This window comes from Acidimicrobiales bacterium (assembly GCA_036378675.1).
GTDB lineage: Bacteria > Actinomycetota > Acidimicrobiia > Acidimicrobiales > Palsa-688 > DASUWA01.
This window is the reverse complement of sequence record DASUWA010000032.1, coordinates 115,344-173,014: the sequence shown is the minus strand read 5'-3', so window position 1 is coordinate 173,014 and position 57,671 is coordinate 115,344. Positions and strand designations below refer to the sequence as shown.

Below are 57,671 nucleotides of genomic sequence, written 5' to 3'. Positions count from 1 at the left end.
CGTGCTCGTCGATCTCGAGCTTCTGCCTGGCCTCGCGCTTGGTGGGGGCGACGTAGAAGCCTGGACGCACGGGAGCCGTGATCACCTCGACCTTTGCTTCGGGCCAGTAGCGACGCACCGACTCCCCTGCCGCGGGAGACGTCACCAGAAAAAGGTCGGTCGATTCGTGAACCCACATCCGGTGCGCGAACGAGTCCGTCATTGCGACGATCGAACGAAAATCCGCCCCGCTCGACCTCAATCTCGAAGCCGCGCCTGCGCCGGTGGCGAACACCGGCACGATCAGCTGCGGATCGAATTCGTCGATGACCTTGCGAAGGTGAGGAACAATGCGGTTCAGGGCGGCCCGGTCCATGAACCGACCGATCCTCCCATCGTCTCGTAACTGCGAGAAGTGGAATGCGTCGTAGATCGCGTTCACCGACAGCAGCCTGCGAAAGACAAAATCGCCGACGGAGCTCAACCCGCCTCCCAGGAGCAGCATCGCGTCTACCGTCCTGCATTCAACCCCGCGCTCGACCAGAGCGGAGGCGCACGCTTCGGCGAGCACGTCGTGACCCTTGCCGAGCGACCCTGACACGAAAAGGGCCCGCTTCAGCTTCATCCGAGCATCTTTCCGAGCGTGCCCGTGATCCCTTCGATCACCTGATCGACCTCCGAATCGGCCATGTCGGAGTGGATGGGAAGGCAGACGTGGCGAGCGCAGAGCTCCTCGGCAACAGGCAGGCCCTCCTCGACAAACGGCTCGAAAATCGGCTCGAGGTGCAACGGTGTCGCATAAACCTCGCCGCTCATGCCAACCGCGAATTCGTCCTTCATCGTCGCCTTGAACGTGCTCCGATCGATCCCGCCGTCGAGGACGGCTACGTACTTGTAGTAGTTGCTCCCACCGCTCTCGTCGCCGAGAACGGAAATCCCATCGATCTTGGCGAGGGCGGCGTCGTAGCTTGCCGCCACCTCACGGCGCCGGTCGATGTGCTCCCTCATCCGATCGAGCTGAACCAACGCGACGGCGGCTTGCAGCTCGCTCATCCTCCACGCCGAGCCGAGGCGAATATGGCCACCTCCGAGGAAGCTCGCCTTCCCCTGATCGCGGTACACCCTCGCTTCGTCGGCCAACGACCGCTCGCAGGTCAGGATCATGCCGCCCTCGGCGCTGGCTACAACCTTGGTCGGATAGAAGGAAAAGGTCGCTGCTTTCGACCACGACCCGGCGAACCTTCCGTCGAGCGTCGACCCATGAGCGTGTGCAGCATCCTCGAACAGGATGACACCCCGTTGCGCGCAGAGCTCGCGGATCGGCTCTATCTCGGGGCTGATCGACCCTCCGATGTGGACGTGGATCACCGCCGAAACCGACGGGCGAAGAGCACGTGCCACTGTTTCAGCCGACAGCGCCAAGGTGGACGGGTCGACGTCCGCGAATCGCGGCCGCCCGCCGGCGTGGACCACAGCTGCGGCGGTGGCGTAGAACGTGTTGGCGGGGACGATCACCTCGCCTGATTCGACGCCGCACGCGCGCAGCGCGATCTCTATTGCGCTGGTCCCCGAGTTGGTGCCGACCGCGTGAGGGGACTGGTGAGCTCGCCCGAAGGACGTCTCGAGCTCTGAGGTGAGAGGACCGATGGTCAGCGTGCCGCTCATCAGTGCGCCGTCGATCATCTCGAGTATCCGCTCCCGGTCCTCCTTGTCGAATACGACGCGGGCGGGGGGGACGAAAGGCGGGCTCAACTGGCCGAGACGGGCTCGGCCGCCTCCGTCACGCTGGTATGGCTGAGCGAAACCAGCCCGGCCCCCATCAACGCGATGGAACCCAGAACGAACGGTGCGCGGATCCCCCCAACGTGGACGGCTTCACCGAACAAGGCCACACCGATTGCGGAGCTGACCAGAGGTTCGGTCACGGTTATCAGCGGTATGGCGATCTTAGGTTGTCCCGTCTGGTATGCGGTCTGGGTGAGAAGCATCGCGGCGATGCCGGCGACGCACAGAGAGTAGGGCACCCAGGTGGTAAAGGCCGAGCCAAGACCATGGTCGGTGGCGCTCGCGAACGCCTTGGTGAAGACCGCCATGAACGCGTCGCCCAGCCCGGCCGCGAGCCCCAAAGCGGCGGCCCTCCGCCGGCCGGAACTCTTCAAACCGGCCCAGATCAGGAAGGTCAGGCATGCAGCCATCGACGCTCCGGCCATGACCCACTGATCCGCGGGCGCCGTGCCCGAGCTGTGCTTGCTCGGCGACGCGACACCGAGGAAGACCGCGAGACCGAACGCGACGGCGACGACGGACAACCAGTCCCGGTGCGTGACCGTCTGGCGGTTCCAGCGCGAGACGAGGCCGACGGTGAAGAGGAGAGACGTGGTGATCAGGGGTTGGACGATCACCAACGAGCCCTTGCGCAATGCGATCACCTGGGTAACGAAGCCGCCGATCTCGGCGACCACGCCCGCGAGCCAAAGCGGGTTGCGGACCACCCGAAGCAGCAAGGCCGGGCGGCCTGCGTATTGATCCGGCACTTCGGATGCAGGCCGCTGCTGGAGAGCGACACCGGTGCCGAAAAGGGCCGACGCGACCAGCGCCAGGACAACCGTCATCTTTTTCTCAGCCTACGGGGTAAGACGACCGTGTCCGCCCTACACTGGTTGATAGTCAACGAAAGTACCGGGGACCCAGCCACGTGTAATGGCCGGAACCCCACCGTTTGTAGTGGCCGGGAATCGGATCTGTGTATTCGCCGGAACCCGGCCTTGTGTAGCTGTCGCCGGAGCCGGCCCTGTGTACCGGCCATGTGAAATTGTGGCCGGGAAACCGGCCCTGTGTATGGCCGGGAAACCGGCCCTGTGTAATGGAGGATAGAGACTGCCCCAAGGCAAGGAAGATGCAATCGTGCTCGAAGGCACGGTGAGCGAGGCGCTGAAGAACGCCATGTTCAAGGTCCAGCTGGCCAACGGACATGAGGTCCTGGCCCATAACTCCGGCAAGATGCGCATGAATCGCATCCGCGTGCTTCCCGGCGACAAGGTCCAGGTCGAAATCAGCCCTTACGACCTGACCAGAGGCCGCATCACCTACCGGTACAAGTAAAGGCTGGCTCAGGCCGAGTCCTCGTCTTCCGCCAGGAGCCCGTTCGCAGCGGCCAACGCGGTAGCTGCACGAACCGCCTCCTCGTAGACCGCAGTCAGGTGCCTTTCGACCAACGAAGGGTCGAGAGGCAGCGGTGGCGCGCCCAGGGAACGCACCACCGCGGCCGGATCGCCGGTCGGGCGAATCTTCACCGGCTCCGACTCGGTTTCGGAGCGGCCCCAGAAACGTTGCTCGGCGAGCCGCCGGCTCGCGGCCGGGCGCCGGCGCTTGCTCAAGCCGCCACCTCCTGGCCGGTCTCATCCGACGGCTCGTCCTCGACTAGCTCGTCCTCCCGCAAGCCCAGAACGCTCCGCAGCTGCTCGGCGTCGAGATCGCCCAGGCTGCTGCGAGCGGGCAGCACCATCCCGGCGACCTTCCGCTTGCCTGCCACGATCTCCTCCACCCTTTCGTCGACCGTGCCCGGGCACACGAAGCGGTGTGACATGACCGTCTTGTCCTGGCCGATCCTCCACGCCCGGTCCCGAGCCTGGTCCTCGACGGCGGGGTTCCACCACCTGTCGTAGAGGACCACGTGGTTCGCTGCAGTCAGGTTCAGACCCGAGCCGCCGGCCTTGATCGACAGCACAAGCGCTCCTGGACCGGTTCCGTTCTGGAACTCCTCGATCAGCGAGTCGCGCACGTTGCGGGCAAGACCGCCGTGGTAGCAGCCGATCTTCCTGCCGGTCCGCTCGCTCAAGTAGGTGGCCATCCGCTCCCCCCACCGGGCGAAGTGGGTGAAAATCAGGATCCTCTCGCCGTTGGCGAAGACCTCGCCGACCAGCTCCTCGAGCCGGGCGAGCTTGCCGGACCTTCCGACCAGGGTGTCGCGGTCGTCGTCCTCCCGAAGGTAGGCGGCGGGGTGATCGCAAATCTGCTTCAAGGCGGTGATGGCCGCAAGGACCTGGCCCTTCCGGGCGTTGGAGTCGGACTCCAGACCGCCGGTCAGCAAGCGGTCGATGACCGCTTGGTACAGGCCGATCTGCTCAGTGGTCATCGGGCAATGCTCGATCTTGTCGACCTTGTCCGGCAGCTCTGCGGCGATCTCGGGCTCGGTCTTCGTGCGGCGGAAGATCAGCAGTCCGTTGAGAGCGCGCAACGCGTTCTCCTCTGAAGCCCTGGCCGGAGCCTGAGCAGGCGTGCTCCCGTTCGTAGAAGCGGTGTTTCTCGACAGGTTTTCTATGAACGCGTTCCGCGGGCCGACCAAACCAGGGTTGGTGAAGTCGAGGATCGCCCACAGGTCACCGAGGCCGTTTTCGACCGGCGTGCCGGTGAGCGCCATCCGCGAATGGGCCTGCAGGCGGCGTAGCTCGCGCGCGGTGTCGCTCTGGTAGTTCTTGATCACCTGTGCCTCGTCGACAACAACCCGGCGCCAGGTGATCTTCGACAGCGCATCTATGTCACGAACCGCGGTGGCGTAGGTGGTGAGCACCACGTCGGAAGTCGAGGCGAGCTTCGCAATCGAGTCGCCCTCAGCGCGCCGCGGGCCGTGATGCATCGTCACCTTCAGCCCTCGCGTGAAGCGCGTGGCCTCCTCGGCCCAGTTGCCGAGGACCGCCGGCGGGCAGATCACGAGCGCAGGCCCGTGTCCGCGATCGACCAGCAGGTGGGCGAGGATGGTCGGGGTCTTGCCGAGGCCCATGTCCATCGCCAGGCACCCTCCCAGACCGGCACGGTCGAGAAAACCGAGCCAGCCGCCGGCCTCCGCCTGGTAGCTCCGCAGCTGCCCGGCGAATCCGTCAGGGGTGTCTATCGGCGCCGGTGGATGGGTCGTGGCGCCGCGCAGGAGGTCGGCAGCCCATCCGCTTCCGTCGACCCGCACGGGACCACCGAGCGCCGAGCCTTCGAGCCCGACGGCCTGGCGCAGCACGGCCGCACCTGTGAGCTGGGTTATCGACGCCCGTTCTGCAAGGGCCGCCGCCGCGGCGATAAGGTCCGCGCGGTCGAGATGGACCCAACGTCCGCGCACCTTGACGAGCGGCTGCGCCTCCCTGGCCAGCGCGACGACGCCGGCCGCGTCCAGCTCGAGATCGTCGAAGAAGACGGACCATTTCACGTTCGCCAGCTGCTGGACCCCGACCTGGGTCTGCCCGTCCACAGCTTCCGCGTAGAGGCGGAGCTGCGGGCTCGGCTTCCTGCTCGAAACCTTGGGCAGCATCACATCGAACCCGGCGCCGACCAATGCCCGGCCGGTCGTGAACATGAGCTCGACCGCCTCGTCGCCGTCGAGGACGACCTGCCCCCGGCGGGTGCTCGGTCGTCGAAGCGCCGGTATGAGCCGCTCGAGTCGGCGAAGTTGTGCTTCGACCTGCTGCGACTTGGTTCCGGAAGCCACCACGAGCGCGTGCTCGACCGGCATCGGGTGCTTGTCGATACCGGTCGCCTCCACCGAGAGCAGCCACCCACCGTCACTCTCGGGTGGGTCCAATCGAACGGTCAGGCCGACCCGGTGGTTGGCAGTGACCGGCGACGCCCACCTCTTGAGGTCCTCCCCGACCTTGGCGGCCGGCTCTGCGTCCGCGGTGAACGGCCTTCCGTCCAGGCCGTAGAGGACGGCTTCCGCGGTCTCGGTCCGGGTCCGCGCGTGTGGCGCCGCGGCGGGAGCCACCAGCCTCGCCGCACCGGCCCGGCATACCGCGTCGACGACTCCGGCGAGGACCGAGCGGCACACCGAATCAGGCTGCGCCGAGGCCTGAACGGCAGCGACCGATCCCGGCATCCGCGTAACCAGATCGTGCAGGCGATCCCGGGCGACTAGGGCCGGCACCCAGCGAACGCGGTGGCGCGACCCGCCCTTCTTCGGCTCGGAGGAACTGGCCGAGGTCCCCCTGACGACCGGGACCATTCGACCCTGGGCGACCAGCTCCGTCCCCCAAACGGCGATCTCGCCCAGCCACCTGAGGCTCGGCCCGACGGTGAGCTCGGCCTCACTGACCCCGACCTCGGCTGCGCCGACCTGGCCGGCACCTATCCCTACCAGCCAGCCCAAAGTCTGAGACAGGGGCGCCGACTTGGCCTCGGCCTGTCCGGCCGGCGTGTTCACCGAACTGTGGCGCTCCCATCCGATAACTGACGCATCCGCCCTGGCCAGCAGCTCCTCGAGGTCCTCGACCGATCCGGCGGTACCAGGAGCACCCGCCCAGACAACGACTCGCCCCTCGCCCCACGATGCTTGCAGAACGGCGGGCTCGGCCGGGGTCGGTTCCTGCGCGGACTGGTCTGCGGAGACGCCTTCGTGCCTGCCGGAATCGGAGGCGCCACGCTGCCCGCTCGAATGGGGATCGCCGGCGCCGTTCAGAGACGGGGGGTCGATCGAATCGCCTGAGACGCGCCCCAATGCCTCGGCAAGCCGCTGCCGTTCATCGGCGAGGTCGGCGAGCACCTGGTCGCGCTCCTCCCCCACCAGCCGGTGGGCACCGACCAGCAGGTCGTCTGTCTCATGAATAAGTCGTCGTAGCGCAGCAGCCCAGCCAAGGGGATTCTCGGCAAGTTCAGCGACCTCGGCGCGAGACGCCCAGCCACCAGCCTCGGCGGCCGCCGCTGCTTCCAACGCGATCCGATCCAGCTCTCTCTCCACTCTCGATGTGACCGCTCCCGCACCCCACCTTCTCCGGTCGGCTTGCGGTGCTGCCACCAAAGGCCCGTACTCCCGGACCTACTTATTCAACCTGCTCGGGCTTCCTTCCATTCCTGGCACTCACCCTGTGACCTGCCAACTACCCCTGCCGCAGCGGTCCACCACCACCGTTACCGCGACGAATGCCCCCGTCAGCGCTCCACTGTAGCGCCTGGGCCGTCCAACCGCCAGCATTGCCTCCGCCACGGGGGGCTCGACGGACGAGCCGCCGCCCAGGTCCTTGCGCAGCGCTTTCGCCTGACGTCCCTGCTCCGCAGGAAAACGATCCGGCCGAGCGTTGCGGTTCGTTCCTCGGACCTAGACGGGATTCTCGCTGCTTCTGCTAGCCGGCAGGCTTGAGCTTTTCGGGGTGGCTCGACTCCACCATGCGCCGCATGCCGTCCCGCCACCGGACCTCTGCGGGGCCGATCAGCTCCTCCATGTAGGTGGTGTCGATGGCGACCGAGGGCAGCGCAGCTGTGGTCTCCTCGAATACCGGTTCCGCTCCGACCAGGCTCCCGAGGTAGCGGCACCACTCCTGGACGCTGACAACATCCTGGCCCGCCCAGTTGACCGTCACCGCCGGCACAGCAGCCGCCCCGAGCAGGAGTGGGATCTGGCGGATGATGTCGTCGCTGTGGATCGGCGAGTAGACGGTCTCCTCGCCCGGAAGCACCTGGATCGGGGCGCCGGCCAGGATGCACTCCAGGTGCATCGACGGCCAGGCGACGGCCTCGCCGTACGGCACGTTCAGGCGCGGGATGATGGTCGGCACCCCGTGAAGCCGGGCGCTCAACCTGGCGACCGCCTCGGCGGCGATCTTGGAGATCGAGTAAGTGGTCAGCAACGAACGATGGTTGTCCCCGAGGGGGTCGTCCTCGCGCATCTTGTGTGCGCCGTTCGGCTGGTATACCCCGGTCGAGCTGCAGTGCAGGAAGGCCTTGACGTCCTTGTAGTGAGCCATCAGCAGCCCCAGGTTCTCGGCATTGGAAGCCAGTGCAGCCGAAAAATCGGGAGCGTGGCTGACCGAAAGGTTGATCACGTAGTCAACGTCGTGCGGCAGCTGGGAAAAGTCGGGGTTCGCCAGGTCAAGCGTGGCAGTCCTGACGCCATGCTCCTCGAGCTCGGATCGCGCTTTCGCGTTACGGAACCGGGCGGCACCCCACACCTCGTTCTTGGCCGCGAGGCTCCTGACAACCGGGCCCGCCACCATCCCGGTAGCCCCCACGACCAGGATCCGTTGTCCTTCTAGTTCTGCCATGGCTGTCTCCTACTGGTCAGGCCTCGCCGGCGGCGATCAGGGCGCCGAGCCGTACAAGGCTGGTGGTCGCGCCGCCGAGGGTCAGCTCGAGCTGCTTGGCGGCAAGGAAATAACGGTGCAGGGGATACGTCCGGTCGACCCCGACGCCGCCATGCAGGTGCTGGGCGGCGTGGACGACCCGCTGCCCGCCGTCCGCCGCCCAGAACTTCGCGATCGCTACCTGCTCGTCGGCCGGCCGGTCTTCGGCGAGCCTCCAAGCTGCCTGTCGCGAGGTCAGCTCGACGGCCTCGGCATCGATGTACGCGTCGGCGGCCCGCTGCCCGACCGCCTGGAAGCTGGCGATGACCCGGCCGAACTGCTGGCGCGAGCGGGCGTACTCGGCGGTGAGCGCCACCGCCGACCTGCAGGTTCCGGCCATGAGCGAGCAAAGGCCGGCGGTGGCCCGCGGGAGCAGCCACGACAGAACTTCGCTGCCTCCGAGGATCCTGTTTTCCGCCACGACGGCCCCGTTGAGGTCGAGGCGGGCTTCGGGGATTCCCGTCGTGGTGTCCAGGCGAGTCACCTCGACACCTTCCGACGACGGGTCGACGACAGCAACGATCGTCTCGCCCTGTTCGGTCGCGGCCGGCACCAGTACCCATCCGGCGATTGTTCCGGCGGGCACGCACATCTTCGTTCCGTGCAGCTCCCACCCAGACGAGGTCCGCTTTGCGACTGTCGTCGGATGCTCCGGGTCGGTTCCGATCTCGACCAACCCGGCAGTGAGCACCAGATCACCGGCGGCCATCGGAGCGAGCAGTTCAGAGCGCAGCTCCGGCGAGCCGAACCTGGCGACGGGAAGCCCACCGAGTACGAGCGACGCCCAAAGAGGGACCGGCGCGGCTGCCCGGCCGGCCTCCTCGAGAAGGACCGCCACCTCGCCGAACCCAAAGCCGCTTCCTCCCTCGTCGGTTCCGACGGCAAGGCCGAGCAGGTTGCCTGCGGCGAGGGCCTTCCAGAGGGTCTGGTCGAATCCGTCATCGCCCGATTCCACCTCCGCCCTTCGGGCATCGGTGAGATGACCGTCGAACAGCTGCCGGGCGGATTCGACTACGGCTGACTGCTCTTCGCTGAATGAGAAGTCCACGAGTCTCTCCTTTGTCCCTGGCCTACCTTGAGGCCCGTGGGAAGCCGAGCCCGAACATTGCGATGAGGTCCCGCTGGATCTCGTTGGTGCCTCCGCCGAACGTGAGGATCAGAAGGCTCCTGTAAGAGCGCTCCAGGTGCCCCCGCACCCCATCAGCGGAGCCGTCCTTGAGGTAGGAGCGCTCGCCGATGACCTCCATGAGGAGGCGGAAGGCCTCGAGGTAGAACTCCGTGCCGAACACCTTGGTCGTCGAGGCGTCGGCGACTGCAAGCTGGCCTTGTGTCGCGGTCCACGCGACCTTCCAGTTGATCAGGCGAAGAAACTCGAGCTTCGCCCTGACCTTGGCCAAGTTGAGCTGGACCCACGGCTGGTCGATGACGCGGCTCCCGTCGGCGAGGCGATTGTTCCTTGCCCAGGTGACAACCTCGTCGAGCGACCTTTCGATGACCCCTGATGAGCAAAGAGTGACGCGCTCATGGTTGAGCTGGTTGGTGATCAGGCCCCAACCCTCGTTCTCGGCGCCGATGCGGCACGTGGCCGGAACCCTTACGTCGTCGAAGTATGTGTGGTTGATGTCGTGCTCACTGAGCAGGCGCATCGGCGTGACGGTGATCCCCGGGGTGTTCATCGGGACCGCGAAGATGGAGATTCCCTTGTGCTTCTTGGCATCAGGGTCGGTGCGGACGGCGAGCCAGATGTAGTCGGCATCGCCAGCCAAGCTGGTGAACACCTTCTGTCCGTTGATCACGTACTCGTCGCCGTCTCGCACCGCGCTCGTCACCAGCCCGGCCAGGTCGGTTCCGGCCCCGGGCTCGGTGTAGCCGATGCAGAAGTGGATCTCCCCTCGAAGGATCTTCGGAACGAAGTGTTGCCTCTGCTCGTCGGTCCCGAAGTTCATGATCGTCGGGCCCACAGTGTTGATGGTCAACATAGGCACGGGCGCACCGGCGCGCATCGACTCGTCGAAGAACACGAACTGCTCGATCGCCGAGCGACCCTGGCCGCCCCATTCCTTCGGCCAGCCGATGCCGAGCCAACCGTCCTCGCCCATCTGGCGGACGACCTTCCGGAGTGCGGGACCGACTCCATGGCTCTCGGCGAGCTCGGCCTCGACTTCAGGCGTCAGCAGCCTCTCGTAATAGGAGCGCAACTCCTTGCGAAGTGCCTCCTGCTCGTCGGTATAGGCGATGTACACGTGCGGACCCTCCCTGCAGGCAGGTTATAAGAACGCGTTCTAGATCGCTAGTGCGCGGGGTACCGCTGAGCGGGACCGTCCCATCGGTCCGGGTTGAAGCCGTAACTGAAATCGGTTCTACTTGACCGCCGTGGAGGCGAACCTGGCCGATCTTTTCGAATTCGCAGCCGACACCTTCGCTGACAGGCAGTACCTCGTAGCAGAGGGGAAGCGGCGCACCTACCGGGAGATGGAGGCACGCGCCAACCGGCTCGCCCACCACCTCGCCGAGCAAGGGGTGAAGGCCGGCGACCACGTCGGCATCTACGCGCTGAACTCGGTCGAATGGGTCGAGTCGCTCTGGGCGATCTTCAAGCTGCGTGCGGTCTGGATCAACATCAACTACCGGTACGTCGCCGACGAGCTGCGGTACATCTTCAACAATGCCGACCTGGTCGGGCTCATCCACGCCCGTGAGTTCGCTCCCCGCGTTGGCGAGGTTGGCGACGTCCTCGGGAACATCCGATTCACCCTGGTCATCGACGACGGGTCGGGGCATCCCGACGGGCGTTCCGACGCCGTCGACTACGAGAAGGCTCTCGCCTCCCAGTCGGAGGAACGCGACTTTGCTCCGAGGTCGCCGTCCGACCGCTACATCCTCTACACCGGCGGGACGACCGGCATGCCGAAGGGCGTGGTCTGGCGCCACGAGGACGTCTTCTATGCGCTCGGCGGAGGCATCGACGCTCTCACCAACGAGAGAGTCGCCGACCCGGGAGACCTAACCCGCAACGGAGCGGCCGTGGATCCGCTTACCTTCCTTCCGATAGCCCCGCTGATGCACGGAGCGACGCAGTGGGGCGTGATGGGTCAGAGCTTCCGCGGCAACAAGATCGTCCTGGTTTCCCGCTTCGACCCCAAGCAGGTCTGGGAGCTGGTCGGGCAGGAGCGGGTGAACTCGCTGTTCATCACCGGTGACGCCATGGCGCGGCCACTCGTCGATGCGCTCGACGAGGCGGGAGCTTCTTACGACACGTCGTCGCTCGTGTCGCTCAGCTCCACCGCGGCAGTGTTCTCGCCGTCGGTGAAGGAGGACTTCTTCCGCCATTTTCCGAACATCATCATGACCGACTCGATCGGTAGCTCCGAGGGGGGCGCCAACGGGGTTTCCTACGTTTCGAGCGGTGCGACCGAGATGAAGGGCGGCCCGACTGTCAAGGGACTCCTCGACACCGTCGTCCTCGACGACAGCGGCCAGATCGTCCCGCCCGGCTCCGGCGTCATCGGTCGTGTCGCCCGGAGAGGCAACATCCCCCTCGAGTACTACAAGGACCCGGTGAAGACCGCGGAGACCTTCATTACCGTGGACGGGGTCCGTTATGCGGTCCCCGGCGACTTCGCGTCAGTCGAAGCTGACGGCTCGATCACCCTGCTCGGGCGCGGTTCGGTTTCGATCAACTCCGGTGGCGAGAAGATCTTCCCCGAGGAGGTCGAGTCGGCGCTCAAGTCGCACCCGGCCGTCTTCGACGCAACCGTGGTCGGAACACCCGATGAGAGGTGGGGACAGCGGGTCACGGCCGTGGTGCAGTTCCGCGACGGCACCCAGGCGACCCTCGACGAGCTGCAGGAGCACTGCCGTTCGAAGATCGCCGGCTACAAGGTCCCCCGCGAGCTCCACGTCGTGGGCTCCATCCAGCGTTCCCCCAGCGGCAAGCCCGACTACCAGTGGGCGAAGAACGTCGCCCTCACCGCCTCGGACTCCTAAGCGCCGGCGAGTATCCGAGCCCCCTCTGGGCGTAGCTTCGGCGTTTGGGGGTGGAAAATGTCCGCCGACGGCCATTTTTCACACCCGAATGCAGATTCCACGCCCAATCTGATGCGACGGTTGCGACAACCGGGCCTCTACGCGCCGGCGAGAAGGAAGCGCCCGGCGAATTCGAGTTCGTCTCTGACGCTGGTGACGGCCCGCCAGCCATGGACCCATCCGATCAGCGCGGCGAACCAAACGTCGCAGAGGATCCTTACGACCGCGTCCCGTCGCTCTTTTTCCACGTCGAATAAGGCTGTTTCGAGTATCCGCATCAGGATCTCGTGGATCTCCGCCTGGTAAACGTGAGTTCCCTGATCGGGGCCGGCGACCGCGGTCACCAGGGCTGAGCTGAGCATCTGGTTGCGCTCGATCGGCCGGCTGGCGCGGCGGATCACGTCCACGACGCGAGCTTCGGGGGTGTCGCCGGCGGCGGGTCGATCGTCGAGACCTCGCTCCAGTTCCCCGGTCCACTCCGCGAGAGCAGCGGCGAGGAGCTGGTCCTTCGACTCGAAGTACCGGTAGATGGTTCCGAGCGCGACGTCGGCCCTGGCAGCGACGTCGCGCATTTGAACCAGGTCGTAGCCGCCCTCGGAAGCAAGCTCGGTCGCCGCGGCGATCACCCGCCGCCGACGGTTCGCCTGGTTGGCGCTGAGTCGTGCTCCCTTCGGCGGCTCGGACGAGACCGCCGGCGATGTCACAGGGTGATCCCACCGTCCAGGGAGATGATGGAACCGGTCATGTACCTGGCTTCATCCGACGCCACGTACGCGAAAAGGGCCGCTATCTCGTCCGGGCTGCAAAACCCGAGCGGCGAGATGTAGCGGGTTATCCGCTTGAACTCCGCTCCAGGCGGCAATTCGGAAAACTCCGTGACCATCGGGGTTTCCACCCCGCCGGGGCAGATCGCATTGACCCGCAGCTTGCGATCCCAGTACTCGAGGGCGAGGGCCTTGGTGAACATGATCACGCCTCCCTTGGACGCGCAGTACGCGGCCTGCCAGGGTTGCGCGACCAGACCGGACGTCGACGCCGTGTTCACGATCACCCCGCCGCGGTCGAGCACGTAAGGAAGCACTGCCTGAGACACGAGGAAGGTGCCGGTGAGGTTCACCGCAATGATCCGGTTCCATTCTTCCGGCTTCAGCTCGTGGGTGTTGTAGAAGCGTCCTATCCCGGCGATGTTGCAGAGGATGTCCGGCTCGCCCACCTGACCGGCCGCGTCCTCGACCGCGCGCCGGACGCTCGTGGGATCGGAGACATCGCAGGCTATAGCCGTCGCCTTGTGACCGGCGGACGAGATCTCCGACGCAGCCTTCTCCGCGCCTTCGGCGGACAGGTCCAAACAAGCCACCGCGGCACCTTCGGACGCGAGCCGGCGAGCGGTCGACAGGCCGATCCCGGACGCCGCGCCCGTAACGATCGCGGTGCGGCCCTCCAAACGATTCATCGGTGGTACCTCACGGGAAGCTCCTTGATTCCGTTGATCCACGGGGACCGGAGCCGGCGCGCGCCGCCCGCTGGGGCGACGTCAGGCATGTGATCGCCAAGAGCGTTGAACATCAGGTTGATCTCGACTTTCGCGAGGTTGGCTCCAAGGCAGTAGTGCGGGCCGCCACCGCCGAAACCGACGTGCGGGTTTGGGTCCCTGGTTATGTCGAAGATTTCAGGGTTGTCGAACACCTCGGGGTCACGGTTGGCGGCGCTGTAGCAAAGGCCGACCCGCTGCCCGCCCTTGATGTCAACTCCTCCGATGGACGTCTCCTCGAGCGCTGTCCTCTGGAAGATGACCACCGGCGTCGCCCACCGGACAACCTCGTCTGCGGTAGTCGCAGGGCGCTCGGCCTTGTACAGCTCCCACTGGTCCGGGAAGTCGAAGAAGGCCATCATCCCGTGGGTTATCGCGTTGCGGGTGGTCTCGTTGCCGGCGACGGCGAGGAGCAGGACGAAGAAGGCGAACTCGTCGGGGGTAAGCCCCCTGCCGTCGACGTCCGCGCTGACCAGCTTGGTCACTATGTCGTCGCGCGGCTTCTCGGTCCGGTCCTGACCAAGAGCCATCGCGTAGTTGATCAGCTCGGCGGATGCGATCACCGGGTCGATGTCGTACTCCGGGTCGTCGTAGGCGATCATCTGGTTGGACCAGTCGAATATCTTCGACCGCTCCTCCTGGGGGACTCCGATCAGTTCCGCGATCGCCTGGAGGGGCAACTCGCACGCGACGTCCGTGACGAAGTCGCCGCTCCCGCGCGAGGCAGCCTCTTGCACGATCTTCTCGGCGCGCTCGGAGAGAGCCTCCTCGATCATGCGGATCGCTCTGGGGGTGAAGCCGCGAGAGACAATCCTGCGCAGCTTGGTGTGGTCCGGCGGGTCGACGTTCAGCATGATCACCCGCTGCATCTCGATGTCCTCTCGGGACATCCCCTCAGCGAACCGGATGATCGCGGTGTTCTCCGAGCTGGAGAACAACTCCGGCTTCAGAGATACCTCTCGCACGTCGGCGTGGCGGGTCAGGAGCCAGAAGCCCCCATCGTCGAATCCGTAGCCGGCAGGCTGACGGTTCCACCAAACGGGATCCGACGCGCGAAGGGCGGCGAGCTCCTCGAAGGGAATGCCTCCCTGAATCCGATCGGGGTCGGTTACGTCGAAACCCTCCGTCAACGCCAAGTTGCTCACCCATTTCCTCCAGTTACATCCGTATTTTTAGAGCACGTTCTATTTTTGGCCGAGGCTAGCGGGACCGCGGTCATCTCCGCTGGAAGTTCGGGATGCGTTTCTCTGCGAAAGCCTTCGGACCTTCCTTGGCGTCCTCGCTCGCGAAGACCGCCTGGCCCCGCGGCCACTCCTCGGCGAAGGCGTCCGTCTCCGGGACCCCCCCGGAGGTCCGGAGTGTCTTCAGCACGGCCTCCACAGCGAGGGGCCCGTTGCGTCCGATCTGCTCGGCGATCTCATGCGCCTTGGCGAGCGCCTGGCCGTCGGGAACAACGTGGCCGACCAGGCCGAGATCCTTCGCTTCGGACGCCGTGATGTGCTTGCCAGTGAGGAGTATCTCCGCTGCGGCGGTGTACGGGATCTGTCGCGGAAGGCGCACCGCCGAGCCTGCCATCGGGTAGAGCGACCACCGGACCTCCGACACGCCGAAGCGAGCGCTTTCGCCCGCGACGCGGATGTCGGTGCCGAGAAGGATCTCGGTCCCGCCTGCGATGGCGACACCTTCGACTGCGGCGATGATCGGCTTCGGCGGCCGATCGATCTTGAGGAAGCCGCGCCACAACAGGTCCGGATCCGCGGCGATCTTCTCTGCAGCGTCGGCTCGGGCACCTTCCTCGTCGGAGTTGCCGGCCATCGCTTTTAGGTCGGCGCCGGAGGAGAAGTTTCCGCCCGCGCCGGTGAGGATGATGCAGCGGATGCCGTCGTTGGCGGCCGCCTCGTCATACGCCTCGACGAGGGTCACCAGCATGGAGCCGGTGAACGCGTTCATGCGCTTCGGGCGGTTCAGGGTCAAAACCATGGTCGGCCCCGACCGCTCAACGATGACTTGGTCGACGACCGTGGAGTCGGCGGTCACTTGTTCCACGCGGGTATCTCCTTCATGTAGGAACTCTCTTCAACGCGCTCTGCAATACGCCAGCCCTGCGGGGTCCGGACCAGCCGGTCTCGGTACCAGATCCCGCAAACGAGCAACTGCGGGTCGTTGCCCCCTTTGAACACCATCGGGTTGTGGCAGATGGTGCGCGCGGTCGCCTCGTCTCCGGCGATGTCGACGACGCTGGAGCCGATCAGATGCTGCGAGGACGCGAACAGCTTGAAGCTGTCGTCGAGGAACTTTTTGATCTCGGGGAGATTCCCCGCGGCTCCTCCGACTGCGGTGTAGTCGATTCGAGCATCCTCGGTGAAGACGCGGTCGAGAGCATCCCAGTCGCGGCGATCGATTGCGTCGGTGTAGCGAGCGAGAAGATCCTGGATCTCGATGCGGTCGGACATCTCCTGAAGGTCGAGCAAGGTCACTCCTCCTGGAATGTGATTTGGGACGCGACTCGGTTCGGGTCTGTCTTCAGTAACTGTTTCAGTACTTTTCCGGCCGCGTTGTGGGGCAATTCCGATCGGACGTCGAGCTGGGTCGGCACTTTGTACTTGGCGAGCGTCTCCCCGACCCAAGCCTGGATGCCGTCGAGGTCGATCAGCGCGCCCGGTTGAGGGACTACGACCGCTTTCACTTCCTCGCCGAGCACCCGGTCCGGAACTCCGATGACAATCGCCTCGGCGATACCCGGATGCTCGATCAGGCGGTTCTCGATCTCGATCGGGTAGACGTTTTCGCCACCTCGGATGATCAGGTCGGTCCCGCGACCCTCGAGGAACAGAAGCCCGTGCTCGATCCGGCCGAGCTCACCGGTCCGGTACCAGCGATCAGAGTCCAACGCGGCTTCGGTCGCTTCCACATTGTCCCAGTAGCCAAGGAAGTTGCTCGGGCCGCGCAAGTGGATCTGGCCGATCTCGCCGGCGGAGAGGAGGTCCCCGTCGACCCCCCGGATACAGATCTCGTAGCCCGGCACCGGCGCGCCTACTGCGTCGGGGTGCTTGACCGCGGCGCGGCCGTCCTGGTGGGTTCCGGCGCCGCAAGTCTCGGTCATGCCATAGCCGGTGGCCATCCGGCTCACCTGCGGAAGCTTCTCCCTCACCTTGCGCCACAACTCCGGCTGGAAGGTCGATCCCCCTCCTCCAACTCTCCGGAGCGAGGAGAGATCGAACTCGTCGATCCTTGGATGCTCGAGCAGCCGCCAGAGCTGGGTGGGCACGATCGACCAGGCGGAGGCCTTGAACCTCTCGGTCATCTCGAGATGGACCTCGGGATCCCAACGCCCCGGCGGCGGATAGGCGATCGTCGACCCGATGTAGGGGCCGCCGATCAGCGCCACGGAGAAGCCCGAGATGTGGAACATGGGCGAGACGCCAAGCGAGATCTGCGGACCCGAAGGTGCCTCCGCCTGGCTAGAAGGCGGTTCCAGCGACAACCCGACGGCGCCTTGGAGAGCGGCCTGCTGCATCATGTTGACGTGACAGCGGTGGCTCAGCACCGCTCCTTTCGATCTCCCGGTTGTTCCGCTGGTGAAGAGGATGCAGAGGGGGTCGTCCTCGCCAGTTGTGCCGCTCGGCCGCGGGCTGCCGTCCCACTTCGCCCTCAACCGGTCGAAGTCGTCCTCGAAGCAGACAACCGGTACGTCCACCGAGCCAGCCGGCAGTCGCTCGAGCCTTCGCCGGTCTCCGAACAGCACCTTGGGCCGGGCCAGCCCGATCCCGTGAAGAAGCTCGGGCCCGGTCCACCATCCGTTGAGCTCAACGACGACCGCGCCTATCGCGATGGCCGCCCATGCGGTCACTGCATGACCAGGGATGTTCGCCGCCACGATGCCGACCCTGTCGCCCGGTTCTATGCCGAAGCCGTCTCGGAGCGCCCCGGCCATGGCGGCGATCGGATCGTGAATGCTCCGGTAGGTGTAGGTCCGGTCCGGAAAGATCAGAAACGGTTGATCGCCGAGCCGTTCGGCTGCCGAGGCGAGCATCTCGGGGGCGGTTCGGAACCGTTGCGCGAACACGGGCATCGTCGCCCCGAGAACGTTCTCCGGGCGCATCTCGAATGGCGCACCGGCCCCGGTCAACGCGGTGCGGGTCGGGCGGGGAAGCAGGCGGTCCTCCTCCCAGCGGAGCGCCGCCGCCTCCCCTCCTCTGTTGGCCATCAACATCCCTCCGCTGTGCCTGCGCCTTCGCCGACCCGGGTCCCGGTAGGCTAGAATCAGCTTTCACTCAAGTCAAAGAGCCGGTCCCATCCTCCGGCAGGCCTCTGAGACTGGATCCCCACGAGCCCTACGACTGGACCCTGAGACTGGAAAGGCTGGCGAGAGTCCCTCCGTGCCGAAGCGATCCGCGCCGCGGGTAAGCGCCCCTCCCCTGCCAGAGTCCCTCTCGGAATCACAGCGAGAGCGAAGGGACCGCATCGTCGAAGCTGGCCTTTCGCTGCTGCGAACCCAGGACCACAGCCAGATCCAGATGAAGGACGTGGCGGCCGAGGCAGGTGTCGCGCTGGGGACCGTGTACCGGTACTTCCAGTCGAAGGACCACCTCTTCGCGGAGGTTCTCGCGTCGTGGGCGCGCCAGCTTCGCACCAGCGTCGAACGACGCCCGCTGAAAGGAGCGACCAACGCCGAGCGTCTCACCGACGTTCTGCATCGTTCGATGCGGGCCTTCCAGAGCTGGCCCCAGCTGGCCCGGGTCGTGATGACGCTCGAGTCGTCGGAGGACCCGTTCACCCGGGAGATCTTCGCCCGGAACATGGCGCACAACACCGACATCTACGTGGAGGCCGTGCGCGGTCTCCCCGAGGATCTGACGCAGGAGCTCGTCCGGGTGGCGACATCGGTTTTCGATCTCCAGCTCCGGCAGTGGGTGGTCGGCGCCCAGTCGATCGCCGATGTTTACGACCGGATCGGTCGCTCGGTGTGGTTGATTTTCGAATTCTCGGAGCGGCTGCCGGCCGAAGCGATCCGGGCAGCAGTTCTGGCCTGACTTAGTTCTCTTCAGGAAGGACGACGTTTGCCTGTCACATCGGAACTGACCGACGGAGGTGTCGCCGAAGTAGTGATGGACTGCCCGCCGGTCAACGCGCTGCGAGTCGAGGACTGGTTCTCCCTCGCCGATCAGGTGAACGCTCTGGGCAGAAACACCGAGACACGGGTGGTCATCCTCCGCGCGGAAGGACGGGGTTTCAACGCCGGGGTGGACATCAAGGAGATGCAGGAGAAAGAGGGCTTCGACGCTCTCATCGGTGCAAACCGCGGGTGCTTCGCCGCCTTCGCCGCGGTGTACGACTGCGCGGTACCGGTCATCGCGGCGGTGCATGGATTCTGCCTCGGCGGAGGGATCGGCCTGGTCGGAAACGCCGACGTCATCGTCGCCTCGGACGACGCGTATTTCGGGCTACCCGAGGTGGACCGGGGCGCGCTCGGAGCCGCCACCCACCTCAGCCGGCTGGTCCCCCAACACCAGATGAGGGCGATGGTCTACACCTCGACGACAGTGACGGCCGGTGAGCTGCTGTCCTACGGGACGGTGTGGAAGGTGACGTCGCGAGAAGCCCTGCTCGACTCGGCTCGCGAGCTGGCCGGAGCGATCGCCGAGAAGTCGCCGGCGGTGATCCGCGCAGCCAAGGAATCGCTCAACGGCATAGACCTGTGGGACGTCAAGCGGTCGTACCGCTACGAGCAGGGCTTCACTTTCGAGCTGAATCTGTCCGGCGTCGCCGACGAGCATCGCGACGCCTTCGTAGCCAAGCGGGAAACGGACACCTCGCGATGACATCGAAGCTTCTGTCCGAGGAGCAGGTCGTAGCGCAACTGGCGGACGGGATGACGATCGGCATCGGCGGCTGGGGAAGCCGCCGCAAGCCGATGTCGATCGTGCGGGCCATCGCGCGCAGTGATCTCAAGGATCTGACCATCGTCAGCTTCGCCGGGCCGGACCTGGGCCTGCTCTGCGCAGCGGGCAAGGTGGCGAAGGCGCTCTACCCCTTCGTGTCGCTCGACTCGATACCCCTCGAGCCGCACTTCCGGGCGGCCCGGCAGGCGGGTTCGATTGAGGACATCCCGTGGGACGAAGGCATGTTCCTGCTCGGCCTGCAGGCTGCTGCATGGCGGGTTCCGTTCCTCCCCACCAGGGTTGGCCTCGGAAGCGATCTGCCTGCACTGAACCCGATGCTGTCGACGGTCCGGTCGCCTTTCGCTGACGGCGAGCAGCTCATCGCGGTGCCGCCTCTGAAACTGGACGCCGCGATCTGCCATTTGAACCGCGCCGACGAACGGGGGAATGCCACCTTCCTGGGCCCGGACCTCTACTTCGACGACCTCTACCTGCGTGCGGCGTCAACCCGACGGTTCATCTCCGTCGAGCGGGTGGTGCCGACCGAGCAGCTCGAACGCGAGGCCGGTACCGAGTTGCGGCTGCGTATAGCCCGATTGATGGTCGACGGCATCGTCGAGCGGAGCGGAGGTGCGCTGTTCACGTCTTGCGTGCCCGACTACGAGCGCGACGAGGGCCTTCAGAAGGAGTACGCGGCGTCGGCCAAGTCGTTGGAAGCGTGGACCGAGTTCCGCAGAGATTGGATCGACGTGACCGAAGACGAGTTTCAGGCCAAGGTGCGTGAGCGCCGGTGAGCGAGACTGCCCATAAAAGCGCTGACCCTTCAAGCACGGCCACCCGTGCGGAGATCTGTGTGGTAGCCCTCGCCGAGTGCTTCCGCGGCGACGGGGAGATAGTCGCCAACCCGATCGGAACGATCCCGATGATCGCCGGCCGTCTCGCCAGGGCTAGCTTCGAACCGGACCTGATGGTGACCGACGGGGAGGCGGCCCTGGTCGCCGGCGACGAGGCCTTCGCCTGGCCGAACGGGAAGGTTGTCGAGTACTACAACCCCTACCGCTCGATGTTCGACGTGGTCTGGTCCGGGCGCCGGCACGTCGTGATGGGTGCAACCCAGATCGACCCCTGGGGCAACCAGAACTTCGCCGCAATCGGTTCGGACTACCGGGTGCCGAAAACCCAGCTGATCGGTTTTCGCGGGGCGCCCGGCAACACCGTCAACCACGCCACCAGCTACTGGGTCGCGAACCACTCCCCCCGGGTGTTCGTCGAGTCGGTCGATGTGGTCACGGGCGTCGGGTGGAAGCGGGCCGCCGAGGCCGGCGGCGCTGCCGTTGAGTACTTCGACCTGCGGAAGGTGGTAACCAACCTCGCCGTCCTGGACTTCAAAGGCCCGGACCACCGCATGCGACTGGTCAGCGTTCACCCCGGGGTCGCCGTCGAGGACGTGGTGGCGGCGACAGGGTTCGAGTTGGCGCTGGCTCCCCAGGTGGCCGAGTCGAGGCTCCCGACCGACGCCGAACTGACGCTCATCCGCGACGTGATCGACCCGGACGGCCTGCGAACGTCCGAGATCCCCGACTAGTCCGAAGCGAGGCTGGACATTGGAAGCGAGGCTGGCACATTGAGTGGGCACATGGAATTGGCGCAAGGCCGGGTCCCGGTCATAGAAGGGTGGTTCACCGTCGAACCTCCGGCGCTGCTCGGGCGGCGTTGCCCCGCCTGCGGGACCTACATGTTCCCGCCCACCGGGCAGTGGTGCCCGAATCCTCGGTGCGGTTGCGACGATCTTGAGACCGTTCCGCTCTCCAGGAACGGCACAGTGTGGAGCTACACCGACGCGCAGTACCAGCCGCCGGCGCCGTACCTTCCGCGGACCGATCCCTACGAGCCATTCGCCATCGCGGCCGTCGAACTGGAAAAGGAACGCATGATCATTCTCGGCCAAGTCGCCGACGGTTACGGAGTCGGAGACCTCTCTGTCGGAACTCGTGTCGAGCTGGTCGTCGAACCACTCGAGTCCGATGGTGAAGCCGCCAAGCTGGTGTGGCGGTGGCGCCCGCTCGGGGAGGAGGTCGATCAATGACCGGCGGATCAGGGACCGGCCAGGTTGCGGTTATCGGGGCTGGTATGCACCCCTGGGGCAAGTGGGGCAAGCCGTTCGTCGCCTACGCGGTAGCAGCGGCCAAGGCGGCGCTCGGAGACGCAGGGGTGGATTGGTCCGACGTCGACTTCATCGCTGGCGGTGAGACCGTGCGCAACGGTTACGGCGGTTACGTGGCGGGCTCGACCATCGCCAGGTCGCTCGGCTGGAACGGGGCGAGGGTCGCGACCTGCTACGCAGCCTGCGCGTCGGGGTCGGCCGCCGTGGAAGCCGCCCGCACCCGCATCCTTGCCGGGCTGTCAAACGTCGCGCTGGTCATCGGAGCCGACACGACGCCGAAGGGGTTTCTCGCGCCCAACGCCGGGGACCGGTGGGACGATCCGGACTGGTTGCGGTTCAGGCTGATCGGAGCCACCAACCCCGCCTATTTCGGCCTGTACGCCCGCCGGCGGATAGACCTGTACGGGGCGAGCCCCGCGGACTTCGCGGCGGTGAAGGTGAAGAACTCGAAGCACGGTTTGCACAATCCGTTCGCTCGCTACCGCAAGGAGGTGGCCGCCGAGGACGTCATGGCCTCGCCGGTCGTCGCAGACCCCCTGCGGCTTCTCGACATCTGCGCCACGTCCGACGGAGCGGCCGCGGTGGTTCTTGCGTCTGCCGAGTTCGCAAATCGCCTCGGTGTCAGAGACTCGGTTCGGATCCGAGCCGTGTCGACGGTCACGCCGACCTTTCCCAACACGATCGTGGACCTCCCCGATATCGCAACAGACTCCGCCGCCTCTGTCGCACCGCCGGCGATCGGCTATCGGGAGTCGATAGCCGCAGCAGCTTACGAGGAATCCGGCATCGGCCCGGAGGACCTCTCCCTGGCCGAGGTGTACGACCTTTCGACCGCTCTCGAGCTCGATTGGTACGAGGACATCGGGTTGTGCGCACGCGGCGAGGGGGAAAAGCTGCTCCATGAAGGAGTGACCTCCATCGGAGGGCGCGTCCCCGTGAATCCTTCAGGCGGGTTGGCCTGTTTCGGCGAGGCGGTTCCGGCTCAGGCGATCGCCCAGGTGTGCGAGGTCACCTGGCAGCTTCGGGGCCAGGCCGGTGATCGCCAGGTCGCTAACGCAAAAGTTGGCCTCACCATCAACCAGGGTTTGTTCGGCCACGGATCCTGCGTCATCCTGTCGCGGTGAGCCCAGAGCACACGGCGGATTCCACCGGGCCCAAGCCAGACCCGGCGGTAGCGCTGCGCACGCCAGCGTGCGACCTGCTCGGAGTCCGCTACCCGATCGTCCAGACCGGAATGGGATGGGTGGCAGGTGCGCGCCTGACCGCAGCCACCTCGGCTGCCGGGGGTTTGGGCATCCTCGCATCGGCAACCATGACCTACCCGCAACTCGAACGGTCGATCAACGAGGTGCGCGAGAGGACCGATAATCCCTTCGGGGTGAACCTGCGCACCGACCATCCCGAGGTCGAACGGTTCGTGTCACTGATGGTGCGGGAAGGTGTGAAGGTGGCGAGCTTCGCGCAGGCGCCGAACGCTGCCATCGTTTCCCGCCTGAAGGAAGCCGGGATCGTGACCATGCCGACCATCGCCGCACCCCGCCACGCCGAAAAGGTCGCCGCGCTCGGCGTCAACGCGATGATCGCTCAAGGACACGAAGGCGGGGGCCATACCGGGCCCATACCAACCAGCCTGCTCCTGTCAAAGGTGACGTCACTCGTGGACATTCCCGTCCTTGGCGCCGGAGGTTTTCACGACGGGCGGGGGCTCGTAGCCGCGCTTGCCTGGGGCGCTGCCGGCGTAGCCATGGGAACGCGGTTCCTTCTCACCAAAGAGAGCACCGTCCCCGACGAGGTGAAGGCCCGTTATCTCGGCGCGGCTCTGACCGACACAGTGGTGACACGCGCGATCGACGGCGCACCCCAACGGGTTATCCGGACCGAATTGCTCGATCGACTGGAAGGTCGTCTGGGCGCGGCGGGCACGGCGGCCCGAGCGCTGGCGAACGCGATGCGCCTTCGCAGGCTGACCGACACCTCCCTCCCCGGTCTGGTTCGTGAGGGTCTGGCGATGAAGCGAAACAGCGAGCTCTCCTGGGCTCAAGTGGCGATGGCGGCCAACGCCCCCATGCTGACCAGGGCGACGATGGTCGAAGGACGACTCGAGGCGGGGATACTTCCGACAGGTCAGGTGACCGGGCTGATCGACGCGCTGCCGACCGTGTCCGAACTGATCGAAGGCATCGTCGCCGAGGCGGTATCTACGCTCGTCTCGCTCAGCAAACGCGTCGAGGATCGGCCTCTCTAGGAAAGCCGCTCCACGATGGTGACGTTCGCCTGTCCGCCACCTTCGCACATCGTCTGCAGGCCGTACCGCCCACCGGTTCGCTCCAGCTCACCGAGAAGCGTCGTCATCAACCGCGCGCCTGTCGCTCCCAGAGGATGACCGAGTGATATCGCCCCACCGTTGACGTTCACTTTCGAATGATCGACCTTGAGGTCGGCCATCCACGCGAGTACAACCGATGCGAAAGCCTCGTTGATCTCCACCAGATCGATGTCGTCCAGCGTCATTCCAGCCTTGTTGAGTGCATACGCAGTTGCCGGGATCGGCGCGGTGAGCATCCACACCGGGTCTGCTCCACGCACGCTCAGATGATGGATGCGAGCGCGCGGGGTAAGACCATGTGTCTTCAGGCCGCGCTCGTTGACGATCAGCAACGCCGCCGAAGCATCAGAGATCTGGCTCGAGACCGCGGCCGTCAACCGGCCTCCCTCGACCAGCACCGGCAGCGACGCCATCTTCTCCGGCGAGGTTCCTCGGCGAGGCCCTTCGTCGGCAGTGACGCCGGCGACCGGGACGATCTGCCCATCGAAACGACCCTCGTCAGCGGCGGTGATCGCCCGCTCGTGCGAAGCAAGGGCAAACTGCTCCATCTCGTCGCGGGTGATGCCCCACTTGGATGCGATCATCTCCGCCGCGCGGAACTGGGATATCTCCTCATCGCCGTAACGGGCCCGCCAGCCGGTCGAACCCGAGAAAGGATCCTCGAACCCGTATGCCTGCCCCGCCAGCATCGCCGAACTGATCGGGATCTGGCTCATGTTCTGCACTCCGCCGGCCACGATCACATCGGAGGTCCCACTTAGGACGGCCTGGGCGGCAAAGTGGATCGCCTGCTGCGACGACCCGCATTGACGGTCGATCGTCGTCCCCGGGACCTCGTCGGGAAGGCCGGCCGCCAGCCAACACGTCCGGGCGATGTCTCCCGCCTGCGGCCCGATGGTGTCGACGCACCCGAAGATCACGTCCTCGACAGCGGCGGGGTCGATACCTGTCCGCTGCATAAGGGCGCCGATCGATGCGGCTCCCAGATCTGCGGGGTGGACACCCGACAACCCGCCGCCCCGCTTCCCCACCGGGGTCCGGACCGCGTCGACGATATAAGCCTCACTCCCTGAAACACCCTTTGTCCCTGAAACAGCCTGTGTCATTGCATCATTCTCCTAGATTCCGAGCGCTGTCGCGACTTTCGAAGTGTGTTCGGCGGAGGAACCGAATGCGGCCGCAAGGCACCACACCCTCTTCAACCAGAAATGAAGGTGGTAGTCGTCGGTGTATCCCATCGCCCCGTGGCACTGCAGCGCGACTCTGGCCGCTAAGCCAGCGGCTTCGGACGCCATCGCCTTCGCCATCGAGACGGTGCGTTCCCACTCGACCCCGCCCGACGGCGCCAGATACGCAGCAGTCCACACGGGCGGGGCGGCGAACTCCATCGCCAGGTGGGCGTCGGCGAGATGGTGCTTCACCGCTTGAAAACTTCCCACCGGAACTCCGAACTGCCGTCGGTCCTTCACGTACTCAACGGTCATGCGAACCAGCTCACGGCCAAGCCCGATCAGCTGCGCGGCGGCAGCGAGGGCGCACCGATGTTCCATTCCGTCTGAGGCGAGCGCCGTTCCGGGACCTCTAGGCGTCACCCTGGCGAGATCCCGCGTGCGATCGACCGAGCCCACCGGTTCCAGGGTGACTTCGGACTTGTCGTAGTACCTCGCGCCACCCGATTCCTCGACGAGGAACCCGCCTGCCACGGTGCATGCGGGAGCCAGACCGGTTCCCGAAGCCACCACTGTCACGACCAGCGAACCGTCCATCACCGAAGCGAGGTTCCCGATCGGGTCGCCGGCCGCGACGAGCGCCGGAACCGCGGCGGCCGCAGTCTCCAGAACCGGGAGGGGGAGTGCGGTCCTGCCCGTCTCGGCGAGAACCAGCGCCATGGTCACCCAGTCGAGGCCGCTTCCTCCTGCCTCCTCGGGTGCAAGCAATCCATGCACACCGACGCTCGCGAGCTCCTCCCACAGCGACATCAGCGGGGCCGCCGAGCCCGCGGCCCACGCCTGCTGAAGGGCAGCTATATCGCAGCGCTTTTCCAGCAGCGAGGCCACCGCGTCGCGCACGGCGACCTGGTCGTCGTCGAATCCGAAATGCACCGCTAAGCCCTCGGCAGCCCGAGCAACCGCTCGGCCGCGATGTTGCGCTGGATTTCATTGGTGCCGGCATAGATCGGCCCAGACAGAGCGAACTCGAATCCGCGCATCCATGGGTCGTCGATCTCCGCGTCGCCCCCGCGCAAAGCCAGTGCCGTCTCATGAAGCTTGATATCCATCTCGGACCACCAAATCTTGTTGAGGCTGGACTCGGCTCCGGGCTTGGCCCCGTTTACGAGCGACGTAACCGATTGAAGCGTGAAGAGCCGGTACGCCTCTGCTTCCATCCAGCCGCGAGCAACCGCGTTCCGGAACGACGGATCGATGACAACGCCACTGGATGTTCTTTCTCGGTAGAGCGACAACAACCGCTCGGCGACTGCCACGAAACGACCCGGAGACCGCAGCGTCAGGCCGCGCTCCGAACCGGTCGTGGCCATCGCGACCGACCATCCCTGGCCGACGCCGCCCAGGACATCGTCATCGCTGATCTCGGCACCGTCGAAGAAGACCTCCGCGAAGCCCTCGTCCCCATCCAGCCGTCCGAAACCCCTGACTTCGACTCCCGGGATGTCCAAAGGAACCAGCAGGTAGGTAAGCCCACGATGGCGCTCCGACTGCGGGTCCGTCCGAAACAGGCCGAACAGATGGCTGCAGAAAGCTCCGCGTGTCGTCCAGATCTTCTGCCCGTAAAGCTTCCATCCCCCGGCGGTACGCTCGGCCCGGCTGCTGATTCCAGCCAAGTCACTTCCTGCGCCCGGCTCCGACCACCCCTGGCACCACAAGTCCTCCGCCGCCGCCATCCGGGGAAGGATCCTCCTTTGCTGCTCGTAAGTGCCGAACTCGAACACGGTGGGAGCCAACAGGAAGATCCCGTTCTGGGTCACGCGCTGCGGTGCGCCCGACCGGTAGTACTCCTCCTCGAATATCAACCATTCCCAAAGACTCGCACCTCGACCCCCGAAGTCCTCGGGCCAGGAAACGACAGACCATCTGGCGTCGAAGAGCTTCCTCTCCCACTCGAGGTGGAGCGCGAATCCTTCCCGGGTGTCCCCCGAAGGAAGCGCCGGGCGAGGAACGTTCTCCTCCAACCACGACCGGGCTTCGGCTCGGAACGCCTGTTCCTCCTCGCTCCAGGTCAGGTCCATCGCAATCCGACTCGTCTTGGGAGCTGGGTCACAGGTCCGGAATCTCGCGTACAACAGCGTTCAACCAAGCCGGCGTCTCCCCGCCACCGTCCACGACGAGCTCGGCACCGGTCACGTATGCAGCGCCGTTTGAGGCGAGCATTACACATACCTCGGCGACGTCGCGTGGCGTCGCCAGCCTCCCTGCCGGAATAGTGGCCTCGACCTTGGCGACATCCTGCCCGTAGTACTCCTCGAGCAGCTCAGTGCGAAGAAGGCCGGGGCTCACCAGGTTGATTCGCACCTTCGGCGCCCATTCGATCGCGAGGCTGCGGGTGAGACCGACCAGGCCGGCCTTCGCTGCGACATACGCTGACACGTCGACCGACGGCCGAATGGCGACCGTCGAACCGATGTTGATGATCACGCCACCGTCCTCCTGAGACTGCATCACCCGATTGGCCCGTTGCGCGACGTAGAACGGCGCGACCAGGTTCAAGGCGACCACCCGCTCGAACAGGCGAGGGCTCATTTGGTTCGCGGGAGAGTACGGCGTGCCGCCAGCGTTGTTGATCGCCACGTCGAGTCGGCCGTGCTCCTCTGCGATCGAGTCGACAAGCCGTGCGACCTGTTCCGGATCGCGGACATCGCATTGGACAAAAGACACCGCAGAGTTGAGTTCGGCCGGCTCCGTGCGGCCGCAGGTCACCACGGTGTCACCGGCTTCGACAAACGCGTCGACCAGACCGCGACCCAACCCTCTCCCGCCCCCGGTTACCAGGACCACGCGCGCGTCGCTCACAGCATCCACCTGGACAGCGACTCGACGACGCAAGCCGGTTCGCTGGCACCATCGATCTCGACCGTGATCTCGACAGTCGTTTGGACCCCGCCTGCCACTTCGGCGGCGCCGGTGATCGAAGCGCGAGCTCTCAATTTGTCGCCCGGGCGGGCTGTGGTACCGAAGCGCACCGTTCCGGTCCCGTAGTTGACACCACTAGAGGTCCCCTGGACCTCCAGAAGCTGGGGCATGAACAGGTTGGTGAGCGAAAGAATCATGAAGGGAGGAACGTCATCGCTTTCGGCCGGAGCCACCGACCAGGTCGCGTCGGCGAACTGAGCCAGCGCGTCGCGATCCAGCGTCAGCCATCCGGTCGTTCCGAGATTTTGGCCGACCGCACCGAGCAACTCGTGCGGCGACTCGAAGGTCGTTGCTGCCACGTCGTTCGTCAAAGGGCTGTTCGTCACGGGCTGTTCGTCACGGGTGCTGGCTGCTGACCGACACCACTTCTCCGCTCATGTAACTGGAGTAGTCGCTGGCGAGGAAGACGATCACGTTCGCCACCTCCCAAGGCTCGGCCGCGCGCCCGAACGCCTCCCTGGCCGTCAGGTGCTCGAGCAGCTCGTCCGTCGTCACCTTGGCGAGAAATGGGTGCATCGCAAGGCTCGGGGCTACCGCGTTCACTCTCACGCCGAACGCAGCCGCCTCCATCGCCGCGCACCGGGTCAACGCCATCACACCCGCCTTCGCCGCCGCGTAGTGGCCCTGCCCGGGCTGTGCGCGCCAACCGAGAACGGACGCGTTGTTGACGATCACTCCGCTACGCCGGTCGCGCATGTGCCGGAGGGCCGCCCTCATGCAGCGGAACGTTCCGTTGAGCGTGACGTCGATGACGATCCCCCACTGCTCGTCGGTCATGTCGACGAGTTCTGCGGTTCCCCCGAGCCCGGCGTTGTTGATCAAGACGTCGATCCCGCCGTGCCGGTCGACCGCGGCTGCGAACAGGTTTTGCACCTGAGCTTCGTCGGTTACGTCGCACGCCACCGCGAAAGGCTTCTCGCCACTGATCTCGGCGAGCCGTTCCGCCGCCTCGCCGAGTCGTCGTTCGTGGGCGTCGCTCAACAGAACGGTCGCACCCTCTTCAACGCAGCGCTTGGCGGTAGCGAAACCGATCCCGGTCCCCGCAGCTGCGGTCACTAGGACTCTCTTTTCCCGGAGGAGGTGGTGCCCGTCGACGTACGACGGAGGCTCGCCAAGGCTCACTGGGGCGACGCTCCGTACACGGGCGCCGGCGGCGGAGCCGCGGAGAGAAGGTCCTTGACGACGGCGCCGATCTCGGCCGGATCCCATTTGGCGCCCTTGTCGACCGTCGGACCGTGCTGCCATCCGTCGGCCACCCCGATCTTGCCGGCCTCAACCTCGAACACCCTGCCCGTCACCCCGGCCGATTCCGAGGAACCGAGCCAGACCACGAAGGGGGACACGTTTTCGGCGGCCATGGCGTCGAAGGCGTTCCCTTCGGGCTGCTTCATAGTTGTGGCGAACACCTCCTCGGTCATCCGCGTCCGTGCGGCGGGGGCAATAGCGTTTGCCGTCACCCCGTATCGGCCCAGCTCTGCCGCCTGAACGAGGGTGAGCGCAAGAATTCCTCCCTTGGCGGCCGAGTAGGCCGCCTGGCCCACGCTGCCGAGAAGGCCGGCGCCGGATGAAGTGTTGATTATGCGCGCGTCGTTGTCGCGACCCGCCTTCGCCTCGTCCCTCCAGTGGGCGGCAGCCCACCGGGATATGCAGAAGTGCCCCTTGAGGTGCACCCGGACCACCGCGTCCCATTCCTCTTCGGATGTGTTGGCGAACATGCGGTCGCGGACGAAGCCCGCGTTGTTCACGACCACATCCAGTCGCCCGAAAGTGTCTATCGCCTGTCCGATGATCCGGCGGGAGCTTTCCCAGTCGGCGACGTCGTCGAAGTTCGCTACGGCAACTCCGCCAGCACCGCGGATCTCCTCGACCACCTCCTCTGCGGGGCGGGACGAAACGCCACCGCCGTCCAGAGCCGCGCCAAGGTCGTTGACCACAACATGTGCACCCTGTCTCGCGAACTCGAGCGCGTGGGCGCGTCCGATGCCCCGGCCGGCGCCGGTGACGATGACTACGCGATTGCTACAAAGCATGGGCGCGCGGCGTCGGGCGGTACATCAGGTAGATCCCTCCTTCTCGAGCGCGCTGTCGCGCAGGACATGCTTCATCACCTTCCCGCTCGCGTTGAGGGGGAGATCGGCGACGATCTCGACGACCCGTGGCACCTTGTAGTTGGCGACCCGGCCCTTGGCGAATGCAAGGAAGTCATCGGGATCAACGTGGTGGCCGGGTCGTTCAACGATGAAGGCGGCTCCCACTTGTCCGAGCCGTTCGTCTGGAATTCCGACGACGGCCACCTGCGCCACTCCCGGGAACTCCATCAAGGCTGCCTCGATCTCGGCCGGATACGCGTTGAAACCGCCGACGATGAACATGTCCTTGATCCGGTCGGTTATGCGAAGCCCGTCCGCTTCGTCGAGGACTCCGACATCGCCGGTGTGAAGCCACCCGCCGGGTTCGATCGCCTGCGCGGTGGCGTCCTCATCTTCGAAGTAACCGTCCAGGACCGGGTACCCCCGCACGAGGATCTCGCCGGGCTCTCCCTTATCCGTCGAGGAGCCGTCGGGTCGCACCGTCTTGACCTCCACACCGGGGATCGGCCTACCCGAAGTGTTGGACACCACTTCGGGCGCGTCACCGACCCGGCACATGGTCGCCAACCCTGTGGTCTCGGTGAGACCGTATGCAGTGAGGACCACATCGAAGCCGAGCTCTTCGCTCATCCGTCGAAGCAACTCGACTGGGACCGCCGCCGCACCTGTCACCGCGAGCCTGAGCGACTTAAGCTGTTCCCGCCGCTCCTTCGGCAGGGCCAGCAGGGCGTGGTAGACGGTGGGAGGGCCAGGGAAGACAGTGATGTGCTCGCCGGCGATGAGATCGGCCGCGCCCGAGGCATCGAAGACCGGCACCGGGTAGAGAGTCGCGCCGGCGGTGAGCGCCGCAACGACGCCGGCCTTGGATCCGAACGTGTGAAACAGCGGATTCGACAGCAGGTAACGGTCGCCGAACCCGATCCCGAGGTTGCTCGCGTAATAGCGGTAGGAGCGGACGCTCGCCCCGTGCTTCAGCGGAACTCCCTTCGGGAGGCCGGTCGTGCCGGAAGTGAACATGAGGTCCGAGCAGTCGTCCGGGCCGAGCTCGTCCGACCTCGCCTTCGCTTCTTCCCTGAGATCCGCGGTGTCGCCAGAGGCCAGAAACTCGTCCCAGCCTTCGTCGAGAGCCACCGTCAGGCGCAAATCGTTCAGCTCCTCGCCGGCAAGCATCGCCCGGTAGTCGCGTCCCAAGAAACCGCCAACCGTCAACAGCACCTCCGCCCTGCTGCGGTTCAGTATGTGCGCCGCCTCCCTGCCCTGATAACGGGTGTTCAGAGGAACGAGGACCGCGCCGGCGATGTGGATCCCGAGCATGGCTTCTATCCACGCAGCGGAGTTCGGGGCCCACACCGCGACACGATCGCCCCTGGCGACGCCCGCGGCGATGAGCGCGCCGGCGACCTTTGCGGCCCGATCGGCGAGTTGAGCGAACGTCACGCGCCTGTCGCCCTCCACCACTGCCTCTGCCTCGGGGAAGGCGCGACTCACCGCCGCGAGCAGCGCAGGAATGGTGGCGGCGTTATCTAGGCCGTGGGCTTGGTTGTCGACCGTCTGCAAGTTGTTCCGAACCTGGCGCCAATACAAGAATGGGCTTCTAGCGTAGACGAGGACTCCCAGGGGGACCCAAAGCCATGGCTGCTCAAAGCATTCCTCCGACCGTGGTCGACGACATGCACCGCCCCGCGTACGGAGGGGACCTGTTGATCCGGGGACTCTCCCGCAATCCTTCCAAGCCCGCCGTCTACCTCGGCGATCGCGTCCTGACCTCGGCCGAGATGGCCGATGAGATAAGCCGTTGGGTGCAGGCATACGAAGCGTGGGGCATCACCCAAGGCAGCCCGACGGCCATGCTCGCGGCGAACCGACCCGAGGTCCTGTTTGCGCTCGGCGCCGGGATGGTGGCTGGGACTCGGGGCACTTCTCTCCATCCGATGGGCTCACTCGACGACCACGCCTACATCCTCGAGGACGCCGGTATCGAAACCTTGTTCTACGACCCTTCGGCCTACGAGCAGCGGGCGATGGCGCTCAAGGAACGGGTTCCCGGGCTGAAGCGCGTCCTGGCCCTGGCTCCTACCGACGCGGCGGAGGACGTCCCGACTGCCGCGGCCAGACACGGAAGCCGAAGGCTCAGGCCCGTCAGCGCCTCGCCTGACACGCCCTACTCGATCGCCTACACCGGTGGGACCACCGGGCGCCCGAAGGGCGTCGTCGGCACCTACCGCTCGATGTCGACGATGACCAGTATCCAGATGGCCGAATGGGAGTGGCCGGACGAGATGCGGTTCCTCTGCTGTACCCCGCTCAGTCACGCCGGCGCGGCGTTCTTTGTTCCCACGTTGCTTCGCGGTGGTTCTCTCATCGTGCTCCCGCATTTCGACCCGGAACGCGTCATCGACACCATCGAGAAGGAGCGCATCACCGCGACGATGCTGGTGCCCACGATGATCTACGTGCTGCTCGACCATCCCCGCCTCGGGGCCGCAGACCTGTCGAGCCTCCAGATGCTCTATTACGGAGCAGCTGCGATGTCGCCGAGCAGGCTGGAGGAGGGCATGGAAAGGCTGGGGCCGATCTTCTTCCAGTACTACGGCCAGGCGGAATGCCCGATGACCATCACCGTGCTCCGCCGCGACGAGCACGTGGCGGGCAACCGCGAGCGACTCGCCACCTGCGGCCGGCCGGTGCCTTGGCTCGATATCGCGCTACTCGACGACGAAGGCCATGAAGTCGCCCCCGGCGATCCGGGAGAGATCTGTGTCCGCGGGCCTCTGGTCATGAAGGAGTACCTCAACAAGCCGGACCAAACGGCCGAGGCGTTCAAGTTCGGTTGGCTTCACACCGGAGATGTTGCGCGCGCGGATGACGAAGGGTTCCTCACGATCGTGGACCGGAAGAAGGACATGATCGTGACGGGAGGGTTCAATGTGTTTCCCCGAGAGGTGGAAGACGTGCTGTCGTCGCACCCCGCAGTTTCCGCTGCCGCTGTCATCGGCGTTCCTGACGAGAAGTGGGGGGAAGCCGTCAAGGCGGTCGTCGTACGTCGCCCGGGCAGCGAAGTGGCCGAGGCTGAGCTGATTGCCCTGGTCAAGGACCGGAAGGGCTCGGTATCCGCCCCGAAGACAGTGGATTTCGTGGATCAGATTCCCCTCAGTGCGCTCGGAAAGCCGGACAAGAAGGCGCTCCGATCCCAGTACTGGGACGGTGCAGAACGGCTGGTCAACTGACACAAGCCGGCGGCGCGTGTGGTTGGCTGTGCGCATGGCTACCGATCTGCTCATCGAGGTGGAGAACAAACCCGGGGCGCTCGCCCGGGTGGCCGCGGCGATAAGCGACGCTGGTGTGAACATCTCAGCGGCCACGTGCACCCGCCCGGACGAAACCGCGGTAATGCACATCCTGGTGAAGCACGCCGAGGCGGCCAAACACGCCCTCTCCACTGCTGCGGTGACGGTCACGAGGGAGCGGGAAGTCGTGGTGTTCGAGGCCGAGGACCGTCCGGGGGTCCTTGCCGACCTCGCCCGAAAGGTGGCAGAGGCAGGCATCAACATCGACTTGCTCTACGTGGCGACCAACAACCGCATCGTCTTCGGATCACCAGACCTTGATGGCCTCCGCCGGGCCTTGGGCATCAACGAGACGTAGAAACGGTACGTGTTGGTGGCCTAAGTGGACGGTGGTCTCGCGTTTGGGTGTGAGTCCTGACCGCGTCGAGTCAATTCCCACTCCCAAAAGGACTTTTGGGCACCCAAACAGGCTTCAAACGAGTTTCGCCTACGAGGCCTTCTGCGCAAGCTCCGCCGCGATCTGGATGATCTGGTCCTCCTGGCCACCGACGAGACGCTGACGGCCGCACTCGAGGAGGATCTCGGCACCGGACACCCCGTATCGCTCGGCGGCCCGGTAGGCGTGCTTCAGGAAGCTCGAGTAGACCCCGGCGTAGCCCATGATGATTGCGAGGCGGTCGAGAACACACTCATCGTCCATTACCGGGCGGACGACGTCCTCGGCCGCGTCGATCATGGCGAGGACGTCCAATCCGGTGCGGATGCCGAGTCGTTCCAGGACCGCGGCGAGTGCTTCGACACTCGTGTTGCCGGCGCCCGCTCCGAACCTCCTTGTCGACCCGTCCACCTGCACCGCTCCCGCGCGTATGGCCAGAACGGTGTTGGCGACCGAGAGCGACAGGTTCTCGTGCCCGTGAAAACCGACCTGCGCTTCCGTACCGATCTCGGCAACTAGGGCAGCAACCCGGTCGGAAGCATCCTCCATGACCATCGCGCCGGCGGAGTCGACCACGTACACGCACTGGCAGCCCGCGTCGACCATGATTCTTGCCTGCTTGGCCAGAACCTCCGGCGGCTGGCTGTGCGCCATCATCAGGAAGCCGACGGTCTCGAGCCCGATCTCACGCGCTAGTCCGAAGTGCTGCTCGGAAACATCGGCCTCGGTGCAGTGGGTTGCGATCCGAATGACCGACACGCCGAGTTCGGCCACCGCGGAGATGTCGTCCTTTGTCCCCACTCCGGGAAGCATCAGCGCCGCGATCTTGGCGCGCTGCGCGGTTGCGACCGCCGCCTTCATCAGCTTTCGTTCGTTGACCAAGGAGAAGCCGTAGTTGAACGAGCTGCCTCCGAGGCCGTCGCCGTGGGTCACCTCGATGACAGGAACACCGGCCGAGTCGAGAGCGGCGACGATGGAGGTCACGTCTCCTTCGGTGAACTGATGGCGTTTCGCATGCGACCCGTCACGCAGGGAGGTGTCGGTAACGCGTACGTCGAGCTGGTCCGAGTAGGGCATCTTTCAGTCCGTTGATGTGATGTGCCGGGCGATCTCGTCGCCGACCTTCGCCGCCGCGGCGGTCATGATGTCAAGGTTGCCGGCGTAGGGGGGAAGGAAGTCGCCGGCGCCTTCCACCTCTACGAAGACCGCCACCCGCCCGGTCATCCCGCCCTTCCCGTCTGGTACGTCGTCGAATTGCGGGTCCGTACGCAAGCGGTAGCCGGGCACATAGCCCTGGACCGACTCGACCATCTGACGGATCGAGCGGTCCACCTTGTCGCGGTCGGCATCGCCGGGGAGCGAGCAGAAAATCGTGTCCCGCATGATGATCGGCGGATCCGCCGGGTTGAGCACGATGATCGCCTTGCCGGTCGCGGCACCACCCAGTACCTCGACGCCTCGAGATGTCGTCCGGGTGAACTCGTCGATGTTCTGGCGTGTTCCCGGCCCGGCTGACACAGACGAGACTGTCGCTACGATTTCTGCGTAATCGACGTCGACGACCCTCGACACCGCGTGAACCATCGGGATGGTCGCCTGTCCGCCGCACGTGACCATGTTGACGTTCCGCTCGTTGATGTGCTCGACCAGGTTCACCGGTGGCACCACGAACGGTCCGATTGCCGCCGGAGTCAGATCGATGGCCCGGATACCAGCGTCGAGGTACTTGGCGGAGTTTGCGCGGTGCACGTACGCGGACGTCGCTTCGAACACCAGCTCGGGCAACTCCGGTCGCTGAAGTAGCCAATCGACGCCCTCGTGCGAGGCTTCGAGGCCCAAACGGCGAGCGTCGGCAAGCCCCCTCGAATCGGGGTCGACTCCCACCATGTACCGCGGTTCGATCCACTCTGAGCGGAGAAGCTTGTACAGCAGGTCGGTGCCGATGTTCCCCGATCCGACGATTGCCGCTGTCACCTTGGCCATCTGGTCGTCCTCCAGCCAGTCATCGGAAATTGCCACTCATCGGAAATTGATAGACACGCCGCCAAGCGTGTCGAAGTCCGCCCGCAAGTTGTCGCCTGGGGCCACGTCGAAGGCCCTGGTGCACGACCCGGGAAGAACTACGTGACCCGCTTCAAGGCGTACCCCAAACCTGTGGACTTTATTGGCCAGCCACGCGACCGAAGTCACCGGATTTCCGAGCACCGCACCGGTGCTTCCCGTGGCGATGACCGTTCCGTTGCGCCTGAGAGTGGCACCCACCGTTCGCAGGTCCACCGCGTCGATTCTCGTCGCACGCGCGCCGAGGACCACGCGACACGAGGAGGCGTTGTCAGCAATCGTGTCGCACAGCGCGATCTTCCAGTCACGGATCCTGGAGTCGATGATCTCGATCGCGGGTACCACGTACTCGGTGGCTCTCAACACGTCGGCCGCGTTGCATCCTGGTGCCGGGAGCGGCGCGCCCAGGATGAATCCCACCTCGACCTCTACCCTCGGATAGCAAAGGCCGGCGGTGTCGACCTCCTCGTCCTCGAACACGAACATGTCGTCGAGGAGGTGCCCGTAGTCGGGCTCGTCGACACCCATCATCTCCTGCATGGCCTTCGATGACAGGCCCACCTTGTGACCCCGAATCAGGCGTCCGTCAGCCAGCCGGCGGCGGATGTTGATGAGCTGAATTTCGTACGCGTCGACGACATCGATGTCCGGGTAGTCGATGGTCAAGGGGCCGATGGGCTCGCGGTCGCGCTCGGCGGCCCAGAGCGCGTCTGCGGCGCGCTGGCGCTGCTCGGGGCTCAGGCCGCTCATCCATCCAGGATGACCCAACGCGGTTCCATGTACCAAGAGGTTGTTCCGGTCAACGAGACAGGACCTGGAGCACGGTAGGGGGCGCCGGGCGTAGCCTTCGGGCCATGCGGTTTTCGACGATGTACTCGATGATCGATCCGTCGTTCTACGCCCCGCTCGCCAAAGCGGCCGAGGACGCCGGATTTCACAGCATCGGGCTGGCGGACAGCATCTGCTACCCGAAGGATTCCGATTCCAGCTACCCGTACAACTCGGACGGCACCCGGGAGTTCCTCGAAAACAAGCCATTTATCGAGCCGCTCATCTGTGCCGCCGCGATGGCCGCGGTGACCTCGACGATCCGGTTCCACACCGCGGTGCTGAAGCTGCCGATTCGCAACCCGGTGATCTTCGCCAAGGAGGTGACCTCGGTCGCGGCGATTACGGGTGGTCGCTTTGATCTGGGAGTCGGGATCAGCCCGTGGCCCGACGACTACGAAGTCTGCGGGGTTCCCTGGGAGGGAAGGGGGCGGCGATTCGAGGAATGCATAGACGTCATCAACAAGCTTTCGAGCGGCAGTTACGTCGAACACCACGGCGAGTTCTACGACTTCCGCCCGATCAGGTTGAACCCTGGCGCCACCATCCCGATCCTGATCGGCGGCCACTCGGAAAAGAGCCTCGAGCGGGCCGGGCGCCTCGGCGACGGCTGGCTCCCCGCTGGTATGTCCACCGACGAGATCGCCGCTTCGATCGTCAAGATCAACGAGTACCGCAAGCGCTACGGACGGGACCACTTGCCGTTCGCAGTGCACGCGATCTGCATGGACGCCTTCACCGCCGACGGCGTGCGACGCCTCGCCGATATCGGCGTGACTCACGCGGTCGGGGGTTTCAGCTCCTTCAACCCCTATGGCCGGGAGGCCGACACCGAGACACTGCAGGAGAAGATCGACGCCTTCAACCGCTACTCCGACAAGGTGATCTCGGCCGTCGCCGACCTAGTAGAGGCCTGACTCGAACATAGGCCCGCCCGGGGCTGCAACCCCAGACTCCTCCAGGAGGCGGGGACCCTGGCCGCGCCCCTGGCCGTTCACCTCTTAGCCCATCCCGGTTAACCGCCCTGTCCCGATGAGTGGACCGGCGGTAGGCTTTGGAGCGTGGCAGTACAGCAAATGGGGGGAGAGGGCGGGTTGGAGACCGACGACCGGGGTCACCGTGAGTCGGTAGCTGAGCGAATATCGCTGATCATTGATGCTTTCGATGCATCGACACCTACTCTCAGCCTGAGCCAGCTCACCGACCGGACCGGGCTCCCGAAGTCGACGGTCCACCGCATGGCCGACCAGCTCGTCGACTTGCGATGGCTGGAACGCACCACGACGGGGTACCGGCTCGGCATCCGGTTCTTCGAGGTCGGCGGCTTGGTGTCGACACGGACGCACCTGCGCGAGCGTGCCCTCCCCTACCTCCAGGATCTTCAGGCGGCCACGCACCACTCGGTCCATCTCGGGATCCTCGAAGGCAATGACGTCGTGATCCTCGAGAAGATCTGGGGTCACGGCGCGCCGAGCCTGCCAACCCGTGTCGGGGGCCGGATGCCCGCGCACTGCACCGCGGCCGGCAAGGCCCTTTTGGCCTTCTCGACCGACAAGGTCGTCGACGAGGTAATCGGGCGGGGTCTTGAGCGACGGACCGGGAGGACGATCGTCGTGCCCGAACTCTTCCGCCAGGAGCTGGCAACGGTCCGCACTGCCCACTGGGCCCTCGAGACCGAGGAGAACGTCGCGGGCATGCGCTGCGTGGCAGCCCCGATCCGGGGTGCCGGGCGTGCGATAGCCGCCGTGTCCGTGAGTGGTCCCGTCCATCAGGTCGATGTAAGCCGCACGGTTCCTCTGGTGAGGCGCTGCGCCGCCGATATCTGGAGCCAGCTGTTCGGCAAGCGCACAGCTGAACAGAAGGTGAGCACCGATCCCGACTCGGCGAACCCCTGGGACGTGGAGCAATGGCGCGACTGGCTCGACCAGTTCGCCGGCGAGTGGTTGTAGATATTCCGGTGACCGGGACCCGCCGCCGGCTGCGGTTCCAGGTGGGTACCTAACATCCCAAGATGGAATCCGGTTGGGATCAGGTCTTCGACGTCGTTGTCGTCGGCAGCGGCGCCGGGGGAATGACGGCCGCGCTCACCGCGTCGTCGGCAGGGGCGAAGGCAGTGGTGATCGAAAAGGCCCCCAAGTACGGCGGAAGCACCGCTCTGTCGGGCGGGGGCATCTGGGCGCCGAACAACCCGACCCTCCTCCGCCGAGGCTTGCGCGACGACCCGTCTGACGTTCGTACCTACCTCCGCAGCATCGTCGGGGACCGCGTACCCGCCTCGCGCATCGACACCTACGCCGCGGCCGCTCCGCTGGCCCTCGACTTCCTCGAGAGGACGAGTCCCCATCTCCGATTCTTCTGGTGCCGCGGCTACAGCGACTACCACCCTGAAGCCCCGGGCGGGCGGCCGAACGGCCGGTCGATCGAGGCGCGGCCGTTCGACAAGAGGCAGCTCGGTCCACTCGAGAAAGACTTGCTGGCAACCGGGCTCGGCGGTCCTGCCGGACTCTGGATCACCGCGACGGACTTCCATGATCTCGGCCAGGTGACCCGCACTTGGCTGGGCAAGAAGGCCCTCCTGAGGGCGATGGGCCGGGTGGCTTCGAACGTGGTCCGGCGCCGGCGAATGGCGACCACCGGGCAGGCTCTGGTGGCGAGGCTGCGCCTGGCGCTCGCCGAGGCGGGTGTGGAGATGTGGCTTTCCTCCCCGGTTGTCGAACTCGTGGTGGAGAACGGGCGCGTCGCCGGAGTCGTGGTCGAGCGTGACGGCAATAGGGTCAGGATTCAGGCGGCGCAGGGCGTGGTCCTTGCAACGGGAGGCTTCGACCACAACCAGGAGCTCCGGGCGAAGTTCTTCGGGCAGGTCGACCACGACTGGAGCATGGGCGCCCCGAGCAACACCGGCGACGGGATTCGTCTCGGCGAAGCGCTCGGTGCTGCGACCGACCTGATGGATGACGCTTGGTGGATGCCGGCGTTCGAGCTGCCCAAGCACCGCCTGTTCCCACTGGTCTCCGAGCGGTCCATGCCGGGTTCGATAATCGTGAACCAGGCCGGGAACCGCTTCACGAACGAGTCGGCTCCGTATGTCAACTTCGTGCACGACCAGCTACGTCTGGAGGCAGAGCACGGCGGTTACGTGCCGGCGTGGTTCCTGATGGACCACCGCGCCAGGCGGCGCTACCAGTTCGCCGCGGTCCTGCCGGGACAGCCTTTCCCCAAGTCGTGGTACGCGGTCGGGAACATGCACAAGGCGGACTCGATCGAATCGCTTGCAACTTCGATCGGTGTCCCGGCCGGAGCTCTCCGAGCGGCGGTCGAGGAGTTCAACTCTGCGGTCAGAGCGGGACACGACGACAAGTTCAACCGCGGGGACAGTGCCTACGACCGCTATTACGGAGACCCGACCCTCCCCAACCCATGTCTCAACGAGTTGGTGAAGCCACCTTTCTATGCCGCAAAGCTCGTCCCGGGTGACCTCGGCACGAAGGGCGGTCTCGTCACCGACGAGCAGGCTCGGGTTCTACGCGAGGACGGCTCCGTCGTGGAAGGCCTTTACGCCACGGGCAACACATCGGCGTCCGTGATGGGCAACGAGTACGCAGGTCCCGGAGCAACGATCGGCCCGAGCATCACCTTCGGGTGGGTCGCTGCGCGCCATGCGACAGGCGACCCGTTCGACGCTTCCACCGCGCGGGTGCCGGTTCCGATCCCGGCATAACGGGTTCCGATCCCGGCGCGTCATAAAGCCCGGTACTGCGGCGGAATCAGTCCCTCGTAAGAAACTCGATCACCAGACGTTCGAACTCGTCTTTGCGCTCGACCTGCGCCCAGTGACCGCACTTCGAGAAGATGTGCAGCTCGGCGTTGGGGAGCTGGCGGAAACCCATCAGCGCTCCCTCGACCGGCAGCATCCGGTCGTCACGGCCCCAGGTGATCAGCGTCGGAGCCTTGACCCCCCTGAGCCTCGCCCACATCGGTACCGGCTCCGGATGCTGACCAAGCGAAGAGAAGATGGCGATCGCCGATTCGAGTGCGCCCGGGACGGTCGCGTTGGCAAGCCGCTCTTCGATGAGCTGATCGTCCACGACGGCCTTGTTGGCGACCATGGTGTCGACCCAGGCTTCCATCGCCCCCTTCGATGGGGCCATCATGAAATCCCCGAGGCGGCGGGCGCCCTCGCTCGGGTCCGGTCCGAGGATGTTGACCGCAAGCCCACCTGGCCCCATCAAGACCATCCGGTCGACCCGGTCGGGGTACGCGAGCGCGAACTCCAGGGCTACGTATCCGCCCATCGAGTTGCCGAGCAGGTTTGCCTTCTCGATGCCAATCCCGTCGAGAAGACGTGCGAGACCGTCGGCCGCGACACGCGGGTAGGCGCGGTCGAGTTCCGGTCGCTCGCTCTTGCCGAAACCCGGCATATCCATGATCACGGTGCGGAACTGCCCGGCGAACACCGGGAAGTTGCCCCTGAAATTCGACCACCCGCTGACCCCCGGCCCGGAGCCGTGCAAAAGCACAAGCGCGGGACCGTCGCCCGCCTCGTGGTAGTGGATCCGGTAGTCGCCCTCGAGGTACCTGCTGGTGGTCTCGAAGTCCAAAGTGGTGACCGCGCTCACGTCGCGAAGCCTATAAAACTGGGATGATCGGGCCCGCTGTGCGGTGTCCCGGCCATCGGAATGGGGGCATGGCGGAGGCCTGACCCACCGGACAAGCTTGCACGGGCATGCACGAGAGGAGCAGCAAAGTGAGCGAGCTCGAGGTACTCGACAGGATCCGGGAGCTCACGCCGCTCCTTCGCGACCGCGCTGTCGCCGCGGAGCAGGCCCGGCGCCTTCCGGACGAGTCGGTCAAGGAGCTCAAGGAGACCGGCGTCGTGCGCCTGCTCCAGCCGAAGCGCTTCGGCGGTTTCGAAGCCGATCCGAGACTCTTCTACGAGTCGCTGCTGAGCGTCGCCGCCGCATGCGGTTCGACTGGCTGGGTCACCGGGGTAGTGGGGGTTCACCCGTGGCAGATCGCCCTGTTCCCCGACAAGGTCCAGCACGAGGTTTGGGACGAGGACCCCGACACCTGGGCTAGCTCCTCATATATGCCGGGTGGGCGCATGATCCCGACCGAGGGCGGATACGTCCTCAACGGACGTTGGAGCTTCTCGTCAGGCTGCGACCACTGCCAGTGGGTCATTCTCGGCGTCATGCTCGATCGGGGCGAGGGATCACCACCCGAGATGTGGAACGTACTCATCCCTCGAAGCGACTACCGGATCGAGGACGTGTGGCACGTGATGGGTCTCTGCGGCACCGGGAGCAACGACATCATCGTCGAGGATCTGTTCGTTCCCGAGCACCGGACCCTCAACCTGGTGAAGATGTTCAACTGGGAAAGCCCCGGTCTGGAAGTGAACAAGTCGCCTCTGTACAGGATGCCGTTCGGGACCATGTTCGCCAACGCGATCACCGGGGCGATCATCGGCATGGCAGAAGGGATACTCGTCGAGAACCTCGAGTACACCAAGGCTCGGGTGAGCAAGAGCTGGGGCAAGGCGACCGACGACCCCTACACCGTTTCGGCCCTCGGCCGGGCGGCATCCGAAGTCGACGCTTGCCGGACCCAGCTTCTTCGCAACATCGGGGACATGTACGAAACCGTTCTGCGGAGCGAGCCGATCACCCTCGACGCGAGAAGCCGGGCGCGGCGTGACCAGGTACAAGGGACGGCGCGCGCGATCGCCGCCATCGACGAGATATTCGATCGCAGCGGCGCGGGAACGATCAGTCTCTCGAATGCGATCCAGAGGCTTTGGCGCGACGCCCACGCCGGTCGTCACCACACGGTCAACTCGGTGGACCGGTCGCTGCACAGCTACGGAATGACCGTGATGGAGTTCCCGCCAACCGATGTGATGCTGTAGCGCGTCCAGAGCCAGGAGCAACGCCATGACACCCGAAGACCTCGTCGACATCGAGGCGATCAAAGCGATCAAGTACCGGTACATCCGGGGCGTCGACCTTCGCGATGGCGATCTGATCGGTTCCACGCTGACCGAGGACGCTTCGGCGGCGTACAGCGCCGGAAAGCTCAGCTTCCAGGGCCGCGACGCGATCGTCTCGTTCATCATCACCTCGATGCCGGCCGGAGATTTTCTCACCGCTCACCGGGTGCACCACCCGGAAATCGCCCTCACCGGACCCGACACGGCAACTGCCAGGTGGGCGCTCGACGACACTGTCATCATCCGCAGCGCCAACCTCACTCTGCGGGGCGCGGCCTACTACGAGGACGAGTTGGTGAAGCGTGACGGGGAGTGGCGCATCAAGCACACCGGTTACCGGCGCCTATTCGAGGAGACGACCACCAGGGACGGGGTGACCCTAACGGACCACTGGTGGATCGACGACGAAAAGCTGGACGCCGGGAAGGAACCGGCTACACCCTGAAGGTGCCGAAGCCGCCCCGGAAGAAGACCAAGGGCTCTCCGTCCCTGGACTCGAGCTCTGTCACTCGCGCTACCACCAGATAATGGTCTCCCGCCTCGTGGATCTCGTCGACCGTGCAGTCGATCCATGCGAGGGCTCCTTCGATATGCGGAGCACCATGACCGGCGGGGGTCCAACCCAGGCCTGAGAATTTGTCGGCATCAGAGTCCGCGAAGGTCCATGCGAGTTCTTCCTGGTCGGCCGCGAGAACGTTCAGGCAGAGGTTTCCTGTGAACGACGCCTTGGGCCAGCTCTTGGAGGACTTCCCGGGCGCGAAAGCCACGAGAGGTGGATCGAGCGACAGGCTGAAGAACGACTGGCAGGTGAGACCCGCGGGCCCGTCGTCGTGCATTCCGGTGACGATGACGACGCCGCTTGCAAAGTGACCGAGGACGGTCCGAAAGTGACCTGTCTCGACCTTCACAGGTCGGGCAAGCCGAGCGGAAGGTTGGCCACGTTCTGACCGCCGTCGACCTCGAGCACCTTGCCGGTCACGTATGACCCGGCATCGGAAGCAAGGTAGAGGATCGCCGCCGCGATGTCCTCGGCGCGGCCCAACCGCCTGCCTGGGGTAAGACTGATCATCGTTCGGCGCATTTCATCGGTCAGAACCGTACCCAGCGCCTCGGTCTCGATCGCTCCTGGGGCGACGACGTTTACCCGGACTCGCGGTGCCAGGTCCAACGCGATCAGCCGGGTCATGTGGATGAGAGCGGCTTTGGCCGTCCCGTAGGCGACGAACCCGCGGTCGGCAAGCCGCCCGATCGCGGATGCGACGTTGACGACCGACCCACCGTCGGAAGCCAGCATCACCGGCGCAGCGAGACGGGTGAGCTCGAACGCGACGGTTACGTTGAAATGGAACGCCCGCTCGAGATAGCCCGGGCTGGTGTCGAGGAACGGTCTCGGCATGGTGCCCCCGACGTTATTCACGACTATGTCCAGTCGGCCGAACGCCGATGTCGCGGCCTCAATCAGCTGAGGAAGCGAAGCTAGGTCGTTGAGATCGGCCGGGATCGGCACGACGCGTCTGCCGGTCTCGCTCTCAACCTTCGAGGCGAGCGAGCTGAGGTCCTCAGCGTTGCGGGACGAAACGACCAGGTCCGCTCCGGAGGCTGCGAGCTCCAAAGCTGTCGCCGCGCCGATACCTCGACTGGCCCCGGTGACTATCGCTACCCGGCCGTCGATCCGGAAACTTTCAGCGAGCATGACAGGAAAGCGTAGGGCTGGCCTCAGAAGGCAGTGGAACGACCGTCCCGCTCGTCGGGACATCCTCCAGCCTCGCTCAGGCCAACCGATCTACCGTTGGATTCCGGGCCGAGGGCCACCTGGTCCGTTAAAAGATGGGCCCGCAGAATGCGCAGAAAAAGGGAGGGAAGTCCATGGACGAGCGCCGGCAGTTGTTTATCGGCGGAAAGTGGGTCGACTCGGCGGCAACCGCCTCGATCGACGTAATCAGCGCCTCGACCGAGGAAGTACTCGGGCGCGTCCCGGACGCAGTGCCAGCCGATATCGACCGGGGGGTAGCCGCCGCCCGAGCCGTGTTCGACGGAGGCGAGTGGTCGGGGCTCGCACCTACTGACCGGGCTGCTTACCTGAACGCCCTCGCGCAGGCCCTGCAACGGCGCGACACCGAGATCACTTCGACGATCACATCCGAGAACGGCTCGCCGATCTCCCTCTGCTCGATGCTGCAACTGCTCCCAACCACCATGACCCTCGACTACTACGCCGATCTGGCGAGAAACCTCCAGGTCGAAGAGCGACGCGAGGGGATGCTCGGAGGGGTCGTTGTCCGCCGTGAGCCGATCGGTGTCGTTGCCGCGATCGTGCCGTGGAACGTTCCCCTCTACACCGCGGCGTTGAAGCTTGGTCCCGCCCTCGCCGCCGGGTGCACCGTGGTGCTCAAACCGAGCCCTGAAACTGCGCTCGACGCCTACCTTCTGGCTGACGCGCTCATCGAGATCGGCCTCCCCCCCGGGGTCGTGAACATCGTCGCCGCGGATCGGGAAACCAGCGCGTACCTGGTCACCCATCCCGGGATCGACAAGGTCGCCTTCACGGGAAGCACCGCAGCCGGCAAGACGATCGCGGCAGCGTGCGGTGAGCTCCTGCGCCCGGTAAGCCTCGAGCTCGGCGGCAAATCGGCGGCCATCGTGCTCGACGACGCGGATCTGGGCCAGGTGGCCGACGCCCTGCTGCCGATGGCTTCGATGATGTTCAGCGGCCAGGCATGCATCGCACAGACACGGGTCCTCGCGCCCCAAGATCGCTACGACGAAGTTGTGGAAGCTCTCGCGGAGAAGGTCCGAACCCTACCCGTCGGCGATCCGTTCGATCCTTCGACGATGTTCGGGCCTCTGGTCAGCTCACGCCAGCGGGATCGCGTCGAGTCGTACATCGCGCTGGGTCAAGAGGAGGGGGCCAAGGTCGCGGTCGGCGGAGGAAGGCCGTCGCATCTGAACCGGGGATGGTTCGTGGAGCCCACGGTCCTTGCCAACGTCGACAACAACATGCGCGTCGCGCGAGAGGAGATCTTCGGACCGGTGGTATCGGTGATCCCGTACGGGGACACCGAGGAGGCGGTCCGAATAGCCAACGACTCCGAGTTCGGTCTCGGAGGCGGGGTTTACAGCTCCGACACCGCGCGTGGCCTGGAGGTCGCCCGGCGGATCCAGACCGGAACCATCACGTTGAATGGGATCGGGCTCGAAACCTGCGCTCCGTTCGGCGGGGTAAAACAGTCGGGCCTCGGCCGCGAGCTCGGTCCGGAGGGCCTGTCGGCTTACTTCAACCTGAAGTCGATCATGGGACTGCCGGCTACGAGTCCCGGCTGATGCCCGGAGCCTCGGACAGCCCGGGTGCCGGGCAGGGATTGTCTGCAGCGGCACCAATCGCCCCGCGGCCAGCACGCGAGGTTCGGGGGTGGGATGCAGAAGCCGATGTTGTAATCGCCGGCTACGGATGCGCCGGCGCGTCCGCGGCGATCGCGGCGCGAGAAAGGGACGCCTCTGTCCTCGTGCTCGAACGGGCCAGCGCCGGCGGGGGTGCCAGCGCGATGGCCGGCGGTGAGATCTACCTCGGCGGTGGGACGGCGATCCAGAAGGCTTGCGGATTCGACGACACACCCGAGGCGATGAGGACCTTCCTTTTCGCCGCCACCGGACCCGGACCGAACGAAGCGAAGGTCGATGTCTACTGCGAGCGGAGCGTCGAGCACTTCGACTGGCTCGTCCAGTGCGGTGTCGTGTTCAAACCCACCTTCTACAGCACGCCGTGTTGGGAACCACCAACTGATGATGGTCTCGTATACACAGGCGGCGAGAACGCTTGGCCCTTCAACGAAATCGCCAAACCCGCGCCCCGAGGCCACGTGCCGCAGATGCAGAACAAGCGGCCGGGCGAAAGGTCAGCCGGCTGGATGCTGATGCAGGCCCTTGCGAGCACCGCGGAAACTGCGGGAGCGAAGGTCATGGCGGACTCCCGGGTCTCGCAACTCGTGGTCGACGACGCAGGTAAAGTGGTCGGCGTCATCGCGAGAGAGTTCGGCGAGGAACGAGCGGTGCGCGCCCGAAAGGGAGTGGTGCTCGCAAGCGGGGGCTTCGCCGCCAACGCCGATATGGTCAACCTGCACGCGCCGCGCATCGCGGGCCAGATGCCGCTCGGGACCGACGGCGACGACGGTACGTCGCTGCGTCTCGGTCAGGGAGTGGCCGCCGCGGTGGCCCATCTAGATGCAGCACAAACCGCGCTGCCGAGCAATCCCCCGCTGGTGTACCCGTCGATCCTGGTCAACCAGTTCGGCCAGCGGTTCATCAACGAGGACACCTACTGCGGGCGTATGGGGCAGGCCGCGATATTTCACCAGCAGGCGAAGTGCTCACTCGTTCTCGACGAGTCGATCTTCGAGTCCGTGCCGGAAGCCGACCGCTGGGGCGCCCGGCCTACCTGGGTTTGCGAGACGGTGGACGAGCTCGAAGCGGAGATGGCGCTTCCCAAGGGCTCCCTTCAGGCGACGGTCGACCTTTACAACCGGCACGCCGAGCAGGGTAACGACCCGATTTTCCACAAGCGGGCGGAGTTCTTGAGGCCGCTGAAGTCCCCGTTCGGCGGAATCCGCCTGACCGGTCTCCCCTACGCTGTCTTCACGCTCGGCGGGCTGGTCACCACGGTCGAAGGCAGGGTTGTCGGGCCCGGCGGCGACGCGATCCCCGGGCTGTTTGCAGCCGGGAGGGCGACCTCTGGAATCCCGTCATGGGGCTACGCGAGCGGAACGTCCCTCGGTGACGGAACCTTCTTCGGTCGCCGTGCCGGCTGGGCCGCTGGAACATAGCCCGGATGGGGCCATAACACTTATTTTGGACACTTATTTGGACACTTATTTCGACACTTATTTGGACACTTATTTGGACACTTATCTTGTCAGTCGTGTGGGCGGTACTCCGCGGTCCAGGCGATCGGGACGGCCCCGTGGATGAAGCGCGCACAGCTGTCCATCATCCGGGTGAGATTGGCCTGGAACTTGGCGTCGTCGCCCTCGGAGTCGTAGAACACCGCCGGATCGCTCGCGGCGGCCAGCGGGAACGACTCCTCCACTATCGCAGCGAATCCCGGCGCCCCCTCGTTGAGCGGTCTCACCACCAGGTTCTGCACGTAGCGAAAGCTGGACTGGGTCTCGACCGCGACCCGGGTGTGCTCGCCTTGCCAACGCCGGCGCCACTCCGCCCAGCTGAGCGCCGGCGGAACGGTCAGGGGAACGATCTGGGTGAAGCCCGAGCAGCGTGCGCCGTCTGCCGGCGGCGGAGGGCCGTGGAGTTGCAACGACTCCGAGACGAGGTACGCGTCCCACTCCCATCCGTCGTCGACAGGAAGGCACTCGGCGTGGAGACCGACCTCCCCTGCAGCGGCTACCCAGTACGACAGGGTGGCCCCTACGTGGGGCACGTTCGGATCGGGAGCTACTGCGTGAGGGTGCCCGAGAGACGGGTCCACCACGTTGAACTGCAGCCGGGAAGCGCCCCGGCGTCGGAGCTCGTCGGCAGCCGGCCCGAGAAGGCGCTCCCTGAGAGCCTCCCCGCCTCCCGCCGGGTCCCCGACCATGACAGCCACCACCTTCTCCATGGAGAGAAAGTAGAGCACCCCGCTAGGGTCAGCGCATGGCGCTGACCCTCAAGCCTGGCACGTCCTGGTGGGAGACCTACGGCCGGTGCGTGTCCGTGGCCCCCGAAGCCTTCGACTCGGACCGCCTGCGCAACCTGGTGCGCGGCGAGTGGAGGCGCGTCGGAATCCCGGGGGATCACGTGACGCCGGTTGACGGAACCCCGATTCCCGGCCCTCCAAGAGTCAACTACGACGAAGCTGTCGATGCCGTTTCTTACGCTTGCAAGGAGCATGCCGAATGGGCCGGCGTCGATCTGGACGAACGCAAGGCCAGAGTGACTGCTGCGGTCGACGCGATGACCGAGAACAGGGACCTTCTCGCGCTCCTGCTGGTATGGGAGATCGGAAAGCCGTGGCGCCTCGCATGCGCGGACGTGGACCGGTGCCTCGACGGCGTCCGGTGGTACGTCGGCGAGATCGATCGTCAGCTGTCGGCCAACTCGCCCGACGAGCGGTCGCCGCTTCCGGGACCCGTGTCGAACATCGCCAGCTGGAACTACCCGATGAGCGTCCAGGTGCACGCGGAGCTGGTGCAGCTTCTTGCCGGCAACGCGGTGGTCGCCAAGACGCCGAGCCAGGGCGGCTTCCACACCCTCACTCTGGCGCACGCGCTGATGAAGCGCGCCGATCTTCCTGTCACGCTGCTTTCCGGAGTAGGGAGCCATCTCGGCGAGGCGCTCATCCGGAGCGAAGGCATCGGCGCCCTCGCGTTCGTGGGAGGTCGGGCGAACGGCCGCCTGGCTGCGGTATCTCTCGCCGACACCGGCAGGCGGCACATGCTCGAGCAGGAGGGCCTCAACACCTGGGGGATATGGGACTTCAGCCAGTGGCACCTGCTGGCCCAGCACCTGCGCAAGGGCTTCGAATACGCCAAGCAGCGGTGCACCGCGTATCCGAGATATGTCGTGCAGCGAAGGTTGTTCCCGGCATTCCTCGACACCTACCTGCCGGTGGTGCGCTCGATCAGGTTTGGGCATCCCCTCGCGGTGGCATCGCCGTCGGACCCGCATCCGGACCTGGACTTCGGGCCGGTGATCCATTCCACCAAGGCGGCCGACCTCGCCACGCAGTGGCAGGAAGCTCTCCGAGGCGGAGGGATACCTCTCTATCGCGGATCCGTGGGCGACGGAGCGTTCCTCGATGCCCAAGACTGCTCCGCATATGTTGCGCCGGCTTGCGTGCTGCAACCTCCCGCATCGTGGTCGCTGCATCATGCCGAACCCTTCGGCCCCCTCGATTCGGTAGTCATCGTGGATACCGAAGCGGAGCTTCTCGCCGCCATGAACGCCAGCAACGGGTCTCTGGTCTCGAGCATCGCCACAGATGACATGGATTTCGCCGCGCGGATCGCAGAACAGGTTCAGGCATTCAAAGTGGGAGTCAACAAGCCGCGCAGCCGGGGCGACCGCGAAGAAGTCTTCGGCGGCCTCGGGCATTCTTGGAAGGGCGCCTTCGTCGGGGGAGATCTGCTCGTTAGAGCGGTCACCTACGGGTCGGAAGGCGCCGACGAGCAGCTGTACGGGAACTTCCCCAGCTACTCGCTCTTGCCGGAACGCTGATTGGAAAAACACCGAAACCGGGGGGATAGGACAAAAGATGAGCAGCGACACTTCGGACGTATCGCATCGGTCGAGCAGAGACCTCGACGCGGTGAGCGACGCACTCGAGGCGGCATGTGCGACGCACTGGCCGGAAGGAAGGAACCACAAGGTCTCCGGGCTGGAGGGGACGTCGACGAATGGCATGTCGAGCGAAACCCTGTTGTTCGACCTCACGTTCGACGAGCCAAACGCGAAGTCGACCACGTTGAACCTGGTGGCGAGGGTCGCCCCCGCTGCCGCCGACGTACCGGTGTTCCCGAGCTACGACATGCCAGGCCAATTCAAGACGATCCAGACGGTCGCCGAGCTGACGGACGTGCCGGTCCCACCGCCACTCTGGTGCGAGCCGGACGCCGAGGTGATCGGGTCACCGTTCTTCATCATGGGCAAGGTGGAAGGACTGGTACCCCCAGATGTCATGCCGTACACGTTCGGTGACAACTGGTTGTACGACGCCCCCCCGGAGAGCCAGAAGAAGCTACAGGAATCGACCGTCTCGGCGATCGCCAGGCTGCACGCGATACCGAACCCCGAAGATAGGTTCGCGCACCTGCAGCACCCGTATCCGGGCGACACCGCGCTGCGCCGCCACGTCGCGGGAAGGCGAGCTTGGTACGAGTTCGCCGCCAAGTCGTGTGGTCGGTCGGAGCTGGTGGAAAACGGATTCGCTTGGCTCGACGACCACTGGCCCGCTCATGAGAGCGAAACGGTGTTCTCGTGGGGTGATTCCAGGATCGGAAACATCCTTTACAGGGAGTTCGAGCCGGTCGCGGTGCTCGACTGGGAAATGGCAGGTGTCGGCCCGGCGGAGCTCGACCTGGGCTGGTTGGTCTACCTGCACCTGATGTTCGAGGACATTTCGTCCCAGATGGGGCTGCCGGGGATGCCGCACTTCCTCCGAACCGACGACGTAGCCGCGACCTACGAGGGGATCACGGGAAGGAGCCCTCGGGACCTCGACTGGTACATCAACTACTCCTGCCTGCAGCTGGCGATCGTGTTCATGCGAACCAGCTGGCGGCAAGTCCACTTCGGGGACCGCCCGATGCCGGCAACCGTCGACGAGCTGATCATGAACGCCGAAACCCTCGCGCGGATGATCTCCCGATAAATCACGCTTTGTTTGCAAGAGAAGGTTAGGTAGCCTCACTTGTCGTGCTGACGCGCCCGATGAACCAGAAGATCGCCGTCAGCGTGGTGTTCGTCTCCGCGATGTTCCTCAACATCATGGACGCGACCATCGTCAACGTGGCGTTGCCGACGCTCGGGCGGGAGTTCCACGTCCGTCCCGATTCGGTCGACACGGTCGCCATCGGGTACCTGGTGAGCCTGGCCGTGTTCATCCCGGCCTCCGGGTGGCTCGGCGACCGATTCGGCGGCAAGCGGATCATGCTCGCCTCCGTCGTCATCTTCACTGTCGCGTCGGCGCTGTGCGGAGCAGCGACGAGCCTCGGCGAGCTTGTTGTCTTCCGGATCATTCAAGGGATCGGCGGCGGCCTAATGGTGCCAGTTGGCATGGCGCTGCTGTACCGGACGTTCCCTCCGGCGGAGCGGGTGAGAGCCTCGAGCATCCTGGTCATTCCGACGGCGATGGCTCCCGCACTCGGTCCGGTTCTGGGCGGCATTCTCGTCACCGAGGCATCGTGGCGCTGGGTGTTCTACGTGAACGTACCGATCGGCATCGCCGCCCTCGTGTTCGGCTCGGTTTTCCTCCAGGAACAAAAGGAACTGTCACCGGGATCCTTCGATCTCGCCGGCTTCCTGCTCTCGGCTGCAGGCCTCGGGTCGCTCATGTATGGCGTGTCCGAAGGACCGTTCAAGGGATGGGGAACACCGCTCATCGTCAGCACAATCGTGGTAGGGGCTGTGTTCCTGGCGGCGACCGTGTTGGTGGAGCTGCGGACCGCGTACCCGATGATCGACGTAAGGCTCTTCAAGGACCGCCTGTTCCGAAGCTCCACCGCGGTGCTCGGAATCGGGTCGGCGGCATTCCTCGGACTGCTCTTTCTGGTGGCCCTGTTCTTCCAGGATGGTCTCGGACTTTCGGCTCTCCAGTCTGGGCTGAGCACCTTTCCCGAGGCCATCGGGGTGATGCTCGGCGCCCAAGTCGTGACCAGGTTGCTCTATCCGGTGATCGGTCCTCGCCGGATCCTGATCGCCGGGCTTCTGATCCTGGCGGGGACCCTCTCACTCATGACCCTTATCGACAAGAGCACCAACTTGTGGTGGATGAGGGTTCTTCTGTTCGTCGCCGGGTACGGCATGGCCCACGTTTTCGTCCCGTCGCAAGCGGCGGGGTTCGCGACCATCTCCCCGGCCGACACCGGGCGAGCCTCAACTCTTTTCAACGCCGAGCGCCAGCTGGGCGGCGCGATCGGAGTCGCCCTATTGACGACGGTTGTTGCCACGGTCGGGCCAGTCAAGCAGGTCGCTCACCACGCGGTTCCCAACCTGAGCGCCTACCACACCGCTTTCCTCGTCGCCGCGGCGATAGCGCTGCTGGCTGCGGTGGCGGCTCTCACCGTGAACGACTCGGACGCCGCGAAGACGATGGTGCCTCGGCGCCGCCGCGCAGGTGCGTCCGCCGCGCGTGGCGCCGAGCAGGCCGAGCCCGCCGCAGCAACCGCCTGAAACTAGCCGCGCACGCCCGAGCGGGCAATCGCCTTTTCGTCGGTGCCGAGATACGAGGCGATCACAGCGGGATGGTTCAGCACCCCGGTCGGAGTGCCTTCCGCGATCACTCCTCCGAGCTCGAGCGCCACTAGGCGATCGCACAGCCCGGAGAGCAGTGGCATGTCGTGTTCGATGATCAGTATCGAGCATCCAGTCCGCTGTTGCACGCGCCGTAGCAGCGGTCCGAGAGCTTCGGTCTCCTTTTGCGCCACACCGCCCGAGGGCTCGTCGAGCAGCAGCACCTTCGGTTCCTGGGCAAGTATGCACGCGAGATCAACTATTCGCCTCGTACCGGTAGACAGCTCGCCAGTCAGCTTCTCGCGGTACGCGTCGAGGCCCATCAAGTCGATGAGATCGTTGACTACGAACTCGACCTCGAGCTCCGACTCGTAGGACGCCGGCAGTTGCAGGGCGGCAGCGAACATGTCCCGGCTCGCCAAATGCCTCTCGCGCGCAACTGCGATGGTCTCGAAGACGGTCAAGGTCGGGAACAACAGGGCGTCTTGGAACGACCTACCCATCGCGCCCCGGGAGCGGAGGTGCGGCGCCCAGTCGGTCACGTCGATACCCCGAAGGATTATGCGGCCGCCGTCGGCCTGAAGGAAGCCGGACACGCAATCCATAAGCGTGGTCTTGCCGGCTCCGTTGTGCCCGATCAAGCCGAGGATCTCGCCCTGGCGCACCTCGAGGTCGACGTGGTCGACCGCAGTGATACCGCCGAACCTCTTCACCAAGTCTCGGCACGCCAGAACGACCTTGGCGTCCTCTGGGATCCTCGACTCGGTCTCGACTTCGGCTTTCTTGGTGGTCCGGCGCCGCCGGGTCGGCTGCTTCTGCCCGTCAACGTGCAGCGCCGACTCGGCAGCGTCCTGGCTGGCGGCACCGGCGATGAAAACCGACCTGAGGATGTCCGGCCGCTCGAGCAGATCAGAGGCCGGGCCTTCGAAGCGGACCTCCCCCTTCTCCATGAACACCGCCCTCTTGGCGAGGTTAAGGGCCACGTTGACGGACTGCTCAACGATGACGATCGTGGTCCCGCGGTCGTGAACCTCCTGAACAACTTCGAGCAGCTGGCCGACGATGGTGGGCGCAAGGCCCAGGGATAGCTCGTCGATCATCAGCAGCTCGGGCTGTGTCATCAGCGCCGACCCGAGGGCGAGCATCTGCTGCTCCCCGCCGGACAGGTTCCCCGCCATCTGGTTGTGGCGCTCGGCCAGCACGGGAAAAAGATCGAGGACCTCGCCCTTGGCCATCTCGATCCGGTCGGGATCGTCGCGGATCAGCCATGCGGCCATGCGCAGGTTCTCGTCGACCGACAGCGTCGGGAATACTCCCTTGCCGCCGGGCATCAAGGAGATCCCGCGCTTCGCGGTCACGTCAGCGGGCAGTTTGGTGATGTCCTCGGCCTTGAACTTCACCGATCCGTTCTTCGGTCTGACCAGGCCGCAGATGCCCTTGAGCAGAGTCGACTTGCCGGCACCGTTGGTTCCCAACAGCGCGACGATCTCCCCCGGATACACGTCGAAGTCGACGCCGAACAGGATCTGCACCGGCCCGTAGGCCATATCGATCGAACGGCACGACAACAACGGCCCGTCGATCGGTACCATCTCGCTGGTCAAGTCGACGGTTTGCTCCTTTCGTCGGCCTCGCGTCGCGGAGATCACGTTCATGTGTGGATCTCCAGCGGGACGGTATCGTCAGTTGACTTCCCGTCGGAAGCACCGTTGGTTCCTTGCGCAGCGATCGTCGCCAAGAGGTCTTCCTGCTGTTCTGGTGGGGCACCGCGCTTGTCGGCGATAAGACTCGGCACGATCATGTTCCTGCGGTTGGCGACTCCCCGGAGGATCCGGTCCCGGACGTCGTAGACAACCTGCCCGAAGCCACCCGGAATGAAGAGAAGAACCCAAAGGAGCGCGGCGCCGCTGATCGCCAAGTGGTACTGGCCGAAAGCAGTTATCGACTCGAGATATTTGAAGATCAGCACCCCGAGGAGAACTCCGGTGACTGAGCCGAGGCCACCTATAACGGAGTAGCCGAACACGGTGATGCTGTCCACCGGCGGGAAGCTTCCCGGGTTGAGTGCCTGAAGCAGGTACACGTCGAGGGCGCCCGCTATGCCGGCGATGACTCCGGCCGTTGCAAAGCCGGCGAGCTTCACGGCCGTCGTCGGCACGGATACAGCTGCTGCGGCTCGTTCGTTGTCGTTCGTGCCGATCAGCACCCGTCCGGCCCGGGCCTTGCGCATGCCCTTGGTGACAAGGATGGCGAGTCCCAGGAAGCCCAGGCACACCAGGTACATCGTGTAGTTGTTGTTGAGGTCGAACCTCTGCAACAACAGTGGACGGGGCACCCCGTTGATCGGAATGAATTGCGGAAAGGTCGACTGGTTGAGGAAGTACTGGTCGAGCGCGACAGCCACCGACAGAGTCGTAACTGCCAGGAACAGACCTTTGATTCGGAGAGCTGGGAGCCCGACCAGTATCGCCACGGCCGCGCCGACGCCGCCCGCGGCAAGGATCACAAAGAAAAAGTCGGCGTTCCAGTGCGCAACCATGTTGCCTGCGATGACTCCGGCAACTCCTGCTATGCCGAACTGGCCGAGGCTGATCTGACCGGACCAGCCGGTGAGAATCACCAGCGACACCGCGACGATGGCCCAGACGATCGCGAATCCGGCCAGTAGTTGGTTGCTCGGGCCCCACATCCAGGGGACGAACACGAATGCCGCAGCGACGGCCACGAACAGGAGCCTTCGCGCCCACGCGACCTCCGGCAGCTTTCGCAACTCGTCAGGAATCGGCTTGAGCACCTTGATGGCGGACCACGAGGACGTTCCCGCTTCCTGCGCCCTTGACAGACGACCGGATTGCGCGAGCAGGGCGACGATGATGACGCCCATGTAGATCGGCCAGATCAGCGCGGGATTGCCGGTCGTATTCCAGCGGACCAGCGCTTCCATTATCCCGAGTGCGATACCTGCCGCGAACGCGGTGGGCAGGGATTCCATCCTGGCGACGATGGCGACAGCGAGCATGGGCACAAGTACGGTCGGCCCGTTGCTGGCCACGCCCGGCTTCACTCCTTCGAATGGGGCCGAGAGCATGTAGGTCAGGACCGCAAGAGCACCCGCGATGGTCCAAACAATCGTCCACAAACGGCGAACCGGCACGCCCAGAAGCTGGGCCCGGTCGCTGTTCTCGGCGGCCGCCCGGACGGCGATTCCTGCATTCGTCCTGAGCAAGAACCAGGCCAGGAATGCGAGCACCAATGGAACCGCGGCCACCGCAAGGATCTCGGCGCTATGGAAGGTGTAGACATCGATGTGCAGCGAGATGTTGAAGGGTGGGGCGAACGCTCCGGTGAACGAGGTGAAGTGCTCGCGCTTGGACCCGATCAACTCGAGTCCTCCCAAACCCTGAGCCAACCCTACGCTCGCCACCAGCAGGATAAGCCGCGGATGGTTGGCGAACTTGCGGATGGTAGAAACCTCAATCAGTGCGCCGAGCAGCCCGCCGGCGATCACCGCGAGCGGAAGAGCTATCCAGTAGTTGAGGCCATGCACCTTCACCAGTCCGATCGCCAGCACTCCGATGAGGCTGCCCATCGCTCCATGGGCGAAGTTGATGAACCGGTTGGCGCGGTAAACGAGGATCAGACCCATCGCCCCGAGCGCGTTCACCGAGCCATAGACGACGCCGACGAGGATGAACCCGATGGGCGCGTGGCTGTGCACCCAGCCGTGAGGGCCCGTGATGGCGAGAGCGATGAAGTAGCCGGCGATAACGGCGGAGATGCCGATCCACACCCGCGCCTTGACCGACAGCCCCTCCCAGCGCTCGAGGCTTACCGCCGCGACGCTCATGACTTAGGTATCGGGCAGCCGGGAGCCCCCTTGGGGATGTTGTCGATCGTCCAACGTTGGTTCCCATTGGTGTTGATGTAGGCGCCCATCTTCCCGTTGTACGCCGAGACCGTGTTGGGGCTCCAGCAAACCTCACGCACGTCGTTCGGGATGGTGTACTGACTGGAGTTCCATCCCCACAACCCGGCGGGGCCCTGTCTCGGGCTGAAGTTGAACATGCCCTGTGCGAAGGTCTGCGGATTGAGGTTGGGCCCGGCCATCTCGAGACCTATCGCCATCATGTCGAACTGCAGGTAGATGATGTTGACGAAGAAGGCTGGCTCGTCGGTGCGTTGAGTCTTGTAGGCGGCGTACCCGATCGTCTGGGTGTACGGAAGCGTCGGCGCGTTAGGGCTGATACCCAAAGCGTGGGAGAAGAACTGCTGGTTGTAGAGCTGCCCCACGTAGTCCTGGTCGACAAGAGCGGCGCCGATCTCGACGAACTCCGGGTAGTACCCCTGCTGAGCAGCCTGCCCGGACAGGTAGACCGGGAAGATCGGATCGCAACCGCAGACTATGGTCGTGTATCCACCGGCCTTCAGCTGGGCCACCAGGTTGGCCGCCTGTTGCGACTCTGTCCCTAGGTCGAGCTGGTAGTAGTACTGCCCGGTGCTGCAGGGGCCGAGGATCTGGTGGAACACGTCGGCGGAGACCTTGTACAGCTCGTTCTGCGGGGCGATTCCGGCGATTTTGCGAGGCGCGCCGTGCATGCTCCCCCCCGCGTACGCCGCCGGGGTGCCGGCCGGGCACATCTTGTTGAGCACGTAGTTGGCGGCCTCAGTCGCCACCTTGGTGCCGTCGGTGGCTAGCGACCAGTCATAAGGGGCGTGCTGCTGGTGCCAGAAGTTCGGCATGTAGGGGTCACCGAATCCGAGGATGTGCTGGTTCCACAACGCAGTCGCGAACGGCTCGGACTCAGCCGTCAGGTCGGCGAACACCCCCAGGCTCTTGTCGGTCTGCGCGTCCGCTTCGGCGGCGGCCTGCCCGTATCCCTGGAGCTCGTTGCCGA

Annotated in this window: 53 protein-coding genes (2 of these 53 cut by a window edge); 21 read left to right on the top strand and 32 right to left on the bottom strand. The window is 65.4% G+C overall.

The genetic code is table 11. From position 1 onward, the window contains the following. The 3 genes in view from VFZ97_12135 to VFZ97_12125 are tightly spaced (each overlapping or abutting the next) and all read right to left on the bottom strand, a layout consistent with a single transcriptional unit that may run on beyond the window. Window positions 1-604: the 5' portion of a hypothetical protein gene (locus VFZ97_12135; GenBank protein HEX6394185.1), read on the bottom strand. The gene continues 494 nt to the left of window position 1, outside the view; 604 of the gene's 1,098 nt are visible here — the first part of the coding sequence; it begins with the start codon at window positions 602-604; its stop codon lies beyond the left edge, outside the window. Continuing rightward, window positions 601-1,731 carry a DegT/DnrJ/EryC1/StrS family aminotransferase gene (locus VFZ97_12130; protein HEX6394184.1) on the bottom strand — a complete coding sequence of 377 codons (1,131 nt, stop codon included), beginning with the start codon at window positions 1,729-1,731 and terminating at the stop codon, window positions 601-603. The genes VFZ97_12135 and VFZ97_12130 overlap by 4 nt, the downstream gene beginning before the upstream one ends. After that, window positions 1,728-2,591 (bottom strand): DMT family transporter, encoded by an 864-nt coding sequence (locus VFZ97_12125; GenBank protein ID HEX6394183.1) that lies wholly within the window; start codon window positions 2,589-2,591, stop codon window positions 1,728-1,730. The genes VFZ97_12130 and VFZ97_12125 overlap by 4 nt, the downstream gene beginning before the upstream one ends. Window positions 2,592-2,856: 265 nt before the next feature. Here VFZ97_12125 and infA point away from each other — a divergent pair, with 265 nt between their 5' ends. Beyond that, entirely contained in the window at window positions 2,857-3,081 is a 225-nt protein-coding gene (infA, locus tag VFZ97_12120) for a translation initiation factor IF-1 (protein ID HEX6394182.1), read from the top strand. Window positions 3,082-3,089: 8 nt separating this feature from the next. On the opposite strand, the gene VFZ97_12115 is transcribed toward infA, so the two are convergent. The 5 genes from VFZ97_12115 to VFZ97_12095 all read right to left on the bottom strand — a co-directional run bounded on the left by VFZ97_12115 (window position 3,090) and on the right by VFZ97_12095 (window position 10,315). Continuing rightward, the gene (locus VFZ97_12115) at window positions 3,090-3,356 is read right to left on the bottom strand and encodes a hypothetical protein (GenBank protein ID HEX6394181.1); all 267 of its coding nucleotides are present in this window, start codon (window positions 3,354-3,356) and stop codon (window positions 3,090-3,092) included. Further along, window positions 3,353-6,751, bottom strand: a complete 3,399-nt coding sequence (locus VFZ97_12110; GenBank protein HEX6394180.1) for an SNF2-related protein — start codon at window positions 6,749-6,751, stop codon at window positions 3,353-3,355. Before VFZ97_12110 ends, VFZ97_12115 begins: the two co-directional genes overlap by 4 nt. 325 nt (window positions 6,752-7,076) lie before the next feature. After that, window positions 7,077-7,994, bottom strand: coding sequence for an NAD-dependent epimerase/dehydratase family protein (locus VFZ97_12105; protein ID HEX6394179.1), 918 nt, complete (start codon window positions 7,992-7,994; stop codon window positions 7,077-7,079). Window positions 7,995-8,010: 16 nt separating this feature from the next. Further along, a complete protein-coding gene (locus VFZ97_12100; protein ID HEX6394178.1) occupies window positions 8,011-9,120 on the bottom strand; it encodes an acyl-CoA dehydrogenase family protein in 1,110 nt (369 codons plus the stop codon). A gap of 22 nt (window positions 9,121-9,142) precedes the next feature. Next, complete coding sequence (locus VFZ97_12095) at window positions 9,143-10,315, bottom strand: acyl-CoA dehydrogenase family protein (protein HEX6394177.1); 1,173 nt, start codon at window positions 10,313-10,315, stop codon at window positions 9,143-9,145. 130 nt (window positions 10,316-10,445) lie between these two features. Between VFZ97_12095 and VFZ97_12090 the strand changes: the two genes are divergently transcribed. Then, window positions 10,446-12,059 carry an acyl-CoA synthetase gene (locus VFZ97_12090; protein ID HEX6394176.1) on the top strand — a complete coding sequence of 538 codons (1,614 nt, stop codon included), beginning with the start codon at window positions 10,446-10,448 and terminating at the stop codon, window positions 12,057-12,059. A 137-nt stretch (window positions 12,060-12,196) separates the two neighbouring features. On the opposite strand, the gene VFZ97_12085 is transcribed toward VFZ97_12090, so the two are convergent. The 6 genes from VFZ97_12085 to VFZ97_12060 all read right to left on the bottom strand — a co-directional run bounded on the left by VFZ97_12085 (window position 12,197) and on the right by VFZ97_12060 (window position 17,836). Continuing rightward, the gene (locus tag VFZ97_12085; protein HEX6394175.1) at window positions 12,197-12,802 is read right to left on the bottom strand and encodes a TetR family transcriptional regulator; all 606 of its coding nucleotides are present in this window, start codon (window positions 12,800-12,802) and stop codon (window positions 12,197-12,199) included. Then, the gene (locus tag VFZ97_12080; protein HEX6394174.1) at window positions 12,799-13,551 is read right to left on the bottom strand and encodes an SDR family NAD(P)-dependent oxidoreductase; all 753 of its coding nucleotides are present in this window, start codon (window positions 13,549-13,551) and stop codon (window positions 12,799-12,801) included. Before VFZ97_12080 ends, VFZ97_12085 begins: the two co-directional genes overlap by 4 nt. Further along, window positions 13,548-14,774 (bottom strand): cytochrome P450, encoded by a 1,227-nt coding sequence (locus VFZ97_12075; GenBank protein HEX6394173.1) that lies wholly within the window; start codon window positions 14,772-14,774, stop codon window positions 13,548-13,550. The genes VFZ97_12080 and VFZ97_12075 overlap by 4 nt, the downstream gene beginning before the upstream one ends. A gap of 70 nt (window positions 14,775-14,844) precedes the next feature. Further along, complete coding sequence (locus tag VFZ97_12070; protein HEX6394172.1) at window positions 14,845-15,675, bottom strand: crotonase/enoyl-CoA hydratase family protein; 831 nt, start codon at window positions 15,673-15,675, stop codon at window positions 14,845-14,847. Next, window positions 15,663-16,106, bottom strand: a complete 444-nt coding sequence (locus VFZ97_12065) for a nuclear transport factor 2 family protein (GenBank protein ID HEX6394171.1) — start codon at window positions 16,104-16,106, stop codon at window positions 15,663-15,665. Before VFZ97_12065 ends, VFZ97_12070 begins: the two co-directional genes overlap by 13 nt. Next, complete coding sequence (locus tag VFZ97_12060; GenBank protein ID HEX6394170.1) at window positions 16,103-17,836, bottom strand: class I adenylate-forming enzyme family protein; 1,734 nt, start codon at window positions 17,834-17,836, stop codon at window positions 16,103-16,105. Before VFZ97_12060 ends, VFZ97_12065 begins: the two co-directional genes overlap by 4 nt. A 172-nt stretch (window positions 17,837-18,008) precedes the next feature. On the opposite strand from VFZ97_12060, the gene VFZ97_12055 reads away from it, so the two are divergent. The 7 genes from VFZ97_12055 to VFZ97_12025 are packed head-to-tail and all read left to right on the top strand — an operon-like array spanning window position 18,009 to window position 23,920. Continuing rightward, window positions 18,009-18,662, top strand: a complete 654-nt coding sequence (locus VFZ97_12055; protein HEX6394169.1) for a TetR/AcrR family transcriptional regulator — start codon at window positions 18,009-18,011, stop codon at window positions 18,660-18,662. 27 nt (window positions 18,663-18,689) lie between these two features. Further along, the gene (locus tag VFZ97_12050; GenBank protein ID HEX6394168.1) at window positions 18,690-19,451 is read left to right on the top strand and encodes an enoyl-CoA hydratase family protein; all 762 of its coding nucleotides are present in this window, start codon (window positions 18,690-18,692) and stop codon (window positions 19,449-19,451) included. Further along, window positions 19,448-20,305 carry a CoA-transferase gene (locus tag VFZ97_12045; GenBank protein HEX6394167.1) on the top strand — a complete coding sequence of 286 codons (858 nt, stop codon included), beginning with the start codon at window positions 19,448-19,450 and terminating at the stop codon, window positions 20,303-20,305. The genes VFZ97_12050 and VFZ97_12045 overlap by 4 nt, the downstream gene beginning before the upstream one ends. Beyond that, window positions 20,302-21,096, top strand: a complete 795-nt coding sequence (locus VFZ97_12040; protein ID HEX6394166.1) for a CoA-transferase — start codon at window positions 20,302-20,304, stop codon at window positions 21,094-21,096. The genes VFZ97_12045 and VFZ97_12040 overlap by 4 nt, the downstream gene beginning before the upstream one ends. A 51-nt stretch (window positions 21,097-21,147) precedes the next feature. Next, window positions 21,148-21,597, top strand: a complete 450-nt coding sequence (locus VFZ97_12035; GenBank protein ID HEX6394165.1) for an OB-fold domain-containing protein — start codon at window positions 21,148-21,150, stop codon at window positions 21,595-21,597. After that, a complete protein-coding gene (locus tag VFZ97_12030; GenBank protein ID HEX6394164.1) occupies window positions 21,594-22,799 on the top strand; it encodes a lipid-transfer protein in 1,206 nt (401 codons plus the stop codon). Before VFZ97_12035 ends, VFZ97_12030 begins: the two co-directional genes overlap by 4 nt. Beyond that, window positions 22,796-23,920: a nitronate monooxygenase gene (locus VFZ97_12025; protein HEX6394163.1), complete on the top strand. Its 1,125-nt coding sequence runs from the start codon at window positions 22,796-22,798 to the stop codon at window positions 23,918-23,920. The genes VFZ97_12030 and VFZ97_12025 overlap by 4 nt, the downstream gene beginning before the upstream one ends. Here VFZ97_12025 and VFZ97_12020 read toward each other — a convergent pair. From VFZ97_12020 to VFZ97_11985, 8 genes are read right to left on the bottom strand one after another with little or no spacing between them, the layout of a single operon-like run. Beyond that, on the bottom strand, window positions 23,917-25,107 hold the full coding sequence (locus tag VFZ97_12020; GenBank protein ID HEX6394162.1) for an acetyl-CoA C-acetyltransferase: 1,191 nt from the start codon (window positions 25,105-25,107) through the stop codon (window positions 23,917-23,919). The genes VFZ97_12025 and VFZ97_12020 overlap by 4 nt on opposite strands. A gap of 12 nt (window positions 25,108-25,119) precedes the next feature. Further along, the gene (locus VFZ97_12015) at window positions 25,120-26,103 is read right to left on the bottom strand and encodes an acyl-CoA dehydrogenase family protein (GenBank protein HEX6394161.1); all 984 of its coding nucleotides are present in this window, start codon (window positions 26,101-26,103) and stop codon (window positions 25,120-25,122) included. 2 nt (window positions 26,104-26,105) lie between these two features. Then, window positions 26,106-27,248 (bottom strand): acyl-CoA dehydrogenase family protein, encoded by a 1,143-nt coding sequence (locus VFZ97_12010; GenBank protein ID HEX6394160.1) that lies wholly within the window; start codon window positions 27,246-27,248, stop codon window positions 26,106-26,108. 28 nt (window positions 27,249-27,276) lie between these two features. Beyond that, complete coding sequence (locus tag VFZ97_12005) at window positions 27,277-28,029, bottom strand: SDR family oxidoreductase (GenBank protein ID HEX6394159.1); 753 nt, start codon at window positions 28,027-28,029, stop codon at window positions 27,277-27,279. Then, on the bottom strand, window positions 28,026-28,475 hold the full coding sequence (locus VFZ97_12000; GenBank protein ID HEX6394158.1) for a hypothetical protein: 450 nt from the start codon (window positions 28,473-28,475) through the stop codon (window positions 28,026-28,028). The genes VFZ97_12005 and VFZ97_12000 overlap by 4 nt, the downstream gene beginning before the upstream one ends. A 10-nt stretch (window positions 28,476-28,485) precedes the next feature. Next, a complete protein-coding gene (locus VFZ97_11995; GenBank protein HEX6394157.1) occupies window positions 28,486-29,271 on the bottom strand; it encodes an SDR family oxidoreductase in 786 nt (261 codons plus the stop codon). After that, window positions 29,268-30,179 carry an SDR family oxidoreductase gene (locus VFZ97_11990; GenBank protein ID HEX6394156.1) on the bottom strand — a complete coding sequence of 304 codons (912 nt, stop codon included), beginning with the start codon at window positions 30,177-30,179 and terminating at the stop codon, window positions 29,268-29,270. Before VFZ97_11990 ends, VFZ97_11995 begins: the two co-directional genes overlap by 4 nt. A gap of 24 nt (window positions 30,180-30,203) precedes the next feature. Then, window positions 30,204-31,823: a FadD3 family acyl-CoA ligase gene (locus VFZ97_11985; protein ID HEX6394155.1), complete on the bottom strand. Its 1,620-nt coding sequence runs from the start codon at window positions 31,821-31,823 to the stop codon at window positions 30,204-30,206. Window positions 31,824-31,870: 47 nt separating this feature from the next. On the opposite strand from VFZ97_11985, the gene VFZ97_11980 reads away from it, so the two are divergent. Continuing rightward, entirely contained in the window at window positions 31,871-33,466 is a 1,596-nt protein-coding gene (locus VFZ97_11980) for an AMP-binding protein (protein HEX6394154.1), read from the top strand. Between the two features lie 34 nt (window positions 33,467-33,500). After that, window positions 33,501-33,884 (top strand): ACT domain-containing protein, encoded by a 384-nt coding sequence (locus VFZ97_11975; protein HEX6394153.1) that lies wholly within the window; start codon window positions 33,501-33,503, stop codon window positions 33,882-33,884. A 129-nt stretch (window positions 33,885-34,013) separates the two neighbouring features. On the opposite strand, the gene dmpG is transcribed toward VFZ97_11975, so the two are convergent. Genes dmpG through VFZ97_11960 form a run of 3 tightly spaced genes read right to left on the bottom strand, consistent with a single transcriptional unit; the run spans window position 34,014 to window position 36,773 of the window. Next, the gene (gene dmpG / locus VFZ97_11970; GenBank protein HEX6394152.1) at window positions 34,014-35,039 is read right to left on the bottom strand and encodes a 4-hydroxy-2-oxovalerate aldolase; all 1,026 of its coding nucleotides are present in this window, start codon (window positions 35,037-35,039) and stop codon (window positions 34,014-34,016) included. Between the two features lie 3 nt (window positions 35,040-35,042). Next, window positions 35,043-35,981 (bottom strand): acetaldehyde dehydrogenase (acetylating), encoded by a 939-nt coding sequence (locus VFZ97_11965; GenBank protein ID HEX6394151.1) that lies wholly within the window; start codon window positions 35,979-35,981, stop codon window positions 35,043-35,045. After that, the gene (locus VFZ97_11960) at window positions 35,982-36,773 is read right to left on the bottom strand and encodes a 2-keto-4-pentenoate hydratase (protein HEX6394150.1); all 792 of its coding nucleotides are present in this window, start codon (window positions 36,771-36,773) and stop codon (window positions 35,982-35,984) included. 104 nt (window positions 36,774-36,877) lie between these two features. On the opposite strand from VFZ97_11960, the gene VFZ97_11955 reads away from it, so the two are divergent. The 3 genes from VFZ97_11955 (at window position 36,878) to VFZ97_11945 (ending at window position 40,569) form a co-directional block, all read left to right on the top strand. After that, entirely contained in the window at window positions 36,878-37,768 is an 891-nt protein-coding gene (locus VFZ97_11955; GenBank protein HEX6394149.1) for a TIGR03619 family F420-dependent LLM class oxidoreductase, read from the top strand. Between the two features lie 144 nt (window positions 37,769-37,912). Then, window positions 37,913-38,800, top strand: coding sequence for an IclR family transcriptional regulator (locus VFZ97_11950; protein ID HEX6394148.1), 888 nt, complete (start codon window positions 37,913-37,915; stop codon window positions 38,798-38,800). Between the two features lie 62 nt (window positions 38,801-38,862). Next, window positions 38,863-40,569, top strand: coding sequence for an FAD-dependent oxidoreductase (locus tag VFZ97_11945; protein HEX6394147.1), 1,707 nt, complete (start codon window positions 38,863-38,865; stop codon window positions 40,567-40,569). Between the two features lie 46 nt (window positions 40,570-40,615). Here the strand turns inward: VFZ97_11945 and VFZ97_11940 are convergent, their stop codons facing one another. After that, on the bottom strand, window positions 40,616-41,467 hold the full coding sequence (locus VFZ97_11940) for an alpha/beta fold hydrolase (GenBank protein ID HEX6394146.1): 852 nt from the start codon (window positions 41,465-41,467) through the stop codon (window positions 40,616-40,618). Between the two features lie 128 nt (window positions 41,468-41,595). Here VFZ97_11940 and VFZ97_11935 point away from each other — a divergent pair, with 128 nt between their 5' ends. Both VFZ97_11935 and VFZ97_11930 read left to right on the top strand, forming a co-directional pair. Then, window positions 41,596-42,759 carry a flavin-dependent monooxygenase gene (locus VFZ97_11935; protein HEX6394145.1) on the top strand — a complete coding sequence of 388 codons (1,164 nt, stop codon included), beginning with the start codon at window positions 41,596-41,598 and terminating at the stop codon, window positions 42,757-42,759. Window positions 42,760-42,784: 25 nt separating this feature from the next. Beyond that, entirely contained in the window at window positions 42,785-43,285 is a 501-nt protein-coding gene (locus VFZ97_11930) for a nuclear transport factor 2 family protein (protein ID HEX6394144.1), read from the top strand. Here the strand turns inward: VFZ97_11930 and VFZ97_11925 are convergent. Together VFZ97_11925 and VFZ97_11920 are read right to left on the bottom strand one after the other, a co-directional pair. Beyond that, window positions 43,275-43,748: a flavin reductase family protein gene (locus VFZ97_11925; GenBank protein HEX6394143.1), complete on the bottom strand. Its 474-nt coding sequence runs from the start codon at window positions 43,746-43,748 to the stop codon at window positions 43,275-43,277. The two genes, VFZ97_11930 and VFZ97_11925, sit on opposite strands and share 11 nt — an antisense overlap. Continuing rightward, on the bottom strand, window positions 43,745-44,533 hold the full coding sequence (locus VFZ97_11920; GenBank protein ID HEX6394142.1) for a glucose 1-dehydrogenase: 789 nt from the start codon (window positions 44,531-44,533) through the stop codon (window positions 43,745-43,747). The genes VFZ97_11925 and VFZ97_11920 overlap by 4 nt, the downstream gene beginning before the upstream one ends. Before the next feature lie 173 nt (window positions 44,534-44,706). Between VFZ97_11920 and VFZ97_11915 the strand changes: the two genes are divergently transcribed. Beyond that, the gene (locus tag VFZ97_11915) at window positions 44,707-46,161 is read left to right on the top strand and encodes an aldehyde dehydrogenase (protein HEX6394141.1); all 1,455 of its coding nucleotides are present in this window, start codon (window positions 44,707-44,709) and stop codon (window positions 46,159-46,161) included. Then, window positions 46,161-47,657 (top strand): FAD-dependent oxidoreductase, encoded by a 1,497-nt coding sequence (locus tag VFZ97_11910; GenBank protein ID HEX6394140.1) that lies wholly within the window; start codon window positions 46,161-46,163, stop codon window positions 47,655-47,657. The genes VFZ97_11915 and VFZ97_11910 overlap by 1 nt, the downstream gene beginning before the upstream one ends. An 89-nt stretch (window positions 47,658-47,746) precedes the next feature. Here VFZ97_11910 and VFZ97_11905 read toward each other — a convergent pair whose 3' ends face one another. Next, the gene (locus VFZ97_11905) at window positions 47,747-48,463 is read right to left on the bottom strand and encodes a hypothetical protein (GenBank protein ID HEX6394139.1); all 717 of its coding nucleotides are present in this window, start codon (window positions 48,461-48,463) and stop codon (window positions 47,747-47,749) included. 17 nt (window positions 48,464-48,480) lie between these two features. On the opposite strand from VFZ97_11905, the gene VFZ97_11900 reads away from it, so the two are divergent. From VFZ97_11900 to VFZ97_11890, 3 genes are read left to right on the top strand one after another with little or no spacing between them, the layout of a single operon-like run. Continuing rightward, on the top strand, window positions 48,481-50,043 hold the full coding sequence (locus VFZ97_11900) for an aldehyde dehydrogenase family protein (GenBank protein HEX6394138.1): 1,563 nt from the start codon (window positions 48,481-48,483) through the stop codon (window positions 50,041-50,043). Between the two features lie 37 nt (window positions 50,044-50,080). Next, window positions 50,081-51,196: a phosphotransferase family protein gene (locus tag VFZ97_11895; GenBank protein HEX6394137.1), complete on the top strand. Its 1,116-nt coding sequence runs from the start codon at window positions 50,081-50,083 to the stop codon at window positions 51,194-51,196. Window positions 51,197-51,240: 44 nt separating this feature from the next. After that, window positions 51,241-52,716 carry an MDR family MFS transporter gene (locus VFZ97_11890; protein ID HEX6394136.1) on the top strand — a complete coding sequence of 492 codons (1,476 nt, stop codon included), beginning with the start codon at window positions 51,241-51,243 and terminating at the stop codon, window positions 52,714-52,716. 2 nt (window positions 52,717-52,718) lie between these two features. On the opposite strand, the gene VFZ97_11885 is transcribed toward VFZ97_11890, so the two are convergent. The 3 genes in view from VFZ97_11885 to VFZ97_11875 are tightly spaced (at most 47 nt apart) and all read right to left on the bottom strand, a layout consistent with a single transcriptional unit that may run on beyond the window. Then, window positions 52,719-54,380 carry an ATP-binding cassette domain-containing protein gene (locus VFZ97_11885; GenBank protein HEX6394135.1) on the bottom strand — a complete coding sequence of 554 codons (1,662 nt, stop codon included), beginning with the start codon at window positions 54,378-54,380 and terminating at the stop codon, window positions 52,719-52,721. Between the two features lie 47 nt (window positions 54,381-54,427). Then, window positions 54,428-56,623 (bottom strand): ABC transporter permease, encoded by a 2,196-nt coding sequence (locus tag VFZ97_11880; protein HEX6394134.1) that lies wholly within the window; start codon window positions 56,621-56,623, stop codon window positions 54,428-54,430. Further along, window positions 56,620-57,671 carry the 3' portion of a hypothetical protein gene (locus tag VFZ97_11875; GenBank protein HEX6394133.1) on the bottom strand. 625 nt of this gene lie beyond the right edge of the window, so the window shows 1,052 of its 1,677 coding nt (coding positions 626-1,677); the start codon falls outside the window, past its right edge — the gene reads right to left on this strand; it ends in the stop codon at window positions 56,620-56,622. The genes VFZ97_11880 and VFZ97_11875 overlap by 4 nt, the downstream gene beginning before the upstream one ends.

Bases quoted from the DNA above. Each gene is read 5' to 3' on its own strand.
- VFZ97_11930 (HEX6394144.1), top strand. From the start codon at position 42,785: ATGACACCCGAAGACCTCGTCGACATCGAGGCGATCAAAGCGATCAAG.
- VFZ97_11880 (HEX6394134.1), bottom strand. From the start codon at position 56,623: ATGAGCGTCGCGGCGGTAAGCCTCGAGCGCTGGGAGGGGCTGTCGGTC.
- VFZ97_12030 (HEX6394164.1), top strand. From the start codon at position 21,594: ATGACCGGCGGATCAGGGACCGGCCAGGTTGCGGTTATCGGGGCTGGT.
- VFZ97_12035 (HEX6394165.1), top strand. From the start codon at position 21,148: ATGGAATTGGCGCAAGGCCGGGTCCCGGTCATAGAAGGGTGGTTCACC.
- VFZ97_12010 (HEX6394160.1), bottom strand. From the start codon at position 27,248: ATGGACCTGACCTGGAGCGAGGAGGAACAGGCGTTCCGAGCCGAAGCC.
- VFZ97_11975 (HEX6394153.1), top strand. From the start codon at position 33,501: ATGGCTACCGATCTGCTCATCGAGGTGGAGAACAAACCCGGGGCGCTC.
- VFZ97_11915 (HEX6394141.1), top strand. From the start codon at position 44,707: ATGGACGAGCGCCGGCAGTTGTTTATCGGCGGAAAGTGGGTCGACTCG.
- VFZ97_11920 (HEX6394142.1), bottom strand. From the start codon at position 44,533: ATGCTCGCTGAAAGTTTCCGGATCGACGGCCGGGTAGCGATAGTCACC.
- VFZ97_12080 (HEX6394174.1), bottom strand. From the start codon at position 13,551: ATGAATCGTTTGGAGGGCCGCACCGCGATCGTTACGGGCGCGGCGTCC.
- VFZ97_12125 (HEX6394183.1), bottom strand. From the start codon at position 2,591: ATGACGGTTGTCCTGGCGCTGGTCGCGTCGGCCCTTTTCGGCACCGGT.
- dmpG (HEX6394152.1), bottom strand. From the start codon at position 35,039: ATGCCCTACTCGGACCAGCTCGACGTACGCGTTACCGACACCTCCCTG.
- VFZ97_12060 (HEX6394170.1), bottom strand. From the start codon at position 17,836: ATGGCCAACAGAGGAGGGGAGGCGGCGGCGCTCCGCTGGGAGGAGGAC.
- VFZ97_11990 (HEX6394156.1), bottom strand. From the start codon at position 30,179: ATGCTTTGTAGCAATCGCGTAGTCATCGTCACCGGCGCCGGCCGGGGC.
- VFZ97_11910 (HEX6394140.1), top strand. From the start codon at position 46,161: ATGCCCGGAGCCTCGGACAGCCCGGGTGCCGGGCAGGGATTGTCTGCA.
- VFZ97_11945 (HEX6394147.1), top strand. From the start codon at position 38,863: ATGGAATCCGGTTGGGATCAGGTCTTCGACGTCGTTGTCGTCGGCAGC.
- VFZ97_11900 (HEX6394138.1), top strand. From the start codon at position 48,481: ATGGCGCTGACCCTCAAGCCTGGCACGTCCTGGTGGGAGACCTACGGC.
- VFZ97_12045 (HEX6394167.1), top strand. From the start codon at position 19,448: ATGACATCGAAGCTTCTGTCCGAGGAGCAGGTCGTAGCGCAACTGGCG.
- VFZ97_11960 (HEX6394150.1), bottom strand. From the start codon at position 36,773: ATGAGCGGCCTGAGCCCCGAGCAGCGCCAGCGCGCCGCAGACGCGCTC.
- VFZ97_11895 (HEX6394137.1), top strand. From the start codon at position 50,081: ATGAGCAGCGACACTTCGGACGTATCGCATCGGTCGAGCAGAGACCTC.
- VFZ97_12105 (HEX6394179.1), bottom strand. From the start codon at position 7,994: ATGGCAGAACTAGAAGGACAACGGATCCTGGTCGTGGGGGCTACCGGG.
- VFZ97_11980 (HEX6394154.1), top strand. From the start codon at position 31,871: ATGGCTGCTCAAAGCATTCCTCCGACCGTGGTCGACGACATGCACCGC.
- VFZ97_11955 (HEX6394149.1), top strand. From the start codon at position 36,878: ATGCGGTTTTCGACGATGTACTCGATGATCGATCCGTCGTTCTACGCC.
- VFZ97_12020 (HEX6394162.1), bottom strand. From the start codon at position 25,107: ATGACACAGGCTGTTTCAGGGACAAAGGGTGTTTCAGGGAGTGAGGCT.